The organism is Lentzea albidocapillata (assembly GCF_000719115.1).
Classification (GTDB): Bacteria; Actinomycetota; Actinomycetes; order Mycobacteriales; family Pseudonocardiaceae; genus Lentzea; species Lentzea albidocapillata.
Genome location: NZ_JOEA01000005.1, coordinates 399,457 through 453,658, shown reverse-complemented (window position 1 = coordinate 453,658; position 54,202 = coordinate 399,457). Strand labels below are relative to the sequence as shown.

Genomic DNA, 54,202 nt, shown 5'->3' with positions numbered 1-54,202 from the left:
TCACGGTGCTGTGGCCTGAGGGCGCCGTCCGCTGAGCGTCTTTCCCGCCAGCACGCGGAACAGCACCGCCGGGCGGAGCAGAGTCACCGGGTGGTCGGCCAGCTGCGAGACGCGGACGTACGCGCGGTAGACCTGCCGGTTGCCGGGTATCGCCGCGATCACGCGGCTGGAGTACCACCGCAGCAGGCGCGCCGACAGCGGGAGTTTCCTGGTGCTCCAGCCGAGATCGGCGGTCGCCGCGAACGTCCACGGGAACCTTGCGGCCCTGGCGACCGCGCGCTGGAACACCAGCGGCTCGCCGGCCAGGTCGTGGTCCCGCAGCAGCGTGCGCAGGTCCGCGCAGTTCAGGGCGGTGACCGTCAGGCCGTGTCCGTGCACGGGATCGAGCGAGACCACGGAGTCGCCGAGCGCGAGCAGGCCACGCGGCCAGTCCGGGACCTGGTGGAAGCGGTTCCAGCGGTTGCGCAGGTGGCCGGCGCGGTGGATCGCCGACGCCGGGGTGGCCGTCTTGACGATCTCCGCGACGTCCTGGCACCGCAGGCTCGTGGCGTGGTCGAGGAAACCGTCGTCGTCGGCCGGCGCGGTGTCGCCGTCCGCGCCGAACAGCGTCACGAGCCAGCGTGATCCGTCCACAGAGGACACTGCACCGCCGCGTCTCGTGCCGGGCGCGTGGGTGATCTCGCAGGCGTTCTTCCAGCCGAGATCCAGGTCGCGGTTCACCTCGTAGAGACGCGAGGCGCAGGTGAGGTGACCGTTGACGATCCTCGGCGCGGGGCAGTGCACGCCGAGTTCCGCGAGCCACGACACCAGCTTGCTGTCACGGCCCGACGTGTCCACCACGAGGTCCGCGTAGTCGGTGAACGGACGGTCGCCGCGCCTGCCGTGCACTCCGGTGACCGTGCCCCGGTCGTGCAGCAGGCCCTCGATCGTCACACCGTCCACAAGGGACACGTTGGCGAGGCGCAGCACCCGGCGCCGGATGATCCGGTCGAGCGTCACGCGCGTCACCGAGAGCACGCTCAGACCCAGGGGATCGCGCGGTGCCGGGCCGGCCGGGAAGTGGTTCAGGAAGTCGCTGCCCAGGTCGGCGCGGACGGCTCCCGCGTTCTCCAGCTCCCTGCCGATCCGCGGGAAGAGCGCTTCCAGCGCCTGCGCTCCGCGCGCCGGCAGCGGGTGCGGGTGGTGGGCCTGGGGAATGCCCGCGCGGTGGCCGGCGTCGGCGGTGATCGTGTCCCGTTCGACCAGCACGACGTCGCCGTACGACTCGGACAACACCCTCGCCGCCAGCAGTCCCGCGAAGCCGGCGCCGATGACGAGGGCGCGGTCGGAGTACATGGCGGCCATGCTGACAGAGCGTTCCTCCCGGGGAACCCGCCAAGAGTCCTGTGTTTCGCCTCCGGTCAGGACAGCTTCGCGGCCAGTTCCGCCCGGCTGCGCACCCCGAACTTGGCGAAGAGCGACTTGAGGTGGTCCTGCACGGTGTAGGGCGAGATGGCCAGCCGTGCCGCGATCTCCGAGGTCGGTTGCCCGGCCAGCACCTCGTGGCAGACGTCCTCCTCGCGGCTGGTCACGCCGTGCGCCTTGAGCCGCAACCCCAGCAGGTCCGCGGCCGACGCCCGGCTGATCGTCACGGCCGCCTCGCTGTCGCCGGCCTCGTCGCTCACGAGTTCGCTCGCTTCGAGCAGGATCCAGCCGCCGTGTGCGTCGCGGAGCCTCGCCCTGAACGTGCCCGAACGCGCTCCGGCCGCCGCGGCCCGCAGCATCACCGCGAACCGGCCGGGCGCGATGTCCTCCAGTTCGTCGCGCCACTGTGCGGCGGACGCGGTCGAGGACCGGACCGTGCCGTCACCGCTGACCACGACGATGGCCGGAGCGCCGGTCCGGCGGGCCGAGGTGCGAGCCGCGACCTGGGTGGCGGCCCCCAACGCGGGTGCCACCCACGTCATGAACTCCAGTTCGCGCTCGCTGAAGTCGTTGGTGCGCACCATTCCCGCCCCGCCCCAGCAGATGTCGCCGGCGCGGAACAACGACCGCAGTTCGTGGCTGAGACCGAGCGGCCGCCAGACCTCGTTCAGCCGCGCCGACCGTTTGTCCTCGAGCCTCGCCACCGTGTCGCCGCGCTGCGCCAGCGACGCGAAGGTGTGCGGTTCGCCGGGCGTGTACTCGCAGGCCGCGAGCACCGGTTCGTACTGCCGCGGGATGCGGTTGACGCCGCTGGTCATGGTGCTGAACACACCCGAGTCCGGGTCCATCGACGCCCAGCAGGTGAGGTCGCACGGGACCACCCGGTCGACCAGGGCGATGGCGGCCTCGTGCAGTCGCGCGACGTCGAGCCCCGCGCTCGCCAGTGCCGTGACGTCGCGTCGCACGCCGAGCGCCCGACCCTCCCACATGGTTGGCAGTATGCGCCCGCTCCCGGCGGTCCGGGATCCCAGTTTTCCGGGATGTCCCGGCCTGTCCGGCGCGCGGAGGCTTCAGCGCATGCTGACCACCACAGGCGAGGGCGACGTGCTCACCGTGCCCGACGCGACGATCACCGTCCGGATCCAGGGGAAGTCCACGGGCGGTGCCTATGAGTTGTTCGAGGTGGACGCGCCACGGGGAGAGGCCGCGCCGCCGCACCGCACGCCGTGGCCGAAGGCCTACTACGTCCTGCACGGACGCATGGCGGTGTTCCTCGACGGCGAGCTGTTCGACCTGTCGCCGGGTGATGCCATCACGATCCCGCCCAACGCGTCCCACACGTTCACCGTGCACACGCCGTCCGTGCAGTTCCTGGCGTTCGCCGTGGGGGAGGTCATGGGTGCGTTCTTCCGTGACCTGTCCGAGAACGGCATGGAGGCGCTGGGTCGCTACGGGGTGACGCGATGAGCGTCGTCGCGCAGATCGCCGCCGTGGTCGCGGCCCTGGTGCACCTCGTGGTGTGGGTGTGCGAGGCGTTCCTGATCGGGCGCGTCCACCAGTCGATGTTCGGGCAGCCCGCGCGGGACGTGCCGGCGATCCGGCTGTGGGCGTTCGGGGTGGGGTTCTACAACCTGTTCCTGGCGTGCGGCCTGGTCGCCGGGCTGATCGCGGTGCACGGCGGGCACGAGTTGGTGGGGCGCACGCTGGTCTTCTACGTGTCGTGGTTCATGCTGGCGGGCAGCGTCGTGCTGGCCGTGGCCGACCAGCTGGCGCTGAGCCGCCCACGCAACCAGGCGTGGGGAGGCGTTGCGGCGGAAGGGATTCCGCCGCTGGTAGTGTTGCTGTTCGCTTAGGAGCCTGGGGGCGCATTCCTTGAAGACGATCGAACTACCTGACGGCGCGGTGATCACCGGGCGGGGCCTGCGTGACGGGAAGATCGTGGAGCCACACCCCCAGTACGGGGTGTACCTGCAGCCGAAGCCGGTCGACGTGCCGTGGTCGCACGACTGGATCGACTGGCCGGACTTCCGCCTCCCGCGTGACCACGACGCCGCGATCAGACTGATCCGCTCCCTGCACGCCAGGGCGCTCTCCGGCGAGCAGGTCGAGGTGGCCTGCAGCGGTGGCATCGGCAGGACCGGCACGGTGATCTCATGCCTGGCCGTGCTCGCCGGTGTCCCGGCGGCCGAGGCCGTGGCGTGGACGCGCGCGAACTACCACCCGCGAGCCGTCGAGACGCCGTGGCAGAAGCGCTGGGTCAGGAACTTCCCGCCCGCTTAGGAGTCGAGTTCGACCACGGAGCGCTTGTGCACCAGGTCGACGACCTCCGGCGGCACCGAGTCGCCGGCCGCGAGCAGCCGGGGCAGCAACGCGGCCTCCGTGGTCACGGCGCGGAAGAACAGCTCGACCGTGACGTCGTGGCCGGGCCGGTGCACGACGCTGATCTCGTCGCCCGGCCCGATCAGGCCCTCCTCGAGCACGCGGAAGTAGGCGCCGGGCCGGGCCTGCTGCGTGAACCGCTTCACCCAGCCGCGTTGCCCGAGGAACTCGGCGAACGTGCGGCACGGGATGCGCGGCCCGGTGACCTCCAGCAGCGCCGAACCGATCTGCCACTGCTCGCCGACCAGCGCGGTCGTGTGGTCGATGCCCTGCGTGGTCAGGTTCTCGCCGAACTGGCCGTTGTGCAGCGGGACGTCCAGCTCGGACTGCCACCAGTCGAGGTCCTCGCGCGCGTAGCCGTAGACGGCCTGGTACTCGCCGCCGTGCACGGTCCAGTCGGCGATCGAGTCACCGGCGACGCCGCTGCCCGCCGATCCCTTGGCGCCGGTCGGGCTGACCCGCAGCGGCCCGCCGACCGGGCGTTTGCCGATGCCGGTGGCGCCCACGCGGGCGTAGTCGACCGGGACCGTCTTCTGGGCGACGTTCAGCGAGAGCACGACAGGCATGGGTCCGAGACTATTGGCCGACCGCCCTGGCGGCGATCGAATTGACGTAATCCTGGTAGATGCCCACCTTGTAAGTGATCAGGTCCATGCACTCCTGCAGTTGCACCATCTGCTGCTGGACGCGTTCCTGGTGTTCCTTCAGGATGTCCAGGCGCTGCGACTCGTTGCCGTCGCCTTGACGGACCAGGTCGGTGTAGCGGCGGATCTCCGGCACCGGCATCCCGGACATACGCAGCATGATGCACATCCGCAGCCAGTCGACGTCCCGCTGCGTGTACACCCGGCGGCCTCCCGGTCCTCTGTGGACCTGGTGCGCGAGGATGCCCTCCTTCTCGTAGAACCGCAGCGCGTGCACGCTCAGTCCGGTGCGTTCGGCCACCTGCCCGATGCTCAGCCCCATGTCACCGAGCATAGGCTTGACCTAGAGTCGGCTCTACTTCGTAGGTTCTCGCCATGAACATGCGCTATCGCGTTCTCGGGGGAACCGGCATCGAGGTCAGTCACCACTGCCTCGGTGCCATGATGTTCGGCTCCGTTGCCAACAACGACCACGAAGAGGGCGTGCGGATCATCCACCGCGCCCTCGACGCGGGCATCAACTTCGTCGACACCGCCGACATGTACTCGGCCGGGGAGTCCGAGGAGATCGTCGGGAAGGCACTGAAGGACCGCCGCGACGACGTCGTGCTGGCCACGAAGGTGCACTTCCCGCTGGGGGAGGGGCGCAACCGCAGCGGCAACTCGCGGCGCCACGTCGTGCGCGCCGTCGAGGACAGCCTGCGGCGGCTGGACACCGACTGGATCGACGTCTACCAGGTGCACCGGCCGGACTACCGGACCGACGTCGAGGAGACGCTGTCCGTGCTGACGGACCTGGTGCGGGAGGGCAAGATCCGGGCGTTCGGGTGCTCGACGTTCCCGGCCGAGGAGATCGTCGAGGCGCACCACGTGGCGCTGAACCGGGGCCTGATGCGGTTCCGGACCGAGCAGCCGCCGTACTCGATGCTCGCGCGCGGGATCGAACGGTCGGTGCTGCCGACCGCCCAGCGCCTCGGGATGGGCGTGCTGGTGTGGAGCCCGCTCGCCAGCGGGTTCCTGTCCGGCAGGCACCGGCGGGGCGCGTCGGCCGAGGCGTTCCGGGCGACGCTCACCCCGGAGCGGTTCGACGAGTCGCTGCCGGGCAACGCGGCGAAGTTCGAGGCCGTCGAGCAGTTCGCGAAGCTCGCCGACGAGATGGGGGTGTCGTTGCCCGCGCTGGCCATCGCGTTCACGACGACGCATCCGGCGGTGACCTCGGCGATCATCGGGCCGCGCACGATGGAGCAGCTGGAGTCGTTGCTCGAGGGCGCCTCGCTGGTGCTCTCCGACGACGTGCTGGACCGGATCGACGAGATCGTGCCGCCCGGTGCGGACACCTACGACGTGCACGGGTTCTGGAAGCCGGCGTCGCTGCTGGAGGTCCACCAGCGACGCCGGCCACTCGATCAGCGGTAGCTCACCACTGCTGGGTGCTCAGCCCGGTGCCCCGGTAGACCTGGTCGTACCCGTTGCCGTCGTTGTCGTCGGTGTAGACGACGGTGACGCGGCCCCACGGGTCGACGCCCACGGCGGGTTCGTCCTGCCTGCCGGTGGCGTTCGAGACCGTGAGCTGCCGCGCGGGACGGCCCGTGGTGGTCCCGTCGGGGTTGTAGACGCTGGTGTGGACGTCCTGCGCCTCCGCCGTGGTCACCGCGACGCCGAGCTGGTCGTCGATGCCGATCTGCGGGTCGGCGCCGGTGGTCTGCGCTGTTCCGGCTCGTGCCGCCCCAGCCGCCGTGAAGGACTGGACGCGGACGCCCGACTGCTCCCAGGCGACGGCGAAGTCACCGTTGAAGTTCGCCGCCACGGCGGGGCGTTTTCCCTGCCCCGTCGTGGTCTGCGCCTGCTTCACGCCACCGGCCGGGGTGACGATCTTGCGGGCGACGTTCGCGTCCGCCTCCCACACCACGACCGCGTTGCCCGCGGCGCCCATCGCCACCTGCGGTTTGGCGTGGGTGCCGCCGGCGTTGCTGACCTGCGCCTCGTAGGACTTGGAGCTGATCGACGCGAACATGCTCACCCGCACGGTGGGCGCGGCGGTGCCCTGCTTGTCCTCCCACGTGACCGCGAAGCCGCCGCTGTCGGGATCCGCCGCGACGCTGGGGAAGTACTGCTGGCCGTCCGCGTTCGCGTTGGCCCTGCCGGAACCCGACACGGTTCCGGTCGCGCTGACGGAGCGCACGGCGATGTTGTAGTAACCGTTGCCGTCCGGGTCCTCCGACCAGACGACGACGGCGCTGCCGTCCTCGCGCACCGAGACGTCGGGCTGCCAGTGGCGCCACGTGCCGGTGCCGCCGGTGGAGAGCTTCTTCTCGTAGACCGATGTGCCCTCTTTGTAGAGACGGATCCAGACGTCGGAGTGGATCGGGTCCTCGGGGGCGGTGGTGTCGCGGTCGTCCTCCCAGACGACGGCGGTGTAGCCGTTGCGGGAGGCCGAGACGGACGCGTTGTCCTGGTCGCCGGTCGAGGCGCTGTTGACCGTGGACCACGTCATCGGGGCGGGTGCCAGCAGGAGGCTCGCGATCAGCAATGTCTTCACCACGACCTCCGTGCGGTGCGTCGATGTTCGGTTCGGCAGTCCGGCGTCACAGTCCTGGTGCCTTCCCAAGTAGAATGAGTGTCGTGCGTGTGGCGTACAGGTGCCGGGCCTACCCGACGCTGGACCAGACTGCGGTGCTGGCCCGCACCTTCGGATGTGTCCGTCTGGTGTGGAACAAGGCGTTGAGCGACTGCCGTGATCGCTACCGCGCCGATGGGGTGCACACGTCGTACCGGGAAGCCGATGCAGCACTGACCGCGTGGAAGCGCACCGAGCAATTCGCGTTCTTGTCTGAGGTGTCCTCGGTGCCGTTGCAGCAGACACTGCGACACCAACACACCGCCTTTCGGAACTTCTTCGCTGGACGCTCTCGCTACCCCAGGTTCAAGTCCCGCACGGGTCGTCAAAGCGCGCACTACACGCGATCGGCGTTCAGGCTGCGTGACGGGTCGCTGGTACTGGCCAAGACCAGGACGCCGCTGCGGTTCGTGTGGTCGTTCGATGACAGGGATCTCGAGAGGCTGGATCCGACAACCGTTGTGGTCTCTCGTGAGGCGGACGGTCGCTGGTACGTGACGTTTGCTGTCGACACCGATGCTCCCACTCCGGCTGAGCCCACGAGCCAGGACATCGCCGTCGACCTCGGTTTGGCGGATTTCGCGGTGACCAGTCAAGGGGAGCGGATCGCGAATCCGCGGCACCTGGTCCGCAAGGCGCAGAATCTGGCTCGCTATCAGCGGAGGTTGGCACGTTGCCTGCGCGGCAGCAGTAATCGCCGCAAGGCGAAAACCAAGGTCGCTCGTGCTCATCGCAAGGTGCGCAACGCTCGGCAGGACTTCTTGCACCGGACCAGCACCAGGTTTGTGCGGTCGGCTGACCTGATCGTGATCGAGGACCTCAACGTCGCGGGCATGGTTCGCAACCGTCGCCTCTCTCGGGCCATCTCCGATGCCGGCTGGGGTGAGTTCCGGCGCCAGCTTGAGTACAAGTGTGAACGAGCGGGCCGCACGCTGGTCGTGATCGACCGTTGGTACCCGTCCAGCAAGACCTGTTCTGTGTGCGGGTATCTGCTCGCTGAACTGGCGCTCTCTGCCCGGCACTGGACGTGTCCGGGTTGCCGCACCCGGCACGACCGGGATCTCAATGCGGCCAAGAACATCCTTGCGGCTGGTCGAGTCGCAGCCCGAGGCAACTCGGGCGATGCCTGTGGAGCTGATGTCAGACGGCAAGGGTTCTCCCTTCCGCGGTCGGCGATGAAACAGGAAAACCGCGCCGTGAGGCGTAGCGCTTAGCGCTGAACGCCACACGGCGTGAGGGCTCCTGCGTTGAACAACGCGGAGAGAAGTCAAGGCGCCTGCAATCCTGGGTTGGTGGACTCGACGACGTAGCTGCCGACCGTCTTCACCGGGTAGTCGCGGACGGTGACCTTGTCGACGGCGCGGAAGTCGACGCGCATCTCGGCTGACGTGGTGCGGGTCTTCACGTAGCCGCGCAGGTTCTTGAAGTACTTCACGTGCGGGTTCAGCGTCGGGTTGAGGCTGTTGTCGGCCGCGTTGCCGTCACCACCGGACGTGACGGAGGTGGTGACCAGCTCGGTGCCGATGATCCGGTTCTGGGTTCCGTAGTTCTGCATGAGGTTCGCGCCCCAGCTGCGGTGCACGTCGCCGGTGAGCACGACCGTGCCCTTGTTGCCGTTGGCGTCCCAGGCGTTCTGGATCCGCGTGCGGTTGGCGGTGTAGCCGTCCCACGCGTCCATGCTCTTGGACCCGTCCGCGGCGGCGAGCCGTTGCGCGAAGAACACCTGCTGGCCCAGGAAGTCCCAGGTGCCGAGCTTCTGGCGCAGGCCGTCGATCAGCCACGTCTCCTGCGAGGTGCCGGTGAGCGTGCGTGCCGGGTCGTCCGCGGCCGGGCAGACCTTCGTGCCGTCGCCGCACGCCTGGTCGTTGCGGTACTGGCGGGTGTCGAGCATGTGGAACGTGGCGAGGCTGCCCCAGCGGACCCTGCGGTGCAGCAACATGTTCTCCGCCGTCGGCGCCTGGGCGGATCGCAGCGGCATGTGCTCGTAGTAGGCCTTGTACGCGGCTGCGCGGCGGGCCTTGAAGTCACCGGCCGGGTTCGTGTCGTTGCGGATCAGGCTGGCGTAATTATTCTCGACCTCATGATCGTCCCAGACGACGAGCCAGGGCGCCATGGCGTGCGCGGCCTGCAGGTCCGGGTCGGTCTTGTACTGGGCGTGGCGGACGCGGTAGTTCGCGAGAGTGCTGATCTCGGTGGCGGGCGCGAACTTGCGGACCTTCGTCGTGGTGGCGGCGCCTTCGTAGATGTAGTCGCCGAGGTGCAGGATCAGGTCGGGGTGTTCCTCGGCCATCCGGCGGTAGGCCGTGAAGTAGCCCTCCTCGTAGTGCGAGCACGAGGCGAAGAGCATGGTCAGTTCGGGTTGCGTGCCGACCGCTGGTGCGGTGAGCGAGCGGCCGGCGGGGGAGATGTGGCCGCCGGTACGGAAGCGGTACCAGTACTCACGTCCCGGCTCCAGGCCGGTGAGGGTGACGTGCACGGAGTGAGCGCTCGCCTGGGTGGTGGTGACCGTGCCGGTGCGGGCGATGGCGGTGAAGCGCTCGTCGGTGGCGACCTGCCATTCGACGGCGGTGTTGGTGTTGGGCATCCCGCCGAGTCCGTCGGCGTTCAGGGGGTTCGGGGCGAGGCGGGTCCAGATCACGAACCCGTCGGCCGCCGGTTCGCCGGACGCGACTCCCAGGGTGAAGGGGTAGCCGATGGCGTTGGCCAGTGCGGGAAGCAGTACGCCGGCGCTCGCTCCCGCGAGGCCGCCCACGATGAAGGTGCGTCTCCGTAACGTGGTCATGACCCGCAGGCTTACCGAACGCGGGTAAAGGCCCGCCTAACGGTGTGCGGCTTCGGAATGGTTTCCCACCGACCAAGGCGCTAGCGGGACGACTCACCCAAGGACAGGTCGTCCGCCAGGCGGAAGACGTTGCGCGTCGGGTGCACGTCGACCAGGAAGCTCGCCCCGACTTCGACGATCTTCTCGCCGTGGACGAGGTGGCTCGTGGTGAACGGCGGCCTGCCCGGCACGGTGACCAGCATCCGGACCCTGGTGCAGCGGTCCTCGCCGCACCACACGCGCTCGGCGGACGTGACCTGCCCCAGGACGCGCACACCGGCCGTGTCCAGGTCACGCCACACTCGCCGGTCCCGCGCGGTGCCGACGACGGCGATGATCGTGACGACCACGGTGACAGCGGTCAGGACAATGCCGGTCACGACGACGGCCAGCTTGTCGTCGTCGGGGACGTATCCGCCCACGCCGGCCACCAGGGCCAGGGGACCGGCGCTCATGACCGCAAGCCCGAGCGCGGTCCAGAACGGCTGCTCGAAGAAGACCGGCGGGCGACTCACCGGGCCTTCGGCCTCAGGTGTTCCCACGCTCGTCATGGCATGGCCCGCCTGCCGCTGGGCGAAAGGTCCGAAGCACCTCGAAAGCGTCCTGGCACGAGCGAAATATAGCCCGGCCGCCAAGCCTTCGGGGTGACCGCATCGACCGGTAGAGGTCTGGACCATTTCGTGCTTCAATGACGGTGGGTCGCCGCCTGTAAGCGAAAGGTGAGCGAATGTCCGCCCGCTTGTTGCCGAGGGCACTGACAGCCCTGCTTCTGCTCATGAGCACGATGCTCGTCCCGTCCACCGCCCAGGCGGCCGACACGTGCGCGCTCAAACCCCGCCCCGCGGGCAAGGTCCTGCACGGGTACTGGGAGAACTGGGACGGTGCGTCCAACGGGGTCCATCCGCCGTTCGGCTGGACCCCGATCACCGACAGCCGCATCAAGCAGCACGGGTACAACGTGATCAACGCGGCGTTCCCCGTGATCCGCTCCGACGGCACCGTGCTGTGGGAGGACGGCATGGACGTCGGCGTGAAGGTCGCGACGCCTGCCGAGATGTGTGCGGCGAAGGAGGCCGGGGCCACGATCCTGTTGTCGATCGGCGGCGCGGCGGCGGGCATCGATCTGAGTTCGGCCACGGTGGCCAACCGGTTCGTCGCCACTGTCGTGCCGATCCTGAAGAAGTACAACTTCGACGGGATCGACATCGACATCGAGACCGGTCTGGTCGGCAGCGGCAACATCAACCAGCTGTCGGCGTCGCAGGCGAACCTCGTTCGCATCATCGACGGCGTGCTGGCGGCCATGCCGGCCGGGTTCGGGCTCACCATGGCGCCGGAGACCGCGTACGTGACGGGCGGCAGTGTCGTGTACGGCTCGATCTGGGGTGCCTACCTGCCGATCATCAAGAAGTACGCGGACAACGGTCGTCTGTGGTGGCTCAACATGCAGTACTACAACGGTTCCATGTACGGGTGCTCCGGCGACAGCTACTCGGCCGGGACCGTGCAGGGGTTCGTGGCGCAGACGCAGTGCCTGAACAAGGGACTGGTCGTGCAGGGCACCACGATCAAGGTGCCCTACGACAAGCAGGTTCCCGGTCTGCCCGCGCAACCGGGTGCCGGTGGCGGCTACATGAACCCCACGCTGGTCGGGCAGGCCTGGAACAGCTTCGGCGGCCAGCTCAAGGGGCTCATGACCTGGTCCATCAACTGGGACGGCTCGAAGAACTGGACCTTCGGCGACAAGGTGAAGTCGTTGCAGGGCCGTTAGAGCACGATGGTGTTCTGCCCTGCGGCGATGCGCCAGACACCGTCCTCTTTGGACAGGATGTAGAGCGGTGAACCCTCGTTCTGGTCGAGGATCGGAGTGCCGTCGGGTAGGACGGGACGCTGGCGGATCTTGACGGCCGCCACGTCGGGCCGGATGAAGAGCACGTGCGCCACCTCGTACGTGGCGGTCGCCTCCTTCGCCGCGCCGGGCAGGACCTGGCGGGTGAAGGAGGCGATCTCGTCGCGGCCGGTGAGCCGCTTGCCGTGCGCGGTCGTCCAGATCGCGTCGGAGCGGAAGAGGCCGATGAACTCCTCGGGGAGCTCGTTCTGCTGCGAGTGCTGGACGGTGGCGACGAGCTTCTTGATCTCTGCGGTGTCGGTCATGGTCAAGATCGTCGTACCTCGACCAAGCTGGAGGTCAAGCCCTTGTTCGCTGGGTCACTGGCGAGGCGTGACCCGGGACTCGTAGGAGTTCGGCTGGTACCAGGGGTTGTAGAAGCAGCCGGTGCCGTACTTCTGGTCGTGGCCGGGGCAGGCGTACGAGATCAGGAACGGGTTGGAACGCACGCCGAACTTCTCCCAGGCCGCCAGGGACTGCATGGCCACGGCGTACTCGGAGTCGCTGAACGCGCTGTGCGTCGCCTCGGTCGTGAAGGTCTGCACGAGGTTGTACCAGCGGCCGGCCTTCCTCACGACGTCGCGATAAGCCGACTCGTGCTCGACGAACGCGGTGGGGTCGCCGATCGCGTGCACCGACAGGACCGGAATGTCGATCTTGCCGGTGAGATCGCTGTCGTAGACCAGTTCGGCGCGGGCCGCCGGGTCGGCGGCGAAGCGTTCGACGCCGGCGTTCAGCGCCTGGTCGTCGTGCGAACCCTTGTACACCACACCCGTGTTGCTCCACGGGTTCCGGTCGCCCAGGCGGTTGTGCACGATGTCGCGGAACGTGAACGTCGCGAAGTTGAGGTGCGAGTTCAGCGTCTGCTCGGGAATCTTCGTGACCGTGAGGATGTCCGTGAGCTTCTGCTGCTGCTCGGGCGTGCGACTGCCTGCCACGCCAAGGCATTCCTCGATCCGGCCGCGCAGCCCGGCGGTGGTCATCGTGGAGCCGGGACGCAGGCCCTGCCACAGCGGGTACTGCGCCTCGGACGGCCGCGGATGGTTGCCGCAGTAGTACTGGTAGACCACGCGCAGGTCGACGCGGTAGTCGTAGCCACGCGAACCGCCGGCCAGGACGCCGCTCGTGAGCAGCGCCGCGTCATAACCCTTGTACAGCTCGATGGTCTTCGCCGCGACGTTGCCGCCCCACGACTGCCCGTGGAGATACACCTTGTGCGGCTTGAGCATCCCGACGACCATCCTGCGCAGGTTGTCGGTGTCCTCGGCTGCCATCCGCGTGCCGTAACCGCCGCGCCGGTACGAGGTGCCGGCCCACGCGTAGCCCTCCTTGACCATGACCGACCAGCGGTTCAGGTCGTCACGCGTGCGCTCCGGGGTGGGGTCGCCCAGGTCAGGGCCGCCGTGCGAGTGCACGACGAGCGTCTTGTTCCACTTCTTCGGCACGGCGATCGTGTAGTACGCGCCGTTCGGGTCCCGGCCTTCGTAACAGGTGGTGCCGGCGGGGACGTTCTCCGGGCACGGTGCTGTGGGAGGCAGGTGCACCGGCGACGTGAGACTCGCGGTGAGTGCGAATGCCAGCAGGACGTTCATGGCCGGAATCGTGGGTCCAGCTCGGCAAGTGGTCCAGCTCACTCGCACAAACTTGGGATTTCCCTGACGTTACGATCGTGGCCCGGTGCGGTAGCGGACGCTGTTCAGCACGTGGCGTGCCCACGCGTGGTCGGCCGGGTCGTCGTGTACGCAGGTCACGACGACCATCTCGCCGAACCGCGCGACGTGGCCGTGGAACTCGTGCTGGCCCGAGGCCGAGGTGAGCCACAGGGCGTGCCGCAACTCGACGCCGTCGCGCTCCTGGAACCGCTGGTCCTCCGGCACGTCCGGCGCGCCCTCCAGCGCCAGTTCGAGGAACCGGTCGGCCGACGTGCCCTGGGCCCGGCGGACGTCGACGAACACCGCGCGGCCGGGCCCGGCGAACCGCAGGCCCTCCTCCAGCACGTGTGGGGCGAGGCCCGCAGTCCGTTCGACGCTCCACCTGCCGGGCAGTTTCTGCTGGATCGACACCGGCAGCTCGACCAGGTACCCGCTGAGCACCTCGTCGCGGTCCCAGACCTTCCCGAGCAACGGGTGCCGGACGTATTCGGGCAGGCCCTCGGGCTCGCGGACCTCGGCGGCGACCTCCACGCCGCGCAGGCCGTCCCACGGCTTGATGTCGTGCGCGAACGTGCCGGTGAACTTCAGCGAGGCGTAGCCGGGGCCGTCCCACGAGTCGGCCGCGTGCCGGGCGTCCTGCGGATCGACCCGCATCCAGGCGCCGAACCACAGCTCCAGGTCGCCGGTCAGTTCGACGAGCAGCACGCACCGGACGTACGCGGCGTCGCCGGTCAGGAGCACGTTGCCGCCGGCCAGGAGCGTGGGGGCGCGCACGCCGGGCGGCAGGCCCAGGTCCAGGTCGATGGCGCCCGAATCGTCGAGCTCGGTGCCGCAGCAGTCGCAGGCCGTCACCCGATGTACCGGACGCTGTTGAGCACGTGCTGCGCCCACGCCCTGTCGACCGGATAGCGGTGCACGCAGCGCACGGAGATCATCGTGCCGGGACGGACGACGTGCGCGTGGAACACCTGTTCCTCGTGGCCGTCGATCACCTCGCTGAGCCAGAACGCGTGACGCAACTCCGGGCCGTTGTGCTCCACGGAGTGCTCGGCGCTCGCGGGGTAGCCGTCGAGGACCGCGCCGAGGAAGTCACTCACGCTGCCACCGGTGAGGTCGGCGTAGACGTCGAGAGCCACCCGGCGGTCCGGGCTCGTGAACCTGACCGTGCGGCCGTCGACGACGCAGCGCATGCCCTCGGTGCGTTCGATGGTCCAGACCTCGCCCAGGGTCTCGCGAACCGGCACGGGCAACGGGTGCCGGATGCGGCACAGCACCTCGTCCCGGTCCCATTCGCGGTCCAGCAACGGGTGCGAGGTGAAGTACGGCAGCTCGTCGGTGTTGAGCACGGTGGCCTCGACGGGCACCCCGAGCAGGTCCCACGGTTTGATGACGTTCGCGAACGTGCCGGTGATCCGCAGGTTCGCGTACTGCTCGTCGTTGTCCCACACGGCGTGGGCGTACATCGCGTCGACCTTGCTGATCTGCGTCCACGCGCCGAACACGACCTCGGTTCCGCCGGTCAGCCGAACCGGGAGCAGGCAACGGATGTAGGAGTCACCGTCCGGTCCGACGAGCAGGCCGCCCGTGGGGGCACCGAGTTGCTCGCCGGGCACCCCGAGCAGTTGCTCCGGACGGTTCAGCCTGTAGTCGATGCGGTCCGTAGAGGTGATCTCGGCTCCGCAGCATCCGCATTGGACGGTCATGCGGCCACATGGTAGTGCGGCGACCGCAATCGTCACCGTGCCCTCCACCGCTCAGCAGGGCACCTCGCGGTACCGGCCCCGCGCCCCCGTACAACCAGTACGAGGACGCGGGGCCCGTACCGCGATGCACCCGTCTGAGCGGCGAAGGACGCGGCAACGGTTAGCGGTCGCCGCACTACAGCTCCTTCTCGGTGAGCAGGCGAGAGCGCACCAGAAAACGTACTCCAAGCGGTGCCTCCAGCGAGAAACCGCTCCCACGGCCGGGCACCACGTCGATCGTCAGGTGCGTGTGGCTCCAGTACTCGAACTGCGCCGCGGACATCCACACAGGAATGACGAACTCGTCCACCGCGAGATCGCCGAGGTGGACGTCGGACGAACCGGTGCGGAACTCCCCGGCCAGGTAGCACATCGGGGCCGAGCCGTCGCAGCAGCCGCCGGACTGGTGGAACATCAGGTCGCCGTGGTCGGCCCGGAGGCCGCGGAGCACGTCCGCGGCCTCCGGCGTCAGTGCGACGCGCGGCATCAGAAGAAGCCCAGGGCGTTCGGGGAGTAGCTGACGAGCAGGTTCTTGGTCTGCTGGTAGTGGTCGAGCATCATCTTGTGGTTCTCGCGGCCGATGCCGGACTGCTTGTAGCCGCCGAACGCCGCGTGCGCCGGGTAGGCGTGGTAGTTGTTCACCCACACCCGGCCCGCCTGGATGTCGCGGCCGGCACGGTAGGCGACGGACCCGTCGCGTGACCACACGCCGGCTCCCAGGCCGTACAGGGTGTCGTTGGCGGTCTTCATGGCGTCGTCGTAGTCGGAGAACTGGGTGACCGACACGACCGGGCCGAAGATCTCCTCCTGGAAGATCCGCATCTTGTTGTCGCCCTCGAAGATCGTCGGCGTCACGTAGTAGCCGCCGGACAGTTCGCCGCCGAGGTCGGCGCGCTCGCCGCCGGTCAGCACGCGGGCGCCTTCCTGCTTGCCGATGTCGATGTAGGACAGGATCTTCTCGAGCTGGTCGTTGGACGCCTGCGCGCCCATCATCGTCTCGGTGTCGAGCGGGTGGCCCTGCTTGATCGCGCGGGTCCGTTCCACGGCGTCACCCATGAAGCCGTCGTAGATGTCGCTCTGCACCAACGCCCGCGACGGGCAGGTGCAGACCTCGCCCTGGTTCAGCGCGAACATCGTGAAGCCTTCGAGTGCCTTGTCGTAGAAGGCATCCCGCTGGGAGGCCACGTCGGAGAAGAACACGTTGGGCGACTTGCCGCCGAGCTCCAGCGTGACGGGGATGATGTTCTCGCTGGCGTACTGCATGATCAACCGGCCGGTGGTCGTCTCGCCGGTGAACGCCACCTTCGCGATGCGGCGCGAGGACGCGAGCGGCTTGCCCGCCTCGACGCCGAAACCGTTGACGATGTTCAGGACGCCCGGCGGGATGAGGTCGGCGATCAGTTCCATCAGGACGTGGATCGACGCCGGCGTCTGCTCGGCGGGCTTGAGCACGACCGCGTTGCCCGCGGCCAGGGCGGGCGCGAGCTTCCAGACCGCCATCAGGATCGGGAAGTTCCACGGGATGATCTGCGCGACGACGCCGAGCGGTTCGTGCAGGTGGTAGGCGACCAGGTCCTCGTCGATCTGCGAGATGCCGCCCTCCTGGGCCCGCAGCGCGCCCGCGAAGTAGCGGAAGTGGTCGACGGCGAGCGGCAGGTCGGCGGCCAGGGTCTCGCGGACGGCCTTGCCGTTGTCCCACGTCTCCGCGACCGCGAGCATCTCCAGGTTGGCCTCGATGCGGTCGGCGATCTTGTTGAGTACGTTGGCGCGTTCCGCGACCGACGTCCTGCCCCAGGCACGGGAGGCGCCGTGGGCGGCGTCCAGCGCGCGGTCGACGTCCTCGGAGGTGCCTCGCGCGATCTCGGTGAAGTTCTCACCGGTGACAGGGGTGGGGTTGGCGAAGTACTGGCCCTTGGCGGGCGGCACGTACTCGCCTCCGATGAAGTGGTCGTACCGGTCGCGATACGTGACCACGCTGCCGGGTTGTCCTGGAGCCGCGTACTTCGCCATCTGGGCCTCCCGCGTCGTTGCGAACCGGTGGCGAACGTAGAACCGCCGACGTTTCACCCACGTTGCATCCGAACGGAGTAGCCGCGGGCTTGCTCCGGCGGCAACGGGCCCTGCATCCTGGAGCAATGGACCCCGGCGAACTGGGTGCCGCCCGGCCGGTGATCTTCGAGTCGTGGCGGAGGTCGCTCGACGCGCGCATCGATCCCGACCGGCACGAGGCGCCGGTCGTCTACGGGCCGGACGAGGTCGCGGACCTGCGTGGCGCGCACCCGCTGGCCGCGACCGTCCCGCTGCTCACGCACACGCTGTCGATGGACGACACGATCATGATCGTCACCGACACGCGTGGTCACATCCTGTGGTGCGAGGGCGACAACCAGGTCCGGCACAGGGCCGAACGCGTCCACCTCACCGAGGGGTCGCGGTGGAGCGAGGACGTCATCGGCACGAACGCGATGGGCACCGCGCTGGTGACCGGCAGGTCCGTCACCGTCCACTCCCGCGAACACCTCGTGCGCACCTACCACGGCTGGACGTGCGCGGCGAGCCCGATCCACGACCCCCACACGGGGTTACTGCTGGGGGTCGTCGACGTCAGCGGGCCGTTGAAGACGATGCACCCTGCCGTCGCGCAGCTCGTGTCCGCGGCCGCGCGGCTGGCCGAGCACCACCTGCAGCGGTTCGCGCCGCGGCAGCACGTGCTGACGCTGAACTTCCTCGGCGGCCTGCACGCCGGCCTCGACGGACGGCCGCTGGCGCTGACGTTGCGCAACGCGGAGGTGCTGACGGCGCTCGCCCTGCACCCCAAGGGTCTGACGGCGGAACAACTCGCGTTGTTGCTCTATGGTGAACGTGGGAACCCGACCACGGTCCGCGCGGAGCTGCACAGGCTGCGCGCGCAGCTCGGTGGTGTCCTGCTGACGAGGCCGTACCGGCTCGATGCCGTGGTGCGCGGTGACTTCCTGGACGTCCGGTCGGCGCTCAGGTCCGGCGACGCCGGCAAGGCGACCAGGCACTACCACGGTGATCTGCTCCCCCGTTCGGACGCGCCGGTGGTCCGCGAGGAGCGGGCCGACCTCGCCGCCGCGGTGCGCAAGGGTGCGCTGGAGCGGGGAGATCTCGACGCGCTGCTGTCGTTCGCGGACAACGGCGAGGACGCCGAGGTGCTCGAACGCCTGCACCTGCTGCTCCCGGTCACCGATCCTCGTCACGCTCTCGTCTCCTCGCGCCTGCGAAGGGCGCTGGAATAGGCTTTCCCGCCAGGGGAGGGCAAAGTGAAGCAGTGCATCAACTGCATGACCCGGTTGCCGCGCAAGGAGGTCACCGAGGTCGCGTGGTGCTCTTTGTGCGCGCCGTGCCTGCAGGTCGTGTCCGACCAGATGAAGGTGCTGCACGACCGGCCCGGTGGCGCGCCCGTGCAGATCCAGCAGTGCGGCTGGTGCGGTGTCGCGCGCTCGTGCGGCGTCGGCTGGCGCACGAGGTGCCTGGTGTGCCTGGACGACAGGTCCGTGCCGGACCCGGCGGTCCAGAAGATCGCGCACCGGCTGGAGCTCGACGGCACCTGGCGCGAGAACTCGGAGTTCATCGCCGCGACGACCGTGAAGGTCCGGCTCGCCAAGTACTTCCGGCCCGGCTTGACCGTGCTCGCGACGGACGTGCACGGGCTGCCGTGGACCGGGTACCGGTGGCTGACCAAGTCGCACGGCACGTGGGGCCGCGACGACGAGACCGGGGAAGTGCGGCAGCTCAAGCGCGTGCGCGGCGAGGAGGGCCTGCTCTACCTCGTGCGGTACGGGACGGTGCTCAAGTTCGGGCGCGGGACCGCGGACCGGGTGAGCGCGCACGTCGCCCAGGGCGCGGTGCCGGTCATCGTGCTCTCCGCGCCGAGCCAGCAGGTCGTCGTGGCCAGGGACCGGCTCAAGCGGCTGCACCGGGGCGAGATGGTGTCGCAGCGGACGCCGGTCGACCTGTTCGCGGTGCTGCCGGACGGGCTCGACGTCACCGACCGGTTCCCGCGGAGTTGATCCCGGGTAGTCCACCACCATGGACGACGTCGTGGTGGTCGGGCAGGTGGGACGGGACCTGGTCCTCGTCGTGGACGAGGTGCCGGAGGCCGGCGGCTCGACTCCCGTGCGGGAGCGCCGGGAGATGCTGGGCGGCAAGGGCGCGAACATCGCGGTCGGGCTGGCGCAGCTGGGGGCACCGGTCGCGCTCGTCGGTGTGGTCGGGGACGACGACGTGGGCGCCCGGCTGATCGCGCGGGCCGGGGCGGACGGGATCGCCACCGAGGGCGTGGTGCGGCGGCCCGAGTGCGACACCGCGCTGTTCGTGGACGTGGTCGCCGACGGGTGGCGCTACCTGGAGGACGTTCCGGACGGCGTGCTGCTGCGCGAGGAGGACCTGCCGATCGAGGTCATCGCGCGGGCGGCCACCGTGGTCGTGCAGCTGCAGCAACCACCAGAGGTGGCTCTCAAGGCGGCGCGGGCGGCATCCGGGCGGGTGGTGCTCGACGGCGCACCCGAACGGCTGCGAGACGAACTGCTGGCGTGCGCGGACGTGGTGCGCGCGGACCACCGCGAGGCCGAGCAGCTGACCGGCCGGAAGATCAGGAGCGCGGACGACGCGCTGGCCGCGGCCAGCGAGCTGATGCCGAAGGAGCTCGTGGCGTTCGCCGTGGACGGTGTGGGCAATGTGTTCATGTGGGACGGAGGAGAGCTGGTGGTGCCGCTGGGGGACGTGGAGGTGGTGGACACGACCGGGGGCGGTGACGCGTTCGTGGCGGGGCTGGCGTTCGCTCTCACGCGTGGAGACGGCCCCGGGCAGGCGGCGCGGCTCGCGGTCGAGGCCTCGGGGGCCACGGTGACGCATCCCGGGGGACGGCCGAACCTCACTGCAAGCTGATCAGGCGCGTTATCGTTGAGACGTCCAGTGAGGGGAGGGGTCGCATGCGAGTACTCGCCGTAGTGCTGTTGCTGCTGCTCTCCGCCACGCCCGCGCACGCCGCGACAGGCACGTACATCCGCCTCGGGCACTTCTCGATGGACCAGGCGCGCGTCGACGGCACGCTCGACGGGGTCAAGCTCGGCACCCTCGACTACGCCCAGCTCTACGACTACCGCCGCATCGAGCCGGGGGAGCATGTCGCCGAGTTCCGCATGGCCGAGCCGGGGAGCCCGTTGCTGCGGTCGGTGTCGATGCGGGCGGAGCCAGGGAAGACCTACACGGTCATCGACATCGCCTCCTCGATGAAGGTGCTGGAGGACGACATCAGCCTGCCCCCGGACGGGCAGGCGCGGCTGCGCGTGATCAACGCCGGTGACGCCGACATGGACCTGGTGCGCGGCGGCGCGCCCGTGCACCGAGGCGTGCAGGCGAACTCCACGACCGGCTACGTCCTGCTGGCACCCGGCTCGGACGGGCTGCAGGTGCTGCCGCGTGGCAAGGACTCGACGACGCTGGAGGCCACGATCGAACCCGGCGGCGTCTACACGTTGCTGGTCAGCGCGCGGCGGATCGAGCTGCGGACCGACGCCAAGGGCGCCGAGGTCGTGCCCGGTGGCGGGCAGGAGACGGGGTTCGGCGGCATGGCGGGCGGCTGGGACTGGCTCACCGCCCTGGTGATCACGCTCATCGTGGGCGTGGCGATGTACTCGGTGCGCGGCCGGCTGTTCCGGTTCGGCTGATGGCCAAGGGCAAGCTCCTCATGGGGGCGGCGGTGCTGGTCACGCTGATCTACGTCGTCAAGGGGCCTGGCGCGGACGAGGTGCCGGAGCCGGTGACGGTGCTGATCCCGTCGATCGGCGTCGACACCACGCTCGAAGCGCTGAAGGTCGACTCCGCCGGGGCGCTGGAACCGCCGACCCGCTCGGACCAGGCCGGGTGGTACGCCAAAGGCATCGCGCCTGGTGACGCCGGTCCGGCCGTGATCGCCGGGCACGTCGACTCGAAGACCGGGCCCGGCGTGTTCTTCCGGCTGCCCGAGCTCCAGCCCGGTGCCGAGGTGCTGGTGGAGCGCGAGGACGGCAGCAAGCTCACGTTCGTCGTGAACAGCACCCAGACGATGGAGAAGTCCGCGTTCCCGACCGCCCTGGTGTACGGGCCGACGCCGTTGTCCGAGCTGCGGCTCGTCACGTGCGGGGGCGACTTCGACCGGGTCGCGGGCAGCTACCGTAACAACGTCATCGTGGAAGCGGTGCTGAAAGTCTGACGGTCTCGTCCGCCCACCGCGTGAGCAGCGTGGTGTCGTGCGAGATCGCGAGCACGCCCGCGCCGGACTCGCGTTGGTACGCCCGGATCACGCCGACCAGCGCCGCCGTCGTGGAGGCGTCCAGCATCGTCGTCATCTCGTCGCAGATCAGGTACCGCGGGTTCAGCGCGAGCGCACGGGCGAGGCAGGCGCGTTGCAGCTGGCCGTCGCTGACCTCGTGCGGGCGGCGGCCCAGCAGGTCGTCGGTGAGCATCACCAGGTCGGCCAGTTCGCCGACGCGGTCGCCGCCGGGTTCCGCGATCGCCCGGCGGAGCGTGAACCGCGGGTCGACGGACAACCTCGGCTGCTGGAACAGGACACCGATCCTGGTGCGTTGCGCGGCCTTGAACCGGAACCCGGTGACGGTCTCGCCGTCGATCTCCACCGTGCCTGCGAACGGCTTGTGCAGCAACGCGAGCACGCGCGCCAAAGTGGACTTGTCCGATCCGCTCGGCCCGGCGAGACCCACCGTCTGTCCGGGGTGGACGGTCAGGCTGACGTCGGTGATCACCGGAGCCTGGTAGCCGGCGGTGATGCCCAGCCCGGTCAGCACGGGCGGTGGCACGCGACGGCGTGCGGGTCGTCGGTGAGCACGGGTCGGTCCTCGCAGATCGCGGTGGCCTGGTCGCAGCGCGGGGCGAACGCGCACCCCGCCGGCAGGTCGGTGAGCAGGGGAGGCTGGCCGGGGATCGGGAGGAAGTCCCGTTCCGGCAGGGCGTTCGCGAGCCCTCGGCTGTAGGGGTGCTTCGAGGCGTCGAGCACCTCGTGCGCCGGGCCGACCTCGACGATCCGGCCCGCGTACATCACCGCGATCCGGTCGGCGACCCTGTGCGCCGCCGCGAGGTCATGAGTGATCAGCAGGACGGCGTGGCCGTCGTCGACCAGCCTGCGGAACTCGTCGAGCAGCCCGTCCACGAGGTCGCGGTCGAGGCCGGTGGTGGGTTCGTCGGCGATGAGCAGCGGCGGGTTGCCCACGAGCGCCAGCGCGTTCGCGACGCGCTGCGCCATACCGCCGGACAGCTCGTGCGGGTAGCGGTCGAGGTGTCCGGGCAGCAGGCCGGCCCGTTCGGCTGCCTGCCGGGCGTCGCCGCCGAGGACGCGCGCGGCCTCCTCGAGCTGGGACCGCGCGGTGCGGACCGGCGTCAGGTGGCTCGCCGGACTCTGCGGGATGAGCCCGATCCGCCGTCCGCGCACCGTGGTCGCGAGCTCGTGGTCGGTCGCCGTGAGCAGGTCGATCTCGCCGAGTCGCGCGCTGCCCGAGGTCTCCGCGTTGCCCGGGAGGAACCCGAGCAGGGCGGAGGCCAGCACCGTCTTGCCACAGCCGCTCTCGCCGACCAGCGCGACGCACTCGCCGGGCCTGATCCGCAACGACACGTCGTTCACGGCCTCGACGGTCGCGCCCTTGAGCGCGAACCGCACCGACACCCGGTCGATCTCCAGGTTCACCACGTCAGCTCCGTGCGCCGCTTGGGGTTCAGCCGGTCCCGCCACACACCGCTCAGCCCGGACACCGCCAGCGTCGTGATGATCAGCAGCAGTCCGGGTGCCAGCGACATCCACCAGCCGCCGATCAGCAACGAGCGCTGGGCGTCGTTGATCATGTTGCCGATGCTGGCCGCGTGCGGCGGCAGACCGAGGCCCAGGAACGACAACGCCGTCTCGTGCCACACCGCGTGCGGCACCATCAGGGTGGTCGCGAGCAGCACCTGCGGGGCGACGTTCGGCAGCAGGTGCCGGGTGAGTACCTGAGTCCGGCTCGCGCCGCCGACGATCGCCGCGTCGATGAACGGCCTCGTGCGCAGCGACAGCACCTCCGACCGTACGATCCGGGCGGCGGTCAGCCAGTGCGTCAGCGCGATCGAGATGATCACGGCGGAGAGGCTGGGCCGCAGGATCGCCACGATCACGATGCCCAGCAGCAGGTGCGGTACCGAGGCGATCGCGTCGACCACGCGCATCAGGATCCGGTCGAACCAGCCGCCGATCGACCCCGCGAGCGCACCGACCGCCGTGCCGGCGACCGCGGAGATCACGGCCGCGACCACACCGACCGTGAGGGACACGCGCAGGGCGTAGACGCAGCGCAGCAACACGTCACGGCCCAGTTCGTCCGTGCCGAACAGGTGCGCGGCGGACGGCGGCTGGTTGGCGATCGCGAGGTCGACGTACTGCTCGTTGAGCTCTGCGAACAGCGGCACGACCAGGACGACCAGCGCGACGACACCCAGGACGATCGCGGACGGCAGGAGCCGCCACTTCGGCGATCGCGGCGGGCTCGCGGCGGTGAGGCGGCTGCGTGGAGCAGGACGCCAGGTCAGGTCAGCCATCGAGCGCCACCCTCGGGTCGGCCAGCGCGTACAGGACGTCGGCCAGCAGGTTGCCCACCAGCACCACGCCCGTCGCCATCACGGTCAGCGCGCCCAGCAACGCGAAGTCGACGTTCAGCGCCGCCTCCACCGTCGCCCGCGCGATGCCCGGCCACGAGAACACCGTCTCCACCAGCAACGCCCCGGTGATCAGCTCGGGCAGCCGTGCGCCGAGAAGGGTCAGGAACGGCAGCAGCGAGGTGCGTAACGCGTGCCCCGACACCACCAGGTGGTCCGGCAGCCCGCGCGCACGAGCGCCGATCACGTGGTCCTGTGTGAACGACTCCAGGAGGTTCTGCCGCACGAACAGGACGAACCACGGCGCCTGCGAGATCGCCAGCACGGCCACCGGCAGCACCATGTGGGCCGCGACGCCGCCGGCGGACACCGGTTCGGACCCGGTCGTCACGCCGCCGCCGGGAAGCCATCGCAGCTGCAGCGCGAACACGTACAGCACCGCGAGTCCCACCCAGAAGACCGGCGCGGCCTCCAGCGCGTAACAGCCGCCCGTGATCGACCGGTCGAGCCACGACCCCTGCCGCCACGCCGCGAGCGTGCCCAGGAGCAGTCCGAGCACCAGTGCCAGCGTGAAGCCGACCGACACCAGCAGCACCGTCCACCCGAGACGGTCGCCGATCACGGCCGACACGGGTTGCTGCAACGACAACGAGTCGCCGAGGTCGCCGGTGACCGCGTGCCGCAGCCAGGCCCAGTACTGGGACACGACGGGTTCGTCGACGCCCCAGTTCGCGCGCAGCTGGGCCACGCGTTCCGGTGAGGCGCCGATGATCCGGACGCCGAAGTAGCGTTCGATCGGGTCGAACGGCGATGCCTTGGCCAGCACGAACAACGCGAAGCTGACCACGAGCAGCACCGGGACCGCGAACGCGAGCCGGCGCAGCGCCAGCCTGCCGATCGCCTGCCCCCGCGTCACGGCTTCGGGGTCCAGCGCTCGAGGTTCCACCACACCGCGTGCACGAGGCCGTGGTCGTGCGGCTCGACCTGGGTCTCCTGGCCGTTCCACCTGTCCCGCACGACGTAGGTGTGGTCGAGGAACACCAGGAACGCCCAGCCGGGATCGGCGGCGTAGGCCTCCTGGAAGTCCTGGTAGGCCTGCTTGCGCGCGGCCGGGTCGAGGCTGCGGCGGGCGGTGTCGAGTGCGCTGTCCACAGTGGAGTTCCGGTACAGCGTCATGTTCACGTAGCCGTCCTGGCCCGCGTACTTGCTGTGCAGCAACGTGTACGCGGCCGTGTCCGGGTCGTACGGGTCGCCGCCGCCCCAGACCGACGCCGCTTCCTTGCGCCGCTGCAGCATGATGTCGAACGTGGTCGCCTCGACCGGGGCGTCGATGCCGAGCTTCGCGATGTCCGAGGCCGCGGCGAGCGCGAGTTCCTTGCGCAGCACGTCGGGAGCGGGGTAGAGCACGGGCAGCTTCGCGGCCTGGCCGTCCTTGGCGCGTTTGCCGTCCGCACCCTTGCGCCAGCCCGCCTCGTCGAGCAGCTTCTCCGCCTCGGCGACGTCGAAGGTGAACGCGGTCTTCTCGTCATACCAGTCCTTGAGGTACGGCGAGATGGGCGTGGACGCGGGCTTACCGGAGCCGGCCAGTACGGCGTCGATCATGGCCTGGCGGTTGATGCCGAGGTTGATCGCGCGCCGGACCTGCGGGGACGAGGTGAACGGCAGTTCGGACGGGATGCCGAGACCGCGGTAGTCGGCCGACGGGTTCCGCACGATCTGGTAGCCGGACCGGTCGCGGTAGGTCTGCGCGAGCTTGGGTGGCAGCACCGTGCCGTCGAACTCACCGGCGGCCATGCGGGTCGCGCGGGCGTTGTCGTCCGGCACGAAGACGACGGTCACGGACTTGATCGCGGGCGCGCCGCCCCAGTACTTCTCGTTGGCCTTCAACACCATCCGGTCGCCCTTGCGCCACGTCTCGATCGTGTACGGGCCGGTGCCGACCGGGGCGGTGTTGAACGGCGCGCTGTTGATGTCCGTGCCGGTGAGCCTCGCGGCGGGCACGATGCCGAGCGCGAGCTGCTGCGCGAACGGGGCGTAGGGGTAGGCGAGCGTGAACTCGACGGTGGCCGGGTCCTTCGCCACGACGCCGGCCAGCGCGTCGAACCGGGAGGCGATCGTGGAGTTCACCTTCTTGTCCACCACGGACCTGTAGGTGAACACGACGTCATCCGCGGTCAGCGGGGTGCCGTCGGAGAACGTGATGTCCTTGCGCAGCTTGGCCGTCCACGTCAGGCCGTCCGCCGACGCCGTCGGCAGCTCCTGCGCCAGAGCCGGTTTCAGCGCCAGCGAGGCGTCGCGCGAGACGAGTCCATCGAAGATCTTCGCGGCGCCGTCCGGGGCGTAGCCGAGCACGGGGTTGAGGTTCTCCGGCTCACTGCCCGCACCGATCAGGATGGACGTCGCCGGTCCGGTCGTCGAGCCGTCGGGTGACGAGCACCCTGCCAGCAGGACGACGGCCAGCAGAAGCGCGCGCCGCATCCAGTTCCTCCCCAGTGTCCGTGTTGCCAGAGGCAGCTAACAGCAAGCAAGTTGCAATAGGCAAGACCTTGCAGCTGCGCACTCGAGGAGAAGTCGGGCCCGGCTATCGCGGATCAGACTTCGATACAGGCTCTAGTGGCGTGACCCGGAACGTCGGCGAGGTAATCCACGCTCAGCAGGGCACCTCGCGGCGCCGCCCCCACGCCCCCGTACAACCAGTACGAGAAACGTGGGGCGACACCACGATGCACCCGTCTGACCGCGAATTCCCCCGGCAACCTTCCGGGCCACACCACTAGTGCGATTCGCGGGCGACTGCGCTGCCGCTGGAGCCGACCAGGAAGTCGAGGTCGGCTCCGGTGTCGGCGCCCAGGACATGGTCGACGTAGAGCCGTTCCCAGCCTCGCCTCGGTGAGGCGAACGCCGATGTCATGGCGGCGTTCGGGGTACGGGACAGGAAGTCCGGCGCCTCGACGTCGATGCGGCGGTTCTCGACGTCCAGCACGATGACGTCGCCGGTGCGCACCAGTCCGAGCGGCCCGCCCGCGGCCGCCTCCGGTGCCACGTGCAGGACGACGGTGCCGTAGGCCGTGCCGCTCATGCGCCCGTCGCAGATCCGGACCATGTCGCGCACGCCCTGTTCCAGCAGCTTCTTCGGCAACGGCATGTTCGACACCTCCGGCATGCCCGGATAGCCACGCGGGCCGCAGCCCCGCAGCACCAGCACGGAGTCCGCGTCCACGTCGAGATCGGGGTCGTCGACGCGGGCGTGGAAGTCCTCGATGCTGTCGAACACCACGGCCCTTCCGCGGTGCTGCAACAGGTGTGCCGACGCGGCCGCCGGTTTGATCAACGCTCCCGACGGCGCCAGGTTGCCGCGCAGCACCGCGATCCCGCCCTCGGCGATGATCGGCGCGGACCTGCTCCTGATCACTTCGGGATCCCAGATCGGCCCGTCGCCGAGGTGGTCGACCAGCGGCCGGCCGGTGACCGTGAGCCCGGCGGGGTCGAGCAGGTCGCGCACTTCCCGCAGTACGGCCAGAAGCCCGCCGGCGCGGTGGAAGTCCTCCATCAGGAACCGGCCCGCCGGCTGCAGGTCCACCAGCAACGGCACGCCCGAGCCGATGCGGTCGAAGTCGTCCAGCGTCAGGCCGACACCGAGCCGGCCCGCGATCGCGAGCAGGTGCACCACGGCGTTGGTCGAGCCGCCGATCGCCGCCAGCGCCACGATCGCGTTGTGGAACGAGGCCCTGGTCAGGAACGTGCTCGGCCGGCGGTCCTTCTCGATCAGCTCCACGACCAGCCTGCCGGTGCCGTGCGAGGCCTCCAGCAGCCTGCTGTCCGGCGCCGGGGTGCCCGCCACGCCGGGGACGACGGTGCCCAGCGCCTCGGCGACCAGCGCCATCGTCGACGCGGTGCCCATGGTGTTGCAGTGGCCGCGGCTGCGGATCATCGCCGACTCGGAGCGCGCGAACGCCTCCTGCGACAACGTGCCGGCGCGCACCTCCTCGGACAGCCGCCAGACGTCCGTGCCGCAGCCCAGGGGAATGCCGCGGAACGTGCCGGTGAGCATCGGCCCGCCCGGCAGCACGACCGCCGGGATGTCGACGGACGCGGCGGCCATCAGCAGTGCTGGAATCGTCTTGTCGCACCCGCCCAGCAGCACCACGCCGTCGACGGGGTTCGCGCGCAGCATCTCCTCGGCCGCCATCGCGGCCATGTTGCGCCACAGCATCGCGGTGGGGCGGACGTTGGTCTCGCCCAGCGACACCACGGGCAGGTTGAGCGGGATGCCGCCCGCTTCGTACACGCCGTTGGAGACGGACTTCGCGACCTCGTCCAGGTGCGCGTTGCACGGCGTGAGGTCGGAGGCGGTGTTGGCGATGGCTATCTGCGGGCGGGCGAAGGCGTCGTCCGGGGTGCCGCGCCGCATCCAGGCGCGGTGGATGTAGGCGTTGCGGTCCTGACCTGCGTACCAGTGCTCGCTGCGTAGCCCCACTGCGCGCCTCCTAGCCGTCCGCTCCGACCATAACTACATCGGCAGGTCGGGCGGCAGCTGCAGCGCGATGGTGATCAGGGAGTGGACCCGGTTCGCGATCACCGACAGCAGGCCGTGCATCTCCGGCGACGCGGCGTCGGCGGCTTCCTGGAGCGTGCGCAGGTCCGTGTCGATCTGCCCGAGCACCGCCGCGGTGTCGGCGGGAGCGGCCGTGAACGCGCGGGCGATGTCCTCCAGGGGAAGACCGTGGACCTCCAGGCGTTGTACGAGGTGGATGCGCTCCACGTCGTCGCCGCGGTAGAGGCGGTAGTTGCTCGCGGTGCGCTGGGCGGGGCTGATCAGGCCCAGCGTCGTGTAGTAGTCGACGGTGCGGATGCTCACGCCGGCGCGGGCGGCGAGCTCGCCGATCTTCAGCAGTGCTTCGGACATGGCGGTGACCTCCCGTCACCGCAAACCATACAGTGCTACGTGCTACTGTTGGTACATGTCTGAAGAAGCCGATGTAGACGGCTGTAGTACTGGGCCGGGTGCGTCTTGTTGATCGCATCCGGCTTGCTCGCCATCGTGGCCCTCACCGTGGCCACCGGTTATTTCGTGGCGCAGGAGTTCGCGTACATGGCGGTCGATCGCGGCCGCCTGCAGCAACTGGCCGAGGGCGGCTCGAAGGCCGCCGAGCGTGCCTACCGCGTCACCCAGAAGCTCTCGTTCATGCTGTCCGGTGCCCAGTTCGGCATCACGGTGACGGCGCTGCTCGTGGGTTACGTCGCCGAGCCGTTGCTCGGCACGGGCCTCGGGGTGCCGGGCTCGATGGTGATCGCGCTGGTCTTCGCGACCTTCGTGCAGATGGTGCTCGGTGAGCTCCTGCCGAAGAACCTCGCGATCGCGCGGCCCGAGAAGCTGGCACTGGCGCTGAGCTCCTCGACCCTGGTCTACCTGAAGATCGCCGGCCCGGTGATCCGGTTGTTCGACGCGGCCGCGAACCGGCTGCTGCGCGCGATCGGCATCGAGCCCGTCGAGGAACTGCCCCAGGGCGCGACGCCCGAGGACTTCCGGCAGATCGTCGAGGAGGCCGGGGAACAGGGACACCTCGACCCCGAGTTGACCCGCCTGCTGGAGCACGGCATCGGATTCCGCGAACTCGTCGCGGAACAGGCGATGACGCCCCGTGTGAACGTCCACACCGTACGGTTCGACGAACCCGCCGCGCGCGTGGTCTCCTTGCTGGAGACCGGTAACTCGCGTTTCCCGGTGGTCGGCGAGGACCTGGACGACCTGCGCGGTGTCGCCGGGCTGGCCGAGGTGCTGACGCTGCCGCCCGAGCAGCGGGCGTCCGTGGCCATCGAGAAGATCGCCTCACCCGCCCTCGTCGTCCCGGCGACGCTGCCGTTGCCCGCGGTGCTGGAGAGGCTGCGCACCGAACGCCGCCAGCTCGCCTGCGTGGTCGACGAGTTCGGCGGGTTCGCCGGCGTGATCTCGCTGGAGGACCTGGCCGAGGAGCTCGTCGGTGAGATCCACGACGAGGACGACCGGGTGGCCGAGATGATCGAGAAGGTCGGCGACGCCTGGCGCGTGCCCGGCCGCATGAGGCTGGACGAGGTCGAGGACGCCACCGGCGTGGAACTCCCGGAAGACGACGCCTACGACACGGTGTCCGGTCTGGTGCTCCACCAGCTGGGCCGGGTCGCCGAGGCCGGAGACGAGATCGAGATGAACGGCGTGCGGCTGGTGGTCACGACCGTGGCGCGCAACGTGCCCGACTCGGTGGTGTTGTCCCGATGAGCATCGCCATTTCCGTTGTGCTGCTGGCGTTGAACGCCTTCTTCGTGGCCGCCGAGTTCGCGTTGATCGCGTCCAAGCGGCACCGGCTGGAGCAGGCCGCCGAGACTTCACGCGCGGCGCGCGCCGCCGTCGCGGGTGTCCGCGAGCTGTCGCTGATGCTCGCGGGCGCCCAGCTCGGCATCACGCTGTGCACCCTGGGTCTCGGCGCGCTGGCCAAGCCGGCCGTCGCGGACCTGCTGGAACCGGCGCTCCGCCTGACCGGCCTGCCGGAGGCGTTCGCCTACGGCATCGCGTTCGCGATCAGCCTGATGCTGGTGGTGTTCCTGCACATGGTCGTCGGCGAGATGGCCCCGAAGTCGTGGGCGATCTCGCACCCCGAACGGTCCGCGCTGATCCTGGCGCTGCCGTTCCGCGCGTTCGCCCGCTCGGTCCGCTGGCTCCTCAGTGGACTGAACGGCGTCACGAACTCGCTGCTGCGCCTGATGAAGGTCGAGCCGCAGGACGAGCTGGCGCAGGCGCACCGGCCGGACGACCTGCGGATGCTGCTGCGCCAGTCCGCCGAGCACGGCCTGATCCCCGAAGCCCAGCAACGGTTGCTGACGAGGATGCTGCAGGTCCAGCGCACGACCGTGAGCGAGGTGATGGTGCCGATCGCGGAGACGTCGACCGTCACCGAGCACACCACCGCGCGGGAGATCGAGCAGCGCAGCCTCCAGTGTGGACGGTCGCGCTTCCCGGTCGTCGGCCTGCGCGGCGACTACGTCGGACTCGTGCACATCCGCGAGGCCATGCGTGCCACGGCCCGAGGCGAGGACCCGTCGGCCCGCGAGCTGATGGGCCCGGTGCTGACGCTGCCCGCGTCGATGCCGGTGGCCCAGGCGGTGACGGCGATGCGGGCGGAGCGCTCGCAACTCGCACTGGTGGCCGATGGCGAGATTCTCGGCATCGCGGCACTCGAAGACCTCCTCGAAGAGCTGATCGGCGACTTCGAGGACGAAACCGACACCCGTCCGGTCGGCGTCCGCTGACCGGAGTTTCCCAGGGAGGAAACACACATGTTCAAACGGATGCTCAGCGCCTTCGGCGTCGGCGGCCCGTCGGTCGACACCGTGCTGGACTCGCCGCACGCCACGCCCGGCCAGCTCGTCACCGGACAGGTGCGCATCCAGGGCGGCAGCGCGGACGCCGAGATCGGCCAGGTCGTGCTGTCGCTCGTCACCCGCGTCGAGGTCGAGCGCGGTGACCACGAGTACGGCGGCGTGTCCGAGTTCCTGCGGGTCGTCGTGCAGCAGGGCGTGCGGGTCGGGGCCGGTCAGCTGGTCGCGATCCCGTTCCAGCTGCCGATCCCGTGGGAGACCCCGATCACGGCGGTCGGCGGCGGCCAGCTGCCCGGCATGACCGTGGGCGTGCGGACCGAGCTCGTGATCGCGGGCGCGCCGGACAAGGGCGACCTCGACCCCGTGCTGGTCAACCCGCTGCCGTCGCAGGACGCGGTGCTGAACGCGTTCGGGCAGCTCGGTTTCTCGTTCCGCAGCGCGGACGTCGAGGCCGGCCGCCTGCACGGCGTTCCGCAGGAGCTCGGTTTCTACCAGGAGATCGAGTTCTTCCCGCCGGCCCAGTTCGCCGGTGCCGTCCAGCAGGTCGAGCTGACCTTCGTGGCGTCGCCGCACGAGCTGTTCGTGATCCTGGAGGCCGACAGGCGCGGCGGGATGTTCTCGTCGGGCGGTGACGCGTTCGGTCACTTCCGCCTGTCGCACCAGGAGGCGGAGGTCGCCGACTGGGCGACGTCCATCAACGGGTGGCTGGCCCAGGTGGCGCAGCGTGGCGGCGGCATGCATGGCCACGGCCAGCACGGTCACCACGGCGGTCACCACGGCCGGGGCGGCATGGGCATGGGCACGGTCGTCGCGGCCGGTGCCGCCGGTGTCGTCGGCGGCATGGTGGTCGGCGAGATGATGGACGACGCGTTCGAGGACTTCGGCGGCGAGTAGCCGAGTTCGCGTTTGAGTTCCTCCTGCCGGGGTAATCACGTCCTGCGTCAAGCAGTCGGCGTTGTTACCCCGGTGGATGGAGGGCGGTGACGACGTGATCGAGCTTGACTACGCGCTGAGGGTCACGCGGGAACTGGGCTTGAGCGGTGAGTCCTCGTGCGTGGACCAGCTCAAGCCGTTGCGGGTGTACATCGCCGTGGACGGCCGGCTGCCCGGACATGCCGACCGCGACGTCGCGCTGCTGTGGACCGAGTGCCACGGGTGGGCGATCGCCGTCGAGGACGGTGCCGAACTCACCGTGGTGGCACATCTGGGTGGAGCCGTGGACCCGCCACCGCGCACTGTCGCCCGCTGGGTGCGGCGTCAGTTCACCGAGAGCAGCTCATCGTTGCGCGCCGGGCAGGTTGCCTGAGCGTTGTAACGCCGAAAGGTCCGTCGTGCCCGTGATCACGGGCACGACGGACCTTTTCGAGCGGAATCAGCCGACGCTGACCGGCTCCAGCTTGTCCTTCTTCTCGGTCTCGTCGAGCGCGGTGCCCTCGACGTCGAGCTCCGGCAGCCAGCGCAGGGACTTCGGCAGCCACCAGGCCCGCTCACCGAGCAGGGCGAGCGCGGCCGGCACGAGCACCATGCGGACCACGAACGCGTCCACGAAGATGCCGACGGCCAGGGCGAAGGCGATCGACTTCACGGTCGCCTCGCCGGCGGGGACGAAGCCCGCGAACACCGAGAACATGATCAGTGCGGCGGCCACGACGACCGGGGCGGCCTGGCGGAAGCCCGTGGTGATGGCCTCGATGGGCTTGGCACCGCGGTGGTGCGCCTCGTGCATCCGGGACACCAGGAAGATCTGGTAGTCCATGGCGAGGCCGAACAGGATGCCGATCACCAGGATCGGCGTGAGGCTGATCAGCGGGCCGGTGCTGTCGAGGTTGACCGCGCCGGCGAGCCAGCCCCACTGGAACACCGCCACCGTCGCACCGAGCGACGCGCCGATGGTGAGCAGGAAGCCGAGCACACCGACCAGCGGCACGAGCAGCGAGCGGAACACCAGGACCAGCAGCACGAGCGCGAGGCCGACGACGACCGCGAGGTAGATCGGCAGGGCCTTGTCCAGGGACGTGGCCACGTCGACGCTGACGGCGGTGGCACCGGTGACGTAGGCCTTGCCACCCTCCACACCGGACAGTTCGGCGCGCAGGTCGGCGACGAGCTTCTCGGTCTCCACCGTGTCCGGGCCGGACTTCGGGATCACGGTGACGAGCGCGGACTTGCCGTCCTGGCTCGGCTGGGCCGGCGTCACCAGGGCGACGTCGGACAGCTTCGCGATCGGCTTGGACGCCTCGGTGGCCGTCGCGCCGGCGCCTTCACCCTCGAACAGGACGATGATCGGGCCGTTGAAGCCCTCGCCGAAGCCCTTCGCGAGGATCTGGTCGGCGCGTTCCTGCGTGGAACCGGCCGGCGGCTTCTGGATCAGCGTGGTGTCCATGGACGCCACCGGGATCGCGACGATGCCGAGCGCGACGACCGAGAGCAGCAGCGCGAGGACGCGGTTGCGGGTGATCGCACCACCCCAGGCGCGGATGACACCGCGGTCCTTGGGCTCCGAGGCGGCGGCCGCACGTTCCTTGCGAGTCAGCACGCGGCGGCCGAGCAGGCTCAGCACCGCGGGCACCAGCGTGATGGCGATCAGCACCGAGACGACGATCGTCGCGGCGGCGGAGACGCCCATCTGCGTGAGGAACGGGATGCCCGCGATCGCGAGACCCACGAGCGCGATCACCACGGTGAGCCCGGCGGTGACGACGGCGGAACCGGCGGTGCCGACCGCGGTCGCGACGGCGTGGCCCACGTCGGAGCCGCGGCGCAGTTCCTGGCGGTAGCGGTTGATGATGAACAACGCGTAGTCGATGCCGACCGCGAGCCCCAGCATCGAGGCGAGGATCGGCGTGGTCGACTGCAGGTCCATGAACCCGCTGACGATCGTGATGCCGAGCGTGCCGATGCCGACGCCGATACCGGCGCTGAGCAGGTTCATGCCCGCGGTCACGAGCGAGCCGTAGGTCAGCGCGAGCACGACCAGCGCCAGCACGACACCGATGGCCTCGGTGGGCCCGCCGACGTGCGGCGTCTCCTGCATCGCGGTGCCGGTGACCTCGACGGTCAGGCCGGCGGCGCGTGCCTTGTCGACGGCCTTGGTCAGCTCGGCGCGCTGCTCGTCGGTGACCTCACCAGGCTTCACGTCGTAGGTGACGGTGCTGTAGCCGACGTTGACGTCGGCGTTGACGCTCGGCGCCGCCGGGTCGAGCGGGTTCGTCGCCGACCGCACGCCCTTCAGCGCGGACTCGTCGGCCACCAGGTCGGTGATCGCCTTGATGTGCTGCGGCAGCTTCTGACCGTCGGGAGCCTGCACGACGACCCTGGCCGACGCGGTCTCACCGGAGCCGAACTTCTCCTGGATGCGCTCCAGGGCGGTGGTCGACTCCTGGCCGGGGATGGACATCGAGTTGGACGTCTCACCGCCGAGCGTGAACGCGCCGACACCGGTGCCGATCAGCACGAGCAGCCAGATCAGGACGACGGGGAGACGGCGCCGGTAGGTGCCCATTCCCAGTTTGTAGAGCAGTTTCGCCATGATGGTCAGGCCTCCTGGTGCCCGAGTGCGTCGTAGCAGGTAGCGAGGATCAAGGGACGCCAGGTCGTCTTGTCACCCTCCTGGTTGGCCAGAAGGGTGAGCACGGCCATGGCGCTCAGCGCGCCGACGATCCGGATCGCGCGGGGCAGTTCGTTCTCGGGGTCGATCACGAACATCTCGTTGAGGAGCAGCTCGTCCTGCGCCTGCTGCGGGTCCTCACCGGGCGCCGTCATCGTCCGGAACAGCAGTGAGACCAGTCCCGGCCGGTCCAGCGCGTGGTCGGTCAGCAGTTCCAGCGCCCGCCGATCCCGCTCAGGCCCGGCGGGCAGCGGCGAGACCTGGTCGAGAACGTGCATCGTGAGCACGCGGCTCTGCTCCCACGCAGCTTCGAAGAGAGCGTCCTTGCTCGGGAAGTGGTGCAGGAGACCGGCCTTGGACAAGCCGACAGCGTCCGCGAGCGACTTCAGCGAGGTCTGCTCGAACCCGTGCCGCGCGAAGAGCGCGGCGGCGGCGTCAAGGATGTTCTCGTCGACCCCGGTCCTGGGCTGTCGTGGCATACGGCCGACTTTACGGCGTTCACCGACCGATTCGGTAGGTTTACCGACCGAAATGGTCGGTGGCGTTCGTCACCACAAGGGGTGAGTGATCGAGATGCAGGCGGTGGTCGAGGTGACCGGCGGTGACGTCGTGGCGCTGTCCGGGCGGATGAGCCGCGAGGAGTTCGACCGGGCGCTCGCGGCCATCGCCGACTACGGCTCGGACGACGACGTCGAGTTGGGACCGGAGCAACTCCGTGCGCTGCTGGACGAAGAAGTGATCATCATGGCCGGCGGGCTGGAGGTGCATGACACCGAGACCGGCGTGCGCGTCGGACCCGGTTGCTGCGCCGGGCTGGAGAGCTGGCGCGACTGGGCGAGGCTGCTCGACGAAGAGGTGCCGTGGCTCGGGCACTCCCCGTCGCCTGGAGTGGAGTTCGCCGCCGGCGGGGTGAGAGTGCGGCCGGACGAGGAGCGCCCTGACAGCCCCGCGTGCCACATCGTGGACCTCGCCGGGCACCTGGAGCGCGTGCGCCAGGACCTCGCCGGGTTCCTGGACCTGGTGCGGCGGTGGACGCCGTACGGGCTGGGCGAGGCGCTGGCCGCGCGGTTCGACGAGGACTTCGTCATCAGCGCGCCTCTGTGAGAATGGGCCGATGTTCGTCTTCGACGCGGAACTCTGGATCTGGGACGCCCGCCGCACGGATACCTGGACCTTCGTGACGCTGCCCGAGGACGTCTCGGACCAGATCCGCGACATCGCCACGCCCGGCGCCGGCTTCGGCGCGGTCAAGGTGCGCGTCGGGGTCGGCATGAGCAACTGGTCGACGTCGGTGTTCCCGGACAAGCAGTCCGGCTGCTACGTGCTGCCGATCAAGGCGGCGGTGCGCAAGAAGAACGACGTCGAGCCGGGCGACGTCGTAGAGGTGACCGTCGAGCTGGTCTAGAGCGTCCAGTCGATGTCGGCGTAGATCGCGGCGTGGTCGCTGGCCGCGTGCACCTCGTTCGTCATGGTTTCGTAGACGTCCCAACGGTTCTTCGTGCGCGGGCCGCGCCACACTCCCTTGCGGAAGATGCCTCCGCCGGTGGCCTTCGCGAACAGTTCGGGGGTGAGCAGGACGTAGTCGATCTTGCCCTTCTCGTTCACGCCGCGGTAGGTGCCCATGCGGTGGTCCCAGTCGAAGTTCTCGTGCTCGCTGATGTCCCGCAGGCCCGTGCGCTGGAACAGGGGGCGCAGCGCTTCACTGTCCGCGGTGTCGTTGAGGTCGCCGACGACCGCGATGTACTCGTGGCCCTCGTCGCGCAGCCGGTTCACGATGCGGGCGATGCGGACCGACTGGCGGAACCGGCGGCGGGCGCCGATCGGGTCGCCGGGTGCGCCGTAGCCCTTGGACTTCAGGTGGTTCACGAGCAGGACGACCTCGGGGCCGGCCGGGGTGCGGACGTGGTATTCGGCGCAGTCGCGGGAGAAGATGACGCCTGAGCTGTCCTTCGCGTACACGTGCGTGCGGATCGTGATGACCTGATGTTCGTCCCGTGTCAGCAGTCCGACGTTGATTCCGCGCTCGTCGTTGCCGTCGATGAGGTGGACCTCCTCGTAGGGGGTCCACCCGACGTGCTTGAGCATGCTGGTGGAGAACATGTGCAGCAGTTCGCGCGACTCGGCCTCGACCACGCCGAGGACGTGTGCGCCGACGTCGCGCATCACCTGTGCGGTGTGGCGCGTGGCGAGTTCGCTGATGGGTTCGGTGGTGAGCTCGACCCAGCCGACCCAGGACTCGCGACCGCTTGCCACGACTGAGGTTTCGCCAGTGCGGTGGCGCGCGAGGAAACGGCCGCGGATGCGCCGCAGGATCGCGTACTTGCTGCGGTCGCTCCTGAGCAACTCCAGCGTCGCCAGGTGTTCCTTGAGCTCTTCCTTGACTTCCGGCAGGTACGTCTCGGCGGCGATGAGTTCGTTGAAACGGGCGTGGGCGGCCAGGATCGGGGCCGCGTGTCTGGTCGCGTTGCGGCCCATGACTTTCGGGCGCTCGAACATGTTCTCCACGTTGAACGAACCGATTCGCGTGGTGCTCACACACTCCAGGGTCGCATGTGGAGGAACGTGTTCGCCCTGGTCCGCTTGGGTGATCTTTCGTTGCGCCGAAGGTGGGGAAGGCCCCGTGGCTGGGCTGCCGGATCCGGTCGGACCGGGGCCTTCCTGCGGTGCCGACGTTGCCCGTTCGATCAAGGGTGAACCTAGGATGAACCTTGAATCCACTGGCTGAGGGGTGATCTTGGAGTTCGGGCTGCTCGGCGCCGTGGAGGTGCGGGACGCGGGCGCGCTGGTCGAGATCGGCCACGTCCGGCAACGGTCTGTGCTGGTCGCGCTGCTGGTGGAGGAGGGACGGCCGGTTCCGGTCGATCGGCTGCTCGGCCGCGTCTGGGGTGAGCGGGCGCCGCTGCGAGCGCGCGAGACGCTCTACGGGTACGTGTCGAAGCTCCGCAAACTGCTCGGACTGGACATCGAACGCTCGCCGGCCGGATATCGGCTCGTGGTGGACCCGTCGCAGGTCGATCTGTTCCGCTTCCGCGCACTCGTGCGGCAGGGCGCTCTCGACGAGGCGCTCGGGCTGTGGCGCGGGCAGGCGCTCGACGGGCTCGACTCGCCGTGGTTCGACGCGGTGCGCGAGAGCCTGCACGCCGAACGCGTCGCCGCCGAACTCGATCGCAACGACGCGGCGCTCGCGGACGGCCGGCACGCCGCGCTGCTGCCCTCGTTGAGGCAGCTCGCCGAGGCACTGCCGCACGACGAACGCCTTGCCGCGCAACTGATGCTGGCGCTGCACCGGACGGGCAACGACGCGGAGGCGTTGCGGCACTACGAGATCGTGCGCCGCCGCCTCGCCGACGAGCTCGGCGCCGACCCGAGCAGGCCGTTGCAGGACGTGCACCAGCGGATCCTCGCCGGCAGCGTGGAGGAACGCGCCGCCGGTCCACGTCAGCTGCCCGCGCCGCACCCGTGGTTCACCGGCCGCACCGGCGAACTCGCCGCACTGGGGTCGTCCGGCACGGTCGTGATCACCGCGATCGGCGGGACGGGCGGGATCGGCAAGACCGCGCTGGCACTGCACTGGGCGCATCGGCACCTCGACGAGTTCCCGGACGGCCAGCTCTACGTGAACCTGCGCGGCTTCGACTCCTCCGCCGAGCCGACGCCGCCCGAGACCGTGCTGCGCGAGTTCCTGGAGGCGTTGGGGGAGGAGACGATCCCGGCGGGCCTGGACGCACGGGCCGCGCGATACCGCAGCGTGGTCGCGGGACGGCGCCTGCTGGTGCTGCTCGACAACGCCCGCTCGACGGAGCAGGTCGTGCCGCTGCTGCCGGGCTCCGACGCGACGGTGCTGGTCACGAGCCGCCTCAAGCTCGCGGGCCTGGTGGCCGCGCACGGAGCGCGGTCCGTGTCGCTGGACGTGCTGCATCCGGCCGATGCCCGCGAGTTCCTCGTGGCGAGGCTGGGCGCCAGGCGCGTGGCGGCCGAACCCAGGGTGGTCGCGGACCTGGTGAGCTGGTGCGGCGGACTGCCGCTGGCGCTGTCGATCGTCGCCGCCCGCGCCGCGATGGAACCGGACTTCCCCCTGACCGCGTTCGCCGCGGAACTGCGTGAGCACCCTCTCGACGCGCTGGACGCGGGCGAGATCGGCACGAACCTGCGGACGGTGTTCTCCTGGTCCGTGGCGGCGCTCTCGGACGAGGCAGCGCGCGCGTTCGGCCTGCTCGGCACCGTCGGCACGGCGGACGTGAGTCTCGCTGCTGCGGCGGCGTTGCTCGACCGGCCCGTCACGCGGGCGCGAATGGTGTTACGGGAACTGGAGAACGCGCACCTGGTGCAGCAGCACGTGCCCGGCCGGTACCGGATGCACGACCTGGTCGGCCTGTACGCGGCGGACCTCCCCGCCGATCCGGGGTCCCGGCTGGCCGACTTCTACGCCGCCACCGCACGGGCCGCCGCGCTCGCGCTGGAACCGCACAAGGTGTTGCCGGAGCACGAAAGCGGCCACGCGCTCACCTTCGAGACCAACGCGGCGGCGATGGCCTGGTTCGACGCCGAGCACACCAGCCTGATGGCCGAACAGCGACAAGCCCTGGGGCGCGAGGACTTCGACGCGGCATGGCTGATCGGCCGCGCCTTGAACAACTACCACCTCCGGCGTGGCCGCACTTCCGACGACATCGACGCCTGGCTGACGGCGTTGCGCGCCGCGGAGGCGCTGGGAGACCCGATCAAGCAGTCCACCGCGCACAGGTGCCTCGGTGCCGACTACATCGAGGTGGGCCGGACATCGTTGGGGCACAGTCACTTCGAACGAGGCCTGGAACTGGCGGCGCGCACCGGCGACCACGAGGCGCGCGGCGGCGCGCACCGGGCGATCGCGTGGGCGGCGGAGTTCGTGGGTGATCTGGAGAAAGCTCTGGAGCACTCGCTCGCCGGGCTGGAGGAGTTCCGCGCGGCCGGGACGGCGATCCGCGTGGCCGAGTCGCTGAACGAGGCCGGCTGGCGCTACGCCTGCCTGGGCCGTTATGCCGAGGCCCGCACGTTCTGCGAGGAAGCCATGCTGCTCAACGACGAGCTCGGTCACGCGGAGGGATGCGCGGCCACTCTCGACAGCCTCGCGCACATCGCCCACCACGACGGCCGCCACGCCGACGCCGTCGCGCACTACGGCTCGGCGCTGGCTTTGTACCGGGAGCTGGACAACTCCGCCGAGCAGGCCACCGTCCTGGAACACCTGGGTGACGTGCACGCGGCGGCGGGGGAGACCGCGCAGGCGCGCGAGCAGTGGGATCTGGCGTTGGCGCTGTACCGGGAGCAGGGCCGCGACACGGAAGCCACGGCCCTGCAAGCACGCGTTTAGGGTCTGTATCGAGGTCTGGTCCGCGATAGCCGGGCCCTCAAGCGCGACTCTCATCGAACCAGACCTCGATACAGACCCTAGACCCGGCTCATCTGCCGGCCGCTCTCGATCAGCTCGTCGGTGAACGAGTCGAGTGCCTGCGCGAAGTCGCGCTGGTCCGGCTCGTGCCAGTCCTGCAACTGGTCGAGCAGCCAGCGCCGCCACGCCCGCACGAGCTCGGCGAACACGTCCGCGCCCTGGTCGGTGAAGCGGTAGCCGTCGTCACCGAACGCCAGGTGCCCGGACCGCACGAGGGCCTGCGCGGTCGGTTCGAAGATGCCGCCGGGCACCTTCGTCATGTCGGCGATCTCGTCGAGCGTGGCCACGCCGTCGTCCGCCGACGCCCGGTACACGCGGCCGAGCAGCCACGCCTGTTCCAGCGGCAGGTCGACGCCGGAGCGCCGCAGCACGGCCAGGCCGGGGTCCTCGCCGGACCTCGCGACCACGGTGGAGACCAGTTTGCGCAGCTCGTCGTAGGAGTTCGACGGCGGTGCGGCGAAGCTCTCGCCCACGCCGCTGTTGCCGGCCGCGGCGGCACGGGACGTGTCGCGCAACTCGACCTGCGGCAGGAAGAACGCGACGGCCAGGGCCACGAGCCCGATCGGCGCGGCGATCAGGAACATCATCTGCACGGTCTCGGCGTACCCGGCGACGATCGGCGCTCTCAGCGCGTCCGGCAGCGCGTGGACGGCGGCGGGACTGGCGATGGCACGCGGGTCGACGCCCTGGGGGACCACCAGGTTCTGCGGCAGCTGGTTCGCGTAGATCGTGCCGAACATCGCGACACCGAACGAGCTGCCCATCGTGCGCAGGAAGGTGATGCCGGACGTGGCGACGCCGAGGTCGGTGTAGTTCGTGGTGCTCTGCACGACGATCACCGGCACCTGCATCACCAGGCCGATGCCCGCGCCCAGCACCATCATGAACGCGCCCATCTCCCAGTAGCTGGTCGACGCGTCCAGTAGCGACAGCAGGAACAGGCCGATGGTGAGCCCGGCCGAGCCGACCAACGGGAAGATCCGGTACTTGCCGGTGCGGCTGATCGTGTTGCCGGTGAGCAGCGCCGTGGCCATCAGCCCGGCGATCAGCGGCAGCATCCACAGACCGGACGCAGTGGCCGACTCGCCGCGCACGTACTGCAGGTAGATCGGCAGGTAGGTGATGCCGCCGAGCATCGCGAACCCGACGACGAAGCTCAGGATGCCCGACACCGTGAACACCCTGCTGCGGAACAACCTCATCGGCAGCATCGGCTCGGCCGCGCGCTGCTCCACCAGCACGAACGCGACCAGCAGCACGATCGAGCCCGCCGCCATCCACAGGATCATCGGCGACGTCCACGCGTACTCGGTGCCGCCCCAGCTCGTGACCAGTGTCAGCCCGGTCGCCGCCAGGGCGATCAGCGCGATGCCGGCGTAGTCGATCTTCGGGCGGCCCTCCGTCCTGATGGTGGGCAGCGCGGCGATCGCCACCAGCACCACCGCGATGCCGAGCGGGATGTTCACGTAGAACGCCCAGCGCCAGCTCAGGTGGTCGACGAACAGCCCGCCGAGCAATGGCCCGGCGACGGTCGCGACGCCGAACACCGCGCCCGCGAGCCCCTGGAACTTGCCGCGTTCCTTCAACGGCACGACGTCCGCGATGATCGCCATCGACGTGACCATCAGCCCGCCGGCGCCCAGCCCCTGCACCGCGCGGAACGCGATGAGCGTGCCCATCGACTCCGACCAGCCCGCGAAGAACGACCCGACCAGGAACAGCGCGACGCTGACGAGGAACGTCTTCTTGCGCCCGTAGAGGTCGCCGAACTTGCCGATAAGCACGGTCATGATCGTCTCGGCGAGCAGGTACGACGTCACCACCCACGACAGGTGCGCGCCGCCACCCAGGTCGGCCACCATCGTGGGCAGCGCGGTGGACACGATGGTCTGGTCGAGAGCGGCCAGCAGCATGGCGAGCAGGACGGCCGCGACGACCAGGTTCCGCCTGCGAGTGTCGATCATCTCGGGCACGGGGCGATGGTCGCGCAGGCCGGGCGATCTCGCAGGGCGGGACCGCACGTCCAGGGTCTGTATCGAAGTCTGGTCCGCGATGGCCCGACTCTCATCGAACCAGACTTCGATACAGACCCTAGGCTCGGAAGCGATCACCCGAAGGAGGCCGTCTTGATCTTCATCACCGCCAAGTTCCGCGTCCTGCCCGAGCACGCCGAGGCCTGGCCCGCGATCAGCCGCGGCTTCACCGAGGCCACCCGCGCCGAACCCGGCTGCCTGTGGTTCGACTGGTCGCGCAGCCTCGACGACCCGAACGAGTACGTGCTGGTCGAGGCGTTCCGCGACGGCGACGCGGGCGGCGCGCACGTGCAGTCGGACCACTTCAAGGCCGCCCAGGCGGAACTGCCGCGGTACCTCGCGGAGACGCCGCGCGTCGTCAGCCAGATGGTCGAGCAGGACGACTGGTCGGCGCTGGGCGAGATGGAGGTTGCGCCACGAGGGTGAGCCTTGCCCGGATCGTTTGGCGCAGTGCGGTTCCTCCGCCCAGGATGGCGCCATGGACGCCTTCGTGGAGTTGTCCGCCGAGCTGACCGGGTTCTCGGCGGAGGAGCTGAGGTCGACCGGACTGGTCGAGCAGTACCGCGCGCTGGCCGACGGCGCGCCGGAGAACGAGATCATCCAGCTCTGGTACACCGGGGTCTGGCGAGGGGTGATCCCGGACGAGCGCGCCTACGCCGAGGGCCTGGCGTGGAAGGCGGTCGGCGTGGCCGCGCCGGGCACCCGGGCTCCCGGGTTCGGCAGCTGGGAGCAGAGACCCCGGAGCAGCGCCCGGTGAGGGCCGTGGTCGTCGGCGCGGGGTTCGCCGGCTCGCTCATCGCCAAAGTGCTGGGGGACAACGGGTTCCGCGTGCTCGTGCTGGAGGCGGGCGCCGAGGCGAACCACGACGCGGTCGGCAGGTTCCGCACGGCGCTCGTCAAGTCACCGCTGAAGCCCTACCGCACGACTGCCGCCGCGCCGTCCAGCGACTACCTGATCAACACCGGGCCGTTCGACTACTCGAGCCCGTACCTGCGGATGAACGGCGGCACCGGCACCGCCTGGACCGGCATCACACCCCGGATGCACCCCGACGACTTCCACACCGCAGACCTGGGGCGCGGCCGCAACTGGCCGCTGAGCTACGCCGATCTGGAACCCTCGTACCGCGCCGCGGAGTGGGAGATCGGGATCGCTGCCGACGCCGACGAACAACGGCAGCACCTGCCCGTCGCGGACGGCTACCGCTATCCCATGCATGCCCTGCCCCGCACGTACCTCGACCATGCCATCGCGTCCGTTGTGGACGGTGCCAGCATCGACGGCCGCGAACTGCTCGTCGTCGGCACACCGCAGGCGCGCAACGGGGTTCCGGTGAACGGCTACCGGCCGGACGGCCGTCGGTGCACCGGCTACGCGAGTTGCGTGCCGGTCTGCCCGGAGAACGCCAAGTACACGCCGCACCGGACACAGAAGCGGTGGTCCGCGAACGTCGAACTGCGCACGCGCTGCGTGGTGAACCGGGTGCACGCCGACGCGTCCGGGCGCATCACGAAGGTCAGCTACCAGCGCTACGAGGACGACACGTCCGGCAGGCACACGCGGCACGACGAGGAGGCGGACGTCGTCGTCCTCGCCGCGCACGCCATCGAGAACGCCAAGCTGCTGCTCATGTCCGGGCTCGCGAACAGCAGCGACCAGGTCGGCCGCAACCTGATGGACCACCCCGCGCTGCTGACGTGGGCGCTGATGCCGCAGGCGATCGGCCCGTTCCGCGGTCCGGGCTCGACGACGGGCATCGAGGCGTTCCGCGGCGGTCCCGAACGTGGCGCGCGGGCGCCGTTCCGCATCGAGATCGGCAACTGGGGCTGGGGCTGGTCGGCAGGCAGCCCCGACTCCGACACCGCGGAGTTCGCCGCGGCGGGACTGCGGGGCAGGGCGCTGCGGGAGGCGGTGGCGGACCGGGTCGGCCGCCAGTTCACGCTCCAGTTCGAGATCGAGCAGGAGGCCGATCCGGCGAACCGCGTGACGCTCGACCACGCGCACCGCGACCCGCTCGGCAACCCGCGCCCGTCGATCCACTACGGACTGTCCGACTACGTCAAGGACGGCCTGCTGGCCGCGAAACGGGTCTCGGACCGGATCTTCGAGATGCTCGGCGCCGACGACTACACCTCGTACAAGCCCGACGAGGAACGGTACTTCGAGCACGACGGCGAGCCGCTGCGGTACTGGGGCGCGGGGCACGGCGGCGGCACGCACGTCATGGGCACCTCGCCGCGTGATTCGGTGGTGGACCAGTGGCAACGCTGCTGGGACCACCCGAACCTGTACGCGGTGGGGTGCGGCAGCATGCCGTCGCTCGGCACGTCCAACCCGTCGCTGACGATGGCCGCCCTGGTCCTGCGCACCGCGGACCACCTCGTCGCTACGTGCCGGACCGGTCCGGGCGCCGCGCTCGCTGAATCAGCAGGATCGCGGCCGCCACCGCGATGATGACGACGCCGTTGCCGAACGCCCAGAGCACGGCGTGGTCGTGGACGACGTCCCGGGAGACGGACGGGTCGCGGAAGACCGGGTTGACCTGCGTGATCAGCAGGACCTTCATCGCGACCGAGACCGCGAGGCAGCCCAGCGCGGGCGATGGCGCACGCGTGACGACCGCCAGGACCACGGCCAGCGGCCCCCACGGCAGGTAGTAGTAGATCGGGCTGCCCGCGGCGAACACGCCCACGAGCGAGCCGGGCCGCGGGTCCGCCAGCAGCTGCGGATTCCACACGACCTGTTCGTAGAGGTTGCCGAACAGCCACATGCTGAGCAGGGGCACGACCAGCCGCGAGAATCTCACCGGGCCATCATGGCGAAGATGTCGAAAGCGCCGTGACGTCGATCGACGCAGGGGTGGCAGCGGACGCTGCCAGTCGACAACGAGGAGACAACATGCGGTTCATGCTCATGCACCGAGTCCCGCAGGACGACCCGGCCTCGTGGGAACCGGGCCCCGAGCTCATCGAGCGGATGAACGCGTTCGTCGAGAAGCTGACGGCGGACGGCGTCATGCTCGGCGCCGAAGGCGTGCTGCCGCAGGGCGCGGTGGTGCGCAGGAGCGGTACGGCGATCAAGTCGACCGACGGGCCGTTCGCCGAGGCCAAGGAGGTGGTCGGCGGGTTCCTGCTGATCGGCGCGAAGGACCTCGCGGAGGCCACCGCCGTCGCCGAGGAGTACATCACGTGCTTCGCGGGCGTCGAGGAGATGTCGGTCGAGGTGCGGCGGGTCGCCGAGCTCGAGGACATCGAGCCCTACTTGGCCAGGTAGCCGGCAAGGTCCTCCCAGGTGGAGCCGCACGTCCTCAGGGTCGAGCGCGTGCGGCCCATCCAGCTGGTTGTCTAGTTGGACGCGCCGCCCGCGGCCAGGCGCATCAGGTCGGAGTCCAGGTCGATCGTCAGCTCCGTGCCGCCCGCGCTGCCGTACTCGTGCTGGTAGCTGCCCCACGACTCGTCGCGCACGGTCTTCTCGAAGCCCGAGGTCATGAGCGCCACCAGTTCGAGGGCCGCGCGGTCGATGCGCTTGTTGAGGCCGTTGTCCTGCCAGTCCTCGGTCGAGGCGAACAGCGAGGTCGGCACCACGACGGTCCGCAGGTAGGCGAACAGCCCGCGCATCTGGTCGTCGACCACGAGCGCGTGCCGCGCCGTGCCCGCGGTCGCGGCGAGCACGACGGGCTTCGCGATCAGCAGGTCGTTGTCGAGGATCTGGAAGAACGACGTGAGCAGGCCGCTCGCGCCCGCCTTGTAGACGGGGGTGCTCGCGACGATGCCGTCCGCGTGCTGCAGGGTCGCGATGGCGTTCCGCAGCTTCGGCCCGATGTGGTTGGACACCAGGGCGTTCGCGATCTCGGTGGCGAGCTCGCGCAGTTCGACCACCGTCGTGCCGACGGTGTGCGCCCGCTTGCCGGCGAGCGTGGTGACCCGTCCGGCGACGCGGTCGGCGAGCAGGCGGGTGGACGACGGGTCGCTCGTGCCGGCGGACACCACCACCAGCTGGAAGTTCTGGCCCATTACTCCTCGCTCTGGCTGAGCTTGCCGGTGATCGCGGCGAGCTGTTCGAGTTCTTCCGGCGTCAGCACGCTCAGGGCGCGCGTGACGCTGCGTGCGTGCGGGCGGCCGATCGCCCGCTGGGTCTCCCGGCCGGCCGGGGTGAGCGTCAGGCGCACACCCCGGCGGTCGCCGAGGTCGGGGCAGCGTTCGACCAGACCTCGTTCGACCAGGCGCTCGACCATGCGGGACAGGGCGGGCTGGCTCAGCAGCACGTGGCGGTTCAGCTCACTCATCCTGAGTGGACTGTCGCACTTGGACAGCTGGTAGAGCACGTCGTACTCCCGCATGGTCAGGTCGCCCCAGACGTCCTCCGCGTTGAACTGCTTCATCAACACGGCGTACGCCTTCATCAGGGACTCCCACGCCTCGTTGGCCCGGGTCACCGGGAGTCCTGGTACGGCGAGCCACCCGTGACGTTGTCACCCCGGTTGGCGTTCGGCTTGGGCTGGCGGACCGGGCCGTCGCCGTACTTGTCCCTGACGCGCCCGGAGTGCGTCGGCGGCTTGGCGGTCCCGGGGTCCTGGCGCGTCTCGATCTCCTTGCGCAGCACCGGAACCACCTCCTCGCCGAGCAGGTCGAGCTGGTTGAGCACGGTCTTGAGCGGCAGGCCGGCGTGGTCCATCAGGAACATCTGGCGCTGGTAGTCGCCGAAGTGCTCGCGGAAGGTCAGCGTCTTGTCGATGACCTCCTGCGGGCTGCCGACGGACAGCGGCGTCTGCTCCATGAAGTCCTCCATCCGCGGGCCGTGGCCGTAGACGGGGGCCTCGTTGAAGTACGGGCGGAACTCCTTGACCGCATCCTGCGACCGCTTCGCGATGTACGCCTGGCCGCCGAGGCCGACGATGGCCTGCTTCTCCGTGCCGTGGCCGTAGTGCGCGTACCGCTGGCGGTAGAACTCGATCAGCCGGATGTAGTGCTCCTTCGGCCAGAAGATGTTGTTGGCGAAGAAGCCGTCGCCGTAGAAGGCGGCCTGCTCGGCGATCTCGGGCGTGCGGATCGACCCGTGCCACACGAACGGCGGCAGGTCGTCCAGCGGCCGCGGGGTGCTGGTGAAGCCCTGCAACGGCGTGCGGAACTTGCCCTCCCAGTCCACGACGTCCTCGCGCCACAACCGGTGCAGCAGGTTGTAGTTCTCGAGCGCCAGCGGCAGGCTCTGCCGGATGTCGGCACCGAACCACGGGTAGACCGGCGCGGTGTTGCCGCGGCCCAGCATCAGGTCCATGCGGCCCTTCGCCAGGTGCTGCAGCATCGCGTACTCCTCGGCGATGCGCACCGGGTCGTTCGTGGTGATCAGCGTCGTGGCGGTGCTGACGATGAGCTTCTTCGTCTTCGCCGCGATGTGGCTGAGCAGCGTGGTGGGCGCGGACGAGAAGAACGGCGGGTTGTGGTGCTCGCCGATCGCGAACACGTCGAGCCCGACCTCCTCGGCCTTCTCCGCGATCTGCACGATCGCGTCGATGCGCTCGGCCTCGCTCGGGGTCTCGCCGCTCACCGGGTCCCTGGTGATGTCGCTGACCGAGAAGATTCCGAACTGCACGGCACCCGCCTCCTTCAAACTTAGTGACTTATGCGTTTGCATCTACTCTAACGCCTGGGTGCCCCACCTATTCCCACTACCCTGATCACATGTCGCTGGGCGTGGGGGACGCCGGCTTCAGTTACGGCGGAGTCCCCGTTTTCGCAGATCTGTCCTTCACCGTCGATCCTGGTGAGGCCGTTGCCGTCGTGGGCCCGAACGGTTCGGGCAAGTCGACGCTGCTCCGCTGCCTGGTCGGGGCCGAGGTGCTGGACTCCGGCACCGTGCTGTTCGACGGCGCCGAGCTGGACGAGTCGTCGGCCGCGGTCCGGTCCGGCGTCGCGTCGCTGCTCGACGACGCCGACTACTTCCCGGACGTGTCCGTCGTGGAGCACCTGCGGCTGCTGGCCTGGCTGCACGGGTCGCCGGCCGATGTCCCGGCGGTGCTCGGGGAGGTCGGGCTGACCGCGGTGGCGGACCAGCTGCCGCCGACCCTGTCCTCGGGGCAACGGCACCGGCTCGGGCTGGCGTCGTGCTTCGTGCGGCCGCGCTCGGTGCTCGTGCTGGACGAACCCGAGCAGCGCCTCGACGCGGCCGGCCGCACCTGGCTGCGGTCCCGCCTGCTGGCGGAGAAGGCCGCCGGGGTGGCCGTGGTGTTCGCGTCGCACGACCACGAGCTGGTGGAGGCGGTGGCGTGCCGGACCGTCACGCTGTGACCGCGTCAGCCGTCCGGCGCCGGCTCCGCCCGCCCGTGCCGTGGCGCTTCCAGGTCGCGCGGCTGTACGCCCCGTTCGTCAACTTCTCGATCGCCGGCCTGGTCGGCTACGGCTGGGCGTATGCCGGGCTGACCAAGACCTCCTATCCAGGGGGCGCGTGGACCGCGCTCTGGTTGTCGGTGCTGGGCGCTACCGTGCTGATGAAGGTGGCGCTGGCGGCCGGTCCCGTCTTCGCGGTCGCGGACCGGATGTTCTGGGTGCTGAGCTCGCCCGTGCCGCGCGAGGCGTTGTTGCGGCCTCGGTTCCTGTGGCTGCTCGCGGTGGGTGCGGTGGTGGGTGCCGGCTGGCCCGCCGTTGTGTCCGGGATGGTGGGGGCCGTGCTCCCGCCCCTGGTCGCGGCGGGAGCCGGGTCTGCCTGCGGGGTGGCTGTGGTGGCCGGTGCCGTGGCGTTGCAACGGGCTCGGGTGCGGCCGCAGGGGTGGTTGAGCGGGCTGGTCGGGCTGGCGGTGGTGGCGCTGCTGGTACCGCCCGGCCGGTTCGGCCTGCCGGTGTCCTGGCCTGGTTCCGGTGGTGGGGAGGCGGGTTCGGGCGGTTCCGCGGTGCGGCCGGGGTCGGTCGGTACGCAGGTGGGCGAGCCGGGTTCGCTGGGCGGCTCGGTGGGTGAGCTGGGATCACTGGGCGGGCCGGTGGACGAGCCGGGTTCGTTGAGCGGGCTGGTGGGTGAACCGGGTTCGCTGGGCGGGTGGACCGGTGTGGTCGGCGCTGCCTGGGTGGTGGCGATCGGCCTGGCGGTGGTGGCGGCCGCCTCGCTGCGGTCCCTGCGGCGGTCCGACCTCGCGGCGGGCGGTGCGCTGGCGGGCGTGGCGCGGGTGTCGGTGAGCTGGTTCGACCTCGCGCTCCTCGGCGCCGTGCTGGCCGAACGCCGTGCCCGCGCGCTCGGCCGCGTGAAGTCGGTGCGGCTGAGGGGGTCCCGGCTCGTCGTCCTCGCCTGGACCGACGCGCTCCGGCTGCGCCGCACCCCCAACGCCGCGCTCGTCTGGGCGGCGTTGCTGCCCGCTCCGGCGCTGGTGTCCGTGGGCTGGCAGGGCGCTGTCGTCCCCGCCGTCCACCTCGTCGCCGCGTTCCTGGCCACCGACCGGCTCGCCGCGGGGCTGAAGTTCGTGTGCCGTTCCCCGGCGATGCGCCGCGCCCTGGGCCTGCCGGACCGTCAGCTGATGCTGGCGCACCTCGTGTTCCCCGCGGCCGGCGCGTTGCTGTGGTGTGCCGTCACCGCGGCGTTCACCCCGCACGTGTCCGCGGTCAACGCGCTGATCTCGGCGGTGGGGGCGGTGGCTGTCGTGTACCGGATCGCCACCCGGCCGCCGGTCGACTACGGCGCCGCGATCATCGACTTCGGGGTGCTCGGGCCGACGCCGCTCGGCCTGATGGCGCAGTTCAGCCGCGGTCCGGCGTTGCTGGCGGTGCTCGGCCTCCTACAGCTGGCGCTGTAGGAGGTCCGGCGTTCTGCGTCAGCCGAGCAGTTCGGCGACCCGCGTGGCGGTGGCCACGGTGGACTGCGGGTTCTGACCCGTCACGAGCAGGCCGTCCACCACAACCGTGCTCGACCACGGCTCACCCGACGCGAGCCGGGCGCCCAGAGCGGTCAGCCGACCGGCGACCGAGTAGGGGACGGCCAGGCCTCCCTGGCGCTCCTCCTCGTCGCTGAACACCGCCATCTCCTTGCCGGCGAACACGAACGTGCCGTCCGCGCGGACCGCGCTGAGCAATCCGGCCGGTCCGTGGCACAGCGCCGCGACGAGCTTGCCGCCGTCGTGGAAGTCCGCCAGCAACGCGCCCAGTGACGCGTCGAACGCCAGGTCCGCCATCGGGCCGTGCCCACCCGGCAGGTAGATCGCGTCGAAACCGGCGGCGTCCACATCGGACAGCACGGCCGGAGCGCGCAGGTCCTCCAGTGAGGCAACGGCTTCGTCGAACTTGCCGTCGAGGCTCGCCTTGTCCACGGTCGGCACGACTCCGCCCGGCGTCGCCAGCGTCACCTCGACACCGGCTTCCCGCAGCACGCGCACGGACTCGACGACCTCCTCAGCCCAGAACCCCGTGGGGTGGGCCGAGCCGTCCGCCAGCGTGAGCGAGTCGGCGCCGGACACGACCATCAGTAGCTTCTTCATGTCGACCAGGACATCACAGATCTGACGAACGCGACGAACGAGCTATAAGATGACTTATGGCTTCGAGGTTGACGGACCTGGACCTGCTGGCGACGTTCCTGGAGATCTACCGGGGCGGCTCGCTCACCAGCGCGGCCACCAGACGGGGGCTCACCCAGCCGGCGGTCAGCGGCCAGCTCGCCAAGCTGGAGAAGGAGCTCGGCGAGCCGCTGTTCGTGCGGAGCAGTCGCGGGGTCACACCCACACCCCGTGCCGACGACCTCGCCCGCCGCGTCGGCGGGCACGTCGACCAGCTCCGCACCGCGCTCGAACCCGGAGGAACCCTCGAGGGCACGGTCCGGGTCGGGGGAGCGGCGGAGTTCATGACCGTGCGAGGCCTGCCCGCACTCGCCCCGCTGACGCGCAGGGGACTCCGGGTCGAGGTGACGTTCGGCCTGGCCGGTGACCTGCTCGCCGCGCTGCGGGCCGCGAAACTCGACGTGGTCCTGTCCTCTGTGCGCCCCGCCGCCGGGTTCACCGCCACGCCGTTCACCGACGAGGAGTTCCTGCTGGTCGGGCCACCTTTGCTGGCGAGGACCGTGGACCAGGACCTGCTGGCCACGGACCCGGCGCGAGCCCTCGAACACCTGCCGCTCGTCGCCTACGACGGCGGTCTGCCGATCATCCGCCGCTACTGGCGCAGCGAGTTCGGCACACGCCCGGCGAACACCGTCGCCGTCACCGTGCCCGACCTGCGCGCCGTGCTGGCCGCGGTGATCGCCGGGGCCGGGGTGTCCGCCCTGCCGCGCTATCTCGCCGAACCCGCGCTCGCCGCCGGATCCGTCGAACAGCTGCACCACCCGGAGGTACCCCCGCTCAACACCCTCTACGTCGTCACGCGCGGCACGACCACGGCGGCCACCGACGCCGTCGCCGAGCACCTGCGGTCACGCGACTGGGGTGTCCTCTGAGCGATCAGTCCTGAGTGGACCGCGGCTTCTCAGACGCTCCTGAGCACCGAGACCACGATGCCGAGGATGACGGCCTTGTCGCCGTCGATGACGGGGTAGGCGGCGTTGCGCGGTTCGAGGAACACGTGGCCGCCCTTGCGCTGGTACACCTTGACCGTCGCCTCCTCCTCGATCATCGCGGCGACGATCTGCCCGTTGTACGCCTCGTGCGTCTGCCGCACCACGACCGTGTCGCCGTCGCAGATCGCGGCGTCGATCATCGAGTCGCCGCGCACGCGCAGCGCGAACACGTTGCTGCCCCGGCCGACCAGGCCACGCGGCAGGTGCAGCACCTCGTCCACGTGCTCGACGGCGGAGATCGGCGCACCGGCGGCGATGTCGCCGACGACCGGCACCGAGATCGAGTCCTCGGAGATCATCCCCGGCGCCATCGGCGCGCCGCTCAGGAAGACCCGCACGTCCATCGGCCTCGTCACCGAGCCGCCGCGCTTGAGGAAACCCTTGTCCTCCAACGCCATCAGGTGCCGGGAGACGCTGGAGGACGACTTCAGGCCGACGGCCTCGCCGATCTCGCGCGTGCTGGGGGAGTAGCCGTGCTCGACGACCCAGTCACGAATGGCGACCAGGATCATCTGCTGGCGCTCCGGCAGCACGGTCGTGTCGAGCTCGAGATCGTCGTAGGCGGTCATCGGTCGATAGTAGTAATCCGCTTGCCAGCCACGATCGGGTGGTCGTTCGATCATGAGATGACCTCTGCCTGGGTAGGAGAACTCGTCCGGCTCCGCGGCGTCGAACCGGAGGACTGGGACGCGTTCCAGCGGTTCGACGAGAACACGGACGACATGCGGCGCGCGGACCGGGTCCACCCGCCGCGATCCGCTGCCGCCCAACGGGAGTGGGCGCAGACGACCTCGCTGAAGAAGCCGGCGGACGACAGGGTGTTGCTGGCCGTCGAGTCGCTCGCCGGTGGGGTACTGGCCGGGATGGTCTCCACCGGCGAGATCGACCACCGCGCCGGCCGGTTCATGTACGGGGTCGCGATCGGCACCGAGCACAAAGGACGCGGCTACGCGACGGAAGCCGTGCGACTTCTGCTGAACTTCATGTTCGGCGAGCGGCGGTTTCACAAGTGCGAGGCGAGCGTGTGGGCGTTCAACGACGCCTCGATCGCGTTCCACCGCAAGCTCGGCTTCACCGAGGAGGGCAGGCTGCGCGACCACGAGTTCTTCGCGGGCCGCCACCACGACGTGGTGCTGTTCGGGATGACCGCGGCCGAGTTCGCCGCCCGGCACCCGTACCCGCGCGAGATCTGACCGGTTGCCGCACGATGTGGCGGTGAGCACACGTCGGGAACGCTCCTGGGGCCTGCGACCAGGTAGGTCTGTGCGAACCGAAGCGGCGCCCGTGGCGCTGACACCAGAAGTGGCGCCGGCGGTGCTGGACGAGTCCGCGCTGCTGGAGCTCTACGAATCGACGGCCGAGCGGTTGCACCGCTACGTGGCCAGGCGGGTCGGCGCCGACACCGCGCAGGACGTGGTGTCGGAGGCGTTCCTGGTGCTCTGGGACCAGCGCGGCGGGCAGGCCTACGAGGCCGACGCCGTGCGGGCCTGGCTCTACGGGGTGGCGACGAACCTGCTGCGCGGCCACGTCCGTGCCGAGGAACGCAAGCTGCGGGCGTGGAGCAAGGAGTACGCGGGCCGTACCGACGAGGCGGACATCGGCGACCGCGTGAGTGCCGTCGCCGACGCCGACGTGCTCGCAGGACCGCTCACCTCCTGGCTCGCGGAACTGCGCGTCGAGGAACGTGAGGTGCTGCTGCTGCACGCGTGGGCGGAGTTCACGCCCACCGAGATCGCCGTGGCGCTCGACGTCCCGGTGGCCACCGTGCGCACCCGTCTGCACCGTGGCCGCGCACGGCTGCGCACCCGCCTCGCCGCGACCGACTACGACTTCACCGAGGAAAGCCATGTCTGAGCCCACCAAGCCCGAGACCCTCGACCGAGTGCTCGACGCCGCTCTTTCGCGTGCCGGTGACGAGCCCGTCCAGTTCGACGTGACCGCCGGCAAGAACGCCCTGGCCGCCGCTCTGAAGTCACGCGCCGAAGTGGCCGAGCCGATCGCGGCCGGCGCCGGGCACCGGCCACGCAAGCGGGTCCGCTGGCTCGCCGCCGCGGCCGCCGTGGCCGTGCTGACCGGCGGTGGCCTGGCCGCGTCGACCGTCGACCTCACCGGTGTCGGCAGCAACTCCGCGACCGCCGCCGAAGAGCTGATCAAGGCCGCCGACCTGGCGTCCCGCGTGGTCGAACGCCCTGTCGCCCCTGGCCAGTTCCTCTACGTGCGGACCCGGTACAAGGGCATCTCCATCGAGGACCCCGTCGACACGGCGACGACCACCGACATGACCAACGAGGAGTGGATCCCGGCTGACCGCCGCGACGAGTGGATGTTCAAGATCAAGATCAACGCGGTCGGGTGGCTGCCAGGACACGAGGGCGACGGCGAGCCGGAGGCCGGCACGCATTTCAAGGACGGTCAGGAGTTCCGCGGCAAGTGCGGCAAGTACTCCTACTTCGCCGAGGGCCAGCCGGA

Annotated in this window: 59 protein-coding genes (2 of these 59 running past the window's edge); 29 read left to right on the top strand and 30 right to left on the bottom strand. The window is 70.0% G+C overall.

Annotated features, from left to right (window positions below):
• Positions 1-35, top strand: partial view of a hypothetical protein gene (locus IG04_RS0108925; RefSeq protein WP_030476087.1) — the 3' end only. Its footprint begins 439 nt before the window's first position; 35 of the gene's 474 nt are visible here — the last part of the coding sequence; its start codon lies beyond the left edge, outside the window; the stop codon is at positions 33-35.
• Here the strand turns inward: IG04_RS0108925 and IG04_RS0108920 are convergent.
• Complete coding sequence (locus tag IG04_RS0108920; RefSeq protein ID WP_144065154.1) at positions 1-1,335, bottom strand: FAD-dependent oxidoreductase; 1,335 nt, start codon at positions 1,333-1,335, stop codon at positions 1-3. The genes IG04_RS0108925 and IG04_RS0108920 overlap by 35 nt on opposite strands.
• A 65-nt stretch (positions 1,336-1,400) precedes the next feature.
• Positions 1,401-2,393, bottom strand: a complete 993-nt coding sequence (locus IG04_RS0108915; RefSeq protein WP_030476085.1) for a response regulator transcription factor — start codon at positions 2,391-2,393, stop codon at positions 1,401-1,403.
• A gap of 88 nt (positions 2,394-2,481) precedes the next feature.
• Here IG04_RS0108915 and IG04_RS0108910 point away from each other — a divergent pair, with 88 nt between their 5' ends.
• The 3 genes from IG04_RS0108910 to IG04_RS0108900 are packed head-to-tail and all read left to right on the top strand — an operon-like array spanning position 2,482 to position 3,684.
• Positions 2,482-2,871 carry a cupin domain-containing protein gene (locus IG04_RS0108910; RefSeq protein WP_030476084.1) on the top strand — a complete coding sequence of 130 codons (390 nt, stop codon included), beginning with the start codon at positions 2,482-2,484 and terminating at the stop codon, positions 2,869-2,871.
• Positions 2,868-3,257: a DUF1304 family protein gene (locus IG04_RS0108905; RefSeq protein ID WP_030476083.1), complete on the top strand. Its 390-nt coding sequence runs from the start codon at positions 2,868-2,870 to the stop codon at positions 3,255-3,257. Before IG04_RS0108910 ends, IG04_RS0108905 begins: the two co-directional genes overlap by 4 nt.
• Before the next feature lie 28 nt (positions 3,258-3,285).
• Positions 3,286-3,684 carry a protein-tyrosine phosphatase family protein gene (locus IG04_RS0108900; protein WP_476737555.1) on the top strand — a complete coding sequence of 133 codons (399 nt, stop codon included), beginning with the start codon at positions 3,286-3,288 and terminating at the stop codon, positions 3,682-3,684.
• Here the strand turns inward: IG04_RS0108900 and IG04_RS0108895 are convergent.
• Both IG04_RS0108895 and IG04_RS0108890 read right to left on the bottom strand, forming a co-directional pair.
• A complete protein-coding gene (locus IG04_RS0108895; RefSeq protein WP_030476081.1) occupies positions 3,681-4,349 on the bottom strand; it encodes an MOSC domain-containing protein in 669 nt (222 codons plus the stop codon). The genes IG04_RS0108900 and IG04_RS0108895 overlap by 4 nt on opposite strands.
• Before the next feature lie 10 nt (positions 4,350-4,359).
• Entirely contained in the window at positions 4,360-4,749 is a 390-nt protein-coding gene (locus IG04_RS0108890) for a MerR family transcriptional regulator (protein ID WP_211257709.1), read from the bottom strand.
• Positions 4,750-4,808: 59 nt separating this feature from the next.
• On the opposite strand from IG04_RS0108890, the gene IG04_RS0108885 reads away from it, so the two are divergent.
• Positions 4,809-5,843 carry an aldo/keto reductase gene (locus IG04_RS0108885; RefSeq protein ID WP_030476079.1) on the top strand — a complete coding sequence of 345 codons (1,035 nt, stop codon included), beginning with the start codon at positions 4,809-4,811 and terminating at the stop codon, positions 5,841-5,843.
• A gap of 1 nt (position 5,844) precedes the next feature.
• Here the strand turns inward: IG04_RS0108885 and IG04_RS0108880 are convergent, their stop codons facing one another.
• Positions 5,845-6,966: a hypothetical protein gene (locus tag IG04_RS0108880; protein WP_084400873.1), complete on the bottom strand. Its 1,122-nt coding sequence runs from the start codon at positions 6,964-6,966 to the stop codon at positions 5,845-5,847.
• A gap of 74 nt (positions 6,967-7,040) precedes the next feature.
• Between IG04_RS0108880 and IG04_RS0108875 the strand changes: the two genes are divergently transcribed.
• A complete protein-coding gene (locus IG04_RS0108875) occupies positions 7,041-8,258 on the top strand; it encodes an RNA-guided endonuclease InsQ/TnpB family protein (RefSeq protein ID WP_211257708.1) in 1,218 nt (405 codons plus the stop codon).
• A 53-nt stretch (positions 8,259-8,311) separates the two neighbouring features.
• Here IG04_RS0108875 and IG04_RS0108870 read toward each other — a convergent pair whose 3' ends face one another.
• Both IG04_RS0108870 and IG04_RS0108865 read right to left on the bottom strand, forming a co-directional pair.
• Positions 8,312-9,826, bottom strand: coding sequence for an alkaline phosphatase D family protein (locus IG04_RS0108870; RefSeq protein ID WP_030476076.1), 1,515 nt, complete (start codon positions 9,824-9,826; stop codon positions 8,312-8,314).
• 80 nt (positions 9,827-9,906) lie between these two features.
• Positions 9,907-10,407, bottom strand: a complete 501-nt coding sequence (locus IG04_RS0108865; protein ID WP_144065153.1) for a hypothetical protein — start codon at positions 10,405-10,407, stop codon at positions 9,907-9,909.
• Positions 10,408-10,592: 185 nt separating this feature from the next.
• On the opposite strand from IG04_RS0108865, the gene IG04_RS0108860 reads away from it, so the two are divergent.
• Positions 10,593-11,636 carry a chitinase gene (locus tag IG04_RS0108860; protein ID WP_030476074.1) on the top strand — a complete coding sequence of 348 codons (1,044 nt, stop codon included), beginning with the start codon at positions 10,593-10,595 and terminating at the stop codon, positions 11,634-11,636.
• On the opposite strand, the gene IG04_RS0108855 is transcribed toward IG04_RS0108860, so the two are convergent.
• The 6 genes from IG04_RS0108855 to adh form a co-directional block, all read right to left on the bottom strand.
• The gene (locus IG04_RS0108855; RefSeq protein WP_030476073.1) at positions 11,633-12,019 is read right to left on the bottom strand and encodes an SgcJ/EcaC family oxidoreductase; all 387 of its coding nucleotides are present in this window, start codon (positions 12,017-12,019) and stop codon (positions 11,633-11,635) included. The genes IG04_RS0108860 and IG04_RS0108855 overlap by 4 nt on opposite strands.
• Before the next feature lie 54 nt (positions 12,020-12,073).
• On the bottom strand, positions 12,074-13,345 hold the full coding sequence (locus IG04_RS0108850) for an alpha/beta hydrolase (protein ID WP_051769302.1): 1,272 nt from the start codon (positions 13,343-13,345) through the stop codon (positions 12,074-12,076).
• 69 nt (positions 13,346-13,414) lie between these two features.
• Positions 13,415-14,257 (bottom strand): hypothetical protein, encoded by an 843-nt coding sequence (locus tag IG04_RS0108845; protein ID WP_030476071.1) that lies wholly within the window; start codon positions 14,255-14,257, stop codon positions 13,415-13,417.
• Positions 14,254-15,108, bottom strand: coding sequence for a DUF2199 domain-containing protein (locus IG04_RS0108840; protein WP_030476070.1), 855 nt, complete (start codon positions 15,106-15,108; stop codon positions 14,254-14,256). Before IG04_RS0108840 ends, IG04_RS0108845 begins: the two co-directional genes overlap by 4 nt.
• 175 nt (positions 15,109-15,283) lie before the next feature.
• Complete coding sequence (locus IG04_RS0108835; protein WP_030476069.1) at positions 15,284-15,634, bottom strand: DUF779 domain-containing protein; 351 nt, start codon at positions 15,632-15,634, stop codon at positions 15,284-15,286.
• Complete coding sequence (adh, locus tag IG04_RS0108830) at positions 15,634-17,157, bottom strand: aldehyde dehydrogenase (RefSeq protein ID WP_030476068.1); 1,524 nt, start codon at positions 17,155-17,157, stop codon at positions 15,634-15,636. The genes IG04_RS0108835 and adh overlap by 1 nt, the downstream gene beginning before the upstream one ends.
• A gap of 125 nt (positions 17,158-17,282) precedes the next feature.
• Here adh and IG04_RS0108825 point away from each other — a divergent pair, with 125 nt between their 5' ends.
• The 5 genes from IG04_RS0108825 to IG04_RS0108805 are packed head-to-tail and all read left to right on the top strand — an operon-like array spanning position 17,283 to position 21,364.
• Positions 17,283-18,407, top strand: coding sequence for a GAF domain-containing protein (locus IG04_RS0108825; protein ID WP_051769299.1), 1,125 nt, complete (start codon positions 17,283-17,285; stop codon positions 18,405-18,407).
• A gap of 24 nt (positions 18,408-18,431) precedes the next feature.
• Positions 18,432-19,181: a hypothetical protein gene (locus IG04_RS0108820; protein ID WP_030476066.1), complete on the top strand. Its 750-nt coding sequence runs from the start codon at positions 18,432-18,434 to the stop codon at positions 19,179-19,181.
• A 19-nt stretch (positions 19,182-19,200) separates the two neighbouring features.
• Positions 19,201-20,058, top strand: coding sequence for a PfkB family carbohydrate kinase (locus IG04_RS0108815; RefSeq protein WP_030476065.1), 858 nt, complete (start codon positions 19,201-19,203; stop codon positions 20,056-20,058).
• 44 nt (positions 20,059-20,102) lie between these two features.
• On the top strand, positions 20,103-20,840 hold the full coding sequence (locus tag IG04_RS0108810) for a DUF4397 domain-containing protein (protein ID WP_084400821.1): 738 nt from the start codon (positions 20,103-20,105) through the stop codon (positions 20,838-20,840).
• The gene (locus IG04_RS0108805; RefSeq protein WP_030476063.1) at positions 20,840-21,364 is read left to right on the top strand and encodes a class F sortase; all 525 of its coding nucleotides are present in this window, start codon (positions 20,840-20,842) and stop codon (positions 21,362-21,364) included. Before IG04_RS0108810 ends, IG04_RS0108805 begins: the two co-directional genes overlap by 1 nt.
• Here the strand turns inward: IG04_RS0108805 and IG04_RS0108800 are convergent.
• The 7 genes from IG04_RS0108800 to IG04_RS42395 form a co-directional block, all read right to left on the bottom strand.
• Positions 21,336-21,956: an ABC transporter ATP-binding protein gene (locus IG04_RS0108800; protein WP_030476062.1), complete on the bottom strand. Its 621-nt coding sequence runs from the start codon at positions 21,954-21,956 to the stop codon at positions 21,336-21,338. The genes IG04_RS0108805 and IG04_RS0108800 overlap by 29 nt on opposite strands.
• Positions 21,950-22,852, bottom strand: a complete 903-nt coding sequence (locus IG04_RS0108795) for an ABC transporter ATP-binding protein (RefSeq protein WP_030476061.1) — start codon at positions 22,850-22,852, stop codon at positions 21,950-21,952. Before IG04_RS0108795 ends, IG04_RS0108800 begins: the two co-directional genes overlap by 7 nt.
• The gene (locus IG04_RS0108790; protein ID WP_030476060.1) at positions 22,846-23,730 is read right to left on the bottom strand and encodes an ABC transporter permease; all 885 of its coding nucleotides are present in this window, start codon (positions 23,728-23,730) and stop codon (positions 22,846-22,848) included. The genes IG04_RS0108795 and IG04_RS0108790 overlap by 7 nt, the downstream gene beginning before the upstream one ends.
• Positions 23,723-24,733 carry an ABC transporter permease gene (locus IG04_RS0108785; protein ID WP_245815866.1) on the bottom strand — a complete coding sequence of 337 codons (1,011 nt, stop codon included), beginning with the start codon at positions 24,731-24,733 and terminating at the stop codon, positions 23,723-23,725. The genes IG04_RS0108790 and IG04_RS0108785 overlap by 8 nt, the downstream gene beginning before the upstream one ends.
• On the bottom strand, positions 24,700-26,265 hold the full coding sequence (locus tag IG04_RS0108780; protein ID WP_030476058.1) for an ABC transporter substrate-binding protein: 1,566 nt from the start codon (positions 26,263-26,265) through the stop codon (positions 24,700-24,702). The genes IG04_RS0108785 and IG04_RS0108780 overlap by 34 nt, the downstream gene beginning before the upstream one ends.
• Positions 26,266-26,560: 295 nt before the next feature.
• Complete coding sequence (locus IG04_RS0108775) at positions 26,561-28,264, bottom strand: dihydroxy-acid dehydratase (RefSeq protein ID WP_030476057.1); 1,704 nt, start codon at positions 28,262-28,264, stop codon at positions 26,561-26,563.
• A 33-nt stretch (positions 28,265-28,297) separates the two neighbouring features.
• On the bottom strand, positions 28,298-28,693 hold the full coding sequence (locus IG04_RS42395) for a helix-turn-helix domain-containing protein (RefSeq protein WP_036014092.1): 396 nt from the start codon (positions 28,691-28,693) through the stop codon (positions 28,298-28,300).
• A gap of 108 nt (positions 28,694-28,801) precedes the next feature.
• Here IG04_RS42395 and IG04_RS0108765 point away from each other — a divergent pair, with 108 nt between their 5' ends.
• From IG04_RS0108765 to IG04_RS42390, 4 genes are all read left to right on the top strand, one after another.
• Positions 28,802-30,043: a hemolysin family protein gene (locus IG04_RS0108765; protein WP_245815865.1), complete on the top strand. Its 1,242-nt coding sequence runs from the start codon at positions 28,802-28,804 to the stop codon at positions 30,041-30,043.
• Complete coding sequence (locus IG04_RS0108760; RefSeq protein WP_030476054.1) at positions 30,040-31,071, top strand: hemolysin family protein; 1,032 nt, start codon at positions 30,040-30,042, stop codon at positions 31,069-31,071. The genes IG04_RS0108765 and IG04_RS0108760 overlap by 4 nt, the downstream gene beginning before the upstream one ends.
• 27 nt (positions 31,072-31,098) lie before the next feature.
• The gene (locus tag IG04_RS0108755; protein WP_030476053.1) at positions 31,099-32,034 is read left to right on the top strand and encodes a sporulation protein; all 936 of its coding nucleotides are present in this window, start codon (positions 31,099-31,101) and stop codon (positions 32,032-32,034) included.
• A 94-nt stretch (positions 32,035-32,128) separates the two neighbouring features.
• Positions 32,129-32,446, top strand: coding sequence for a DUF6292 family protein (locus tag IG04_RS42390; RefSeq protein WP_144065152.1), 318 nt, complete (start codon positions 32,129-32,131; stop codon positions 32,444-32,446).
• A gap of 66 nt (positions 32,447-32,512) precedes the next feature.
• On the opposite strand, the gene IG04_RS0108745 is transcribed toward IG04_RS42390, so the two are convergent.
• Together IG04_RS0108745 and IG04_RS0108740 are read right to left on the bottom strand one after the other, a co-directional pair.
• On the bottom strand, positions 32,513-34,669 hold the full coding sequence (locus IG04_RS0108745; protein ID WP_030476051.1) for an MMPL family transporter: 2,157 nt from the start codon (positions 34,667-34,669) through the stop codon (positions 32,513-32,515).
• A 5-nt stretch (positions 34,670-34,674) separates the two neighbouring features.
• Entirely contained in the window at positions 34,675-35,226 is a 552-nt protein-coding gene (locus IG04_RS0108740; protein WP_030476050.1) for a TetR/AcrR family transcriptional regulator, read from the bottom strand.
• An 85-nt stretch (positions 35,227-35,311) separates the two neighbouring features.
• Between IG04_RS0108740 and IG04_RS42385 the strand changes: the two genes are divergently transcribed.
• Together IG04_RS42385 and IG04_RS0108730 are read left to right on the top strand one after the other, a co-directional pair.
• A complete protein-coding gene (locus IG04_RS42385) occupies positions 35,312-35,851 on the top strand; it encodes a hypothetical protein (protein ID WP_051769292.1) in 540 nt (179 codons plus the stop codon).
• 10 nt (positions 35,852-35,861) lie between these two features.
• The gene (locus IG04_RS0108730) at positions 35,862-36,152 is read left to right on the top strand and encodes a DUF1905 domain-containing protein (RefSeq protein WP_030476048.1); all 291 of its coding nucleotides are present in this window, start codon (positions 35,862-35,864) and stop codon (positions 36,150-36,152) included.
• Here IG04_RS0108730 and IG04_RS0108725 read toward each other — a convergent pair.
• The gene (locus IG04_RS0108725) at positions 36,149-37,282 is read right to left on the bottom strand and encodes an endonuclease/exonuclease/phosphatase family protein (protein WP_051769289.1); all 1,134 of its coding nucleotides are present in this window, start codon (positions 37,280-37,282) and stop codon (positions 36,149-36,151) included. The two genes, IG04_RS0108730 and IG04_RS0108725, sit on opposite strands and share 4 nt — an antisense overlap.
• A gap of 199 nt (positions 37,283-37,481) precedes the next feature.
• Between IG04_RS0108725 and IG04_RS0108720 the strand changes: the two genes are divergently transcribed.
• Complete coding sequence (locus IG04_RS0108720; RefSeq protein WP_084400871.1) at positions 37,482-40,100, top strand: AfsR/SARP family transcriptional regulator; 2,619 nt, start codon at positions 37,482-37,484, stop codon at positions 40,098-40,100.
• 77 nt (positions 40,101-40,177) lie between these two features.
• Here the strand turns inward: IG04_RS0108720 and IG04_RS0108715 are convergent, their stop codons facing one another.
• Positions 40,178-42,142 carry an MDR family MFS transporter gene (locus IG04_RS0108715; protein WP_051769390.1) on the bottom strand — a complete coding sequence of 655 codons (1,965 nt, stop codon included), beginning with the start codon at positions 42,140-42,142 and terminating at the stop codon, positions 40,178-40,180.
• 162 nt (positions 42,143-42,304) lie between these two features.
• Here IG04_RS0108715 and IG04_RS0108710 point away from each other — a divergent pair, with 162 nt between their 5' ends.
• Genes IG04_RS0108710 through IG04_RS0108700 form a run of 3 tightly spaced genes read left to right on the top strand, consistent with a single transcriptional unit; the run spans position 42,305 to position 44,665 of the window.
• Positions 42,305-42,637, top strand: a complete 333-nt coding sequence (locus IG04_RS0108710) for a putative quinol monooxygenase (protein ID WP_030476044.1) — start codon at positions 42,305-42,307, stop codon at positions 42,635-42,637.
• Between the two features lie 52 nt (positions 42,638-42,689).
• A complete protein-coding gene (locus IG04_RS0108705; RefSeq protein ID WP_030476043.1) occupies positions 42,690-42,968 on the top strand; it encodes a hypothetical protein in 279 nt (92 codons plus the stop codon).
• On the top strand, positions 42,965-44,665 hold the full coding sequence (locus tag IG04_RS0108700; protein WP_084400820.1) for a GMC family oxidoreductase: 1,701 nt from the start codon (positions 42,965-42,967) through the stop codon (positions 44,663-44,665). Before IG04_RS0108705 ends, IG04_RS0108700 begins: the two co-directional genes overlap by 4 nt.
• On the opposite strand, the gene IG04_RS0108695 is transcribed toward IG04_RS0108700, so the two are convergent.
• A complete protein-coding gene (locus IG04_RS0108695; protein ID WP_030476041.1) occupies positions 44,598-45,017 on the bottom strand; it encodes a hypothetical protein in 420 nt (139 codons plus the stop codon). The genes IG04_RS0108700 and IG04_RS0108695 overlap by 68 nt on opposite strands.
• A 92-nt stretch (positions 45,018-45,109) precedes the next feature.
• Here IG04_RS0108695 and IG04_RS0108690 point away from each other — a divergent pair, with 92 nt between their 5' ends.
• Positions 45,110-45,484, top strand: coding sequence for a YciI family protein (locus tag IG04_RS0108690; protein WP_030476040.1), 375 nt, complete (start codon positions 45,110-45,112; stop codon positions 45,482-45,484).
• A 71-nt stretch (positions 45,485-45,555) separates the two neighbouring features.
• On the opposite strand, the gene IG04_RS0108685 is transcribed toward IG04_RS0108690, so the two are convergent.
• Genes IG04_RS0108685 through IG04_RS0108675 form a run of 3 tightly spaced genes read right to left on the bottom strand, consistent with a single transcriptional unit; the run spans position 45,556 to position 47,800 of the window.
• Positions 45,556-46,224: a CE1759 family FMN reductase gene (locus IG04_RS0108685; protein ID WP_030476039.1), complete on the bottom strand. Its 669-nt coding sequence runs from the start codon at positions 46,222-46,224 to the stop codon at positions 45,556-45,558.
• The gene (locus IG04_RS0108680) at positions 46,224-46,646 is read right to left on the bottom strand and encodes a MarR family winged helix-turn-helix transcriptional regulator (RefSeq protein WP_030476038.1); all 423 of its coding nucleotides are present in this window, start codon (positions 46,644-46,646) and stop codon (positions 46,224-46,226) included. Before IG04_RS0108680 ends, IG04_RS0108685 begins: the two co-directional genes overlap by 1 nt.
• Positions 46,643-47,800: an LLM class flavin-dependent oxidoreductase gene (locus tag IG04_RS0108675; protein ID WP_030476037.1), complete on the bottom strand. Its 1,158-nt coding sequence runs from the start codon at positions 47,798-47,800 to the stop codon at positions 46,643-46,645. Before IG04_RS0108675 ends, IG04_RS0108680 begins: the two co-directional genes overlap by 4 nt.
• An 89-nt stretch (positions 47,801-47,889) precedes the next feature.
• On the opposite strand from IG04_RS0108675, the gene IG04_RS0108670 reads away from it, so the two are divergent.
• Together IG04_RS0108670 and IG04_RS0108665 are read left to right on the top strand one after the other, a co-directional pair.
• Positions 47,890-48,495: an ABC transporter ATP-binding protein gene (locus IG04_RS0108670; RefSeq protein ID WP_030476036.1), complete on the top strand. Its 606-nt coding sequence runs from the start codon at positions 47,890-47,892 to the stop codon at positions 48,493-48,495.
• Entirely contained in the window at positions 48,492-49,985 is a 1,494-nt protein-coding gene (locus tag IG04_RS0108665) for a DUF6297 family protein (RefSeq protein ID WP_030476035.1), read from the top strand. The genes IG04_RS0108670 and IG04_RS0108665 overlap by 4 nt, the downstream gene beginning before the upstream one ends.
• 18 nt (positions 49,986-50,003) lie before the next feature.
• Here the strand turns inward: IG04_RS0108665 and IG04_RS0108660 are convergent, their stop codons facing one another.
• On the bottom strand, positions 50,004-50,663 hold the full coding sequence (locus IG04_RS0108660; RefSeq protein WP_030476034.1) for a type 1 glutamine amidotransferase domain-containing protein: 660 nt from the start codon (positions 50,661-50,663) through the stop codon (positions 50,004-50,006).
• 56 nt (positions 50,664-50,719) lie between these two features.
• Here IG04_RS0108660 and IG04_RS0108655 point away from each other — a divergent pair, with 56 nt between their 5' ends.
• The gene (locus IG04_RS0108655) at positions 50,720-51,613 is read left to right on the top strand and encodes a LysR family transcriptional regulator (RefSeq protein WP_036014091.1); all 894 of its coding nucleotides are present in this window, start codon (positions 50,720-50,722) and stop codon (positions 51,611-51,613) included.
• Positions 51,614-51,642: 29 nt separating this feature from the next.
• On the opposite strand, the gene lexA is transcribed toward IG04_RS0108655, so the two are convergent.
• Positions 51,643-52,302 (bottom strand): transcriptional repressor LexA, encoded by a 660-nt coding sequence (gene lexA, locus IG04_RS0108650; protein WP_030476032.1) that lies wholly within the window; start codon positions 52,300-52,302, stop codon positions 51,643-51,645.
• Between the two features lie 57 nt (positions 52,303-52,359).
• Here lexA and IG04_RS0108645 point away from each other — a divergent pair, with 57 nt between their 5' ends.
• The 3 genes from IG04_RS0108645 to IG04_RS0108635 form a co-directional block, all read left to right on the top strand.
• The gene (locus tag IG04_RS0108645; RefSeq protein ID WP_030476031.1) at positions 52,360-52,926 is read left to right on the top strand and encodes a GNAT family N-acetyltransferase; all 567 of its coding nucleotides are present in this window, start codon (positions 52,360-52,362) and stop codon (positions 52,924-52,926) included.
• 70 nt (positions 52,927-52,996) lie between these two features.
• Positions 52,997-53,587: an RNA polymerase sigma factor gene (locus IG04_RS0108640; RefSeq protein ID WP_036014090.1), complete on the top strand. Its 591-nt coding sequence runs from the start codon at positions 52,997-52,999 to the stop codon at positions 53,585-53,587.
• Positions 53,580-54,202: the 5' portion of a CU044_5270 family protein gene (locus IG04_RS0108635; protein ID WP_030476029.1), read on the top strand. 451 nt of this gene lie beyond the right edge of the window; the window shows 623 of its 1,074 coding nt (coding positions 1-623); its start codon is at positions 53,580-53,582; its stop codon lies off the right edge, out of view. Before IG04_RS0108640 ends, IG04_RS0108635 begins: the two co-directional genes overlap by 8 nt.

Bases quoted from the DNA above. Each gene is read 5' to 3' on its own strand.
- IG04_RS0108920 (WP_144065154.1), bottom strand. From the start codon at position 1,335: ATGTACTCCGACCGCGCCCTCGTCATCGGCGCCGGCTTCGCGGGACTG.
- IG04_RS0108915 (WP_030476085.1), bottom strand. From the start codon at position 2,393: ATGTGGGAGGGTCGGGCGCTCGGCGTGCGACGCGACGTCACGGCACTG.
- IG04_RS0108910 (WP_030476084.1), top strand. From the start codon at position 2,482: ATGCTGACCACCACAGGCGAGGGCGACGTGCTCACCGTGCCCGACGCG.
- IG04_RS0108905 (WP_030476083.1), top strand. From the start codon at position 2,868: ATGAGCGTCGTCGCGCAGATCGCCGCCGTGGTCGCGGCCCTGGTGCAC.
- IG04_RS0108895 (WP_030476081.1), bottom strand. From the start codon at position 4,349: ATGCCTGTCGTGCTCTCGCTGAACGTCGCCCAGAAGACGGTCCCGGTC.
- IG04_RS0108890 (WP_211257709.1), bottom strand. From the start codon at position 4,749: ATGGGGCTGAGCATCGGGCAGGTGGCCGAACGCACCGGACTGAGCGTG.
- IG04_RS0108885 (WP_030476079.1), top strand. From the start codon at position 4,809: ATGCGCTATCGCGTTCTCGGGGGAACCGGCATCGAGGTCAGTCACCAC.
- IG04_RS0108875 (WP_211257708.1), top strand. From the start codon at position 7,041: ATGAGTGTCGTGCGTGTGGCGTACAGGTGCCGGGCCTACCCGACGCTG.
- IG04_RS0108870 (WP_030476076.1), bottom strand. From the start codon at position 9,826: ATGACCACGTTACGGAGACGCACCTTCATCGTGGGCGGCCTCGCGGGA.
- IG04_RS0108860 (WP_030476074.1), top strand. From the start codon at position 10,593: ATGTCCGCCCGCTTGTTGCCGAGGGCACTGACAGCCCTGCTTCTGCTC.
- IG04_RS0108855 (WP_030476073.1), bottom strand. From the start codon at position 12,019: ATGACCGACACCGCAGAGATCAAGAAGCTCGTCGCCACCGTCCAGCAC.
- IG04_RS0108850 (WP_051769302.1), bottom strand. From the start codon at position 13,345: ATGAACGTCCTGCTGGCATTCGCACTCACCGCGAGTCTCACGTCGCCG.
- IG04_RS0108840 (WP_030476070.1), bottom strand. From the start codon at position 15,108: ATGACCGTCCAATGCGGATGCTGCGGAGCCGAGATCACCTCTACGGAC.
- IG04_RS0108835 (WP_030476069.1), bottom strand. From the start codon at position 15,634: ATGCCGCGCGTCGCACTGACGCCGGAGGCCGCGGACGTGCTCCGCGGC.
- adh (WP_030476068.1), bottom strand. From the start codon at position 17,157: ATGGCGAAGTACGCGGCTCCAGGACAACCCGGCAGCGTGGTCACGTAT.
- IG04_RS0108825 (WP_051769299.1), top strand. From the start codon at position 17,283: ATGGACCCCGGCGAACTGGGTGCCGCCCGGCCGGTGATCTTCGAGTCG.
- IG04_RS0108815 (WP_030476065.1), top strand. From the start codon at position 19,201: ATGGACGACGTCGTGGTGGTCGGGCAGGTGGGACGGGACCTGGTCCTC.
- IG04_RS0108810 (WP_084400821.1), top strand. From the start codon at position 20,103: ATGCGAGTACTCGCCGTAGTGCTGTTGCTGCTGCTCTCCGCCACGCCC.
- IG04_RS0108805 (WP_030476063.1), top strand. From the start codon at position 20,840: ATGGCCAAGGGCAAGCTCCTCATGGGGGCGGCGGTGCTGGTCACGCTG.
- IG04_RS0108790 (WP_030476060.1), bottom strand. From the start codon at position 23,730: ATGGCTGACCTGACCTGGCGTCCTGCTCCACGCAGCCGCCTCACCGCC.
- IG04_RS0108780 (WP_030476058.1), bottom strand. From the start codon at position 26,265: ATGCGGCGCGCGCTTCTGCTGGCCGTCGTCCTGCTGGCAGGGTGCTCG.
- IG04_RS42395 (WP_036014092.1), bottom strand. From the start codon at position 28,693: ATGTCCGAAGCACTGCTGAAGATCGGCGAGCTCGCCGCCCGCGCCGGC.
- IG04_RS0108760 (WP_030476054.1), top strand. From the start codon at position 30,040: ATGAGCATCGCCATTTCCGTTGTGCTGCTGGCGTTGAACGCCTTCTTC.
- IG04_RS0108755 (WP_030476053.1), top strand. From the start codon at position 31,099: ATGTTCAAACGGATGCTCAGCGCCTTCGGCGTCGGCGGCCCGTCGGTC.
- IG04_RS0108745 (WP_030476051.1), bottom strand. From the start codon at position 34,669: ATGGCGAAACTGCTCTACAAACTGGGAATGGGCACCTACCGGCGCCGT.
- IG04_RS0108740 (WP_030476050.1), bottom strand. From the start codon at position 35,226: ATGCCACGACAGCCCAGGACCGGGGTCGACGAGAACATCCTTGACGCC.
- IG04_RS0108730 (WP_030476048.1), top strand. From the start codon at position 35,862: ATGTTCGTCTTCGACGCGGAACTCTGGATCTGGGACGCCCGCCGCACG.
- IG04_RS0108715 (WP_051769390.1), bottom strand. From the start codon at position 42,142: ATGATCGACACTCGCAGGCGGAACCTGGTCGTCGCGGCCGTCCTGCTC.
- IG04_RS0108705 (WP_030476043.1), top strand. From the start codon at position 42,690: ATGGACGCCTTCGTGGAGTTGTCCGCCGAGCTGACCGGGTTCTCGGCG.
- IG04_RS0108690 (WP_030476040.1), top strand. From the start codon at position 45,110: ATGCGGTTCATGCTCATGCACCGAGTCCCGCAGGACGACCCGGCCTCG.
- IG04_RS0108685 (WP_030476039.1), bottom strand. From the start codon at position 46,224: ATGGGCCAGAACTTCCAGCTGGTGGTGGTGTCCGCCGGCACGAGCGAC.
- IG04_RS0108670 (WP_030476036.1), top strand. From the start codon at position 47,890: ATGTCGCTGGGCGTGGGGGACGCCGGCTTCAGTTACGGCGGAGTCCCC.
- IG04_RS0108660 (WP_030476034.1), bottom strand. From the start codon at position 50,663: ATGAAGAAGCTACTGATGGTCGTGTCCGGCGCCGACTCGCTCACGCTG.
- IG04_RS0108655 (WP_036014091.1), top strand. From the start codon at position 50,720: ATGGCTTCGAGGTTGACGGACCTGGACCTGCTGGCGACGTTCCTGGAG.
- lexA (WP_030476032.1), bottom strand. From the start codon at position 52,302: ATGACCGCCTACGACGATCTCGAGCTCGACACGACCGTGCTGCCGGAG.
- IG04_RS0108645 (WP_030476031.1), top strand. From the start codon at position 52,360: ATGACCTCTGCCTGGGTAGGAGAACTCGTCCGGCTCCGCGGCGTCGAA.